Origin of the sequence: Cupriavidus plantarum, assembly GCF_905397285.1 — a bacterium.
Lineage (GTDB): Bacteria > Pseudomonadota > Gammaproteobacteria > Burkholderiales > Burkholderiaceae > Cupriavidus > Cupriavidus plantarum.
In genome coordinates, this window is sequence record NZ_CAJPUX010000005.1 from 229,272 (window position 1) to 284,612 (window position 55,341).

A 55,341-nucleotide genomic window follows, 5' to 3' on the forward strand; every position below is an offset into this window, starting at 1 on the left:
GACCACCGCCGAAACCACTGAATACGTCATTGCGCCCGCCCCGCGGGCCAGCATTGCCGTGGCGGACAGCCATGCGCGCTTCCCGATCCGCCGCGTCTTCTGCGTCGGCCGCAACTACGCGGCGCACGCGCGCGAAATGGGCAAGGATCCGGATCGCGAACCGCCGTTCTTCTTCACCAAGCCCGCGGATGCGGTGGTGGCGGCCGAGGGCACGGTGCCCTATCCGCCGCTGACCGAAAACCTCCACCACGAGATCGAACTCGTCGTCGCGCTTGGCAAGGGCGGCCGCAACGTGAGCCCGTCCCAGGCGCTCGACCTCGTGTGGGGCTACGCGGTGGGCGTCGACCTCACGCGACGCGATCTGCAGGACGTGGCCAAGAAGATGAGCCGTCCCTGGGACTGGTCCAAGGCCTTCGACGCCTCGGGCCCGTGCGGTCCGCTGCAGCCGGTCTCGCGTATCGGGCATCCCGAGAAAGGCGCGATCTGGCTCAAGGTCAACGGCGAGGAACGTCAGGTTGGCGACCTCGACGAACTGATCTGGCCCGTGGCGGACGTCATCGCCTATATCTCCGAGAGCATGGAACTGGCCCCCGGCGATGTGATCTTCACGGGCACGCCGGCCGGCGTCGGCGCGCTGCTGCCGGGCGACAAGGTCACCGCGGGCGTCGATGGCGTGGGGGAAATCGCGTTCAAGGTGGGTCAGCGCGGCTGATCTCCCGACGGCGCGGCAGTTTTGGCGGCTCTGGCGCAGCAATGTGCCGGAGCCGTTTTTCCTTGTGAATCAGAGCGTTGAGGCAGATGGGCGCGCCAAATTAGAAGGGCTGCTCGAATTCTTTACCACAAAGTCCTTGCTTATCTATCTAGTAGTAGATATTCTTCGACTCATGGACGCCGCTGCAACAACACGAATCACCGCACCGGCCTTTTTTTTAGCGTCGTGAATCTATCTAGTAGTAGATAACATCGACGGAAAACGCATAAGGAGCCCATCATGAATGCCAAGACCATCCTCACCGCCGCCACGTTCGCTGTTGCCGCCGCCTTTGCTTCGGGCGCCGCACAAGCCCAGGACCCGGTGGACAGCACGCATGCCGGCGACCGCTATGGCTACAACTTCCGCGTGAACGATGCCCGCGACGTGTATTCGCAAGGCGCGCGCATCAGCAACCGCGACGGCTACACCGACGGTGCCCGCATCACCAACCGCGACGGCCTCGTGGCTGGGCTGGACCGTACGGGCGTATCGGCCGAGCCGCAACGTACCCGTGACGTCTACACCGACGGCGCGCGTACTCGCGATGTCTACACCGACGGCGCCCGCGCCTGAGCGCCGAAGCGCTCAAGGCATGAACCGGAGTTTCCAGATGAGTTGGCGTGACAGTGCCCTGATCGTGGGCGGATGGGTAGCGCTTTGCATGGCAAGCGGAGCGCTGCTCTCGCTCGTCGCGCGAACGCTATCGATTTGATCGGCGGCGTAGTAACAGGAGGGTCTATCCCGGCGATAGACAACCGTCATGAAAACAACGTCCGTACGCGACCAATTGCTGGCCCACACGCTGGTCCTGATCCAGCGCCGCGGATACAACGGATTCAGCTACCGTGACCTGGCGGAGCTCGTGGGCGTCAAGACGTCGAGCATTCACTACTACTTCCCGACCAAGGACGATCTGGTGCTGGAAGCGGTAAAGCTGTACACGGCATCCGTGTCAGATCGCATTCAGGCGATCGATCCGTCGCTGCCGCTGCCTGAACAGGCGAAACAGTTCCTGGAACCGTTGAACGCCACGATCGACCTCGGCAACGCGTGCCTCGCGGGCATGCTGTCGGCGGAAGTCGTGACGATGCCGGAGCCAGTGCGAGCGTTGCTGCAGGCCCACTTCCAGATGAACGAAGCGTGGCTGACGCGGCTGCTGCAACGCGCCGAAGAGGAACGCGGCTGCCCCGGCGCCGTGGCGCCCGAAGCGCTGGCGAAGGTGATCTATGGCGCCGTGCAGAACGGTGTGATCACGGCCCGGATGTCGGGCTCCAACGATCGCTTCGAGGCCGCCTGCGACATGCTGATCGGCGCGGTCTCCAGCGACCCGTCGGCCCACCATCGCGCGCCGCGCGGGGAGCGGGAAGCCATCCCGGCCTGAAGGTAACGCGGTAACGCGCGTTGTCATTTCCGCCTGGCCATGTCCAGCACGACCCACGTTGGCGCATGGTCGCTCGCGTGCGGCTCGCCGCGGACCCAGCGATCGACGCCGGCGTCCTTGAGCCGCGGCGCGAGGTCCGCGCTCAGCAGCAAATGATCGATCCGCAGGCCCGAGTTCGTTTGCCAGTGCTGCCGGAAATAATCCCAGAACGTATAGATCCGCTCCTCGGGATACCGCGCGCGTAGCGCGTCGGTCCAGCCCTGCGCGAGCAGGCGCCGGTAGCACTCACGCGACTCCGGCTGTAACAGCGCGTCCTTGAGCCACGAGCGCGTGTTGTAGATGTCCTCGTCCGTCGGCACCACGTTATAGTCGCCCGCCAGCACGACCGGATGACCGCTGTCGAACAGACCCTTCGCATGGCGGATCAGCCGTTCGAACCACGCGAGCTTGTAGTCGAACTTGGGTCCCGGCTGCGGATTGCCGTTCGGCAGATACAGGCATGCGACGAGCACCCCCTGCACCGCGGCTTCGAGGTAGCGGCTCTGCGTATCGTCCTCGGCGCCCGGCAGGCCGCGGCGCGCTTCGATCGGATCGGTATCGCGCGCAAGAATGGCGACGCCGTTCCATGACTTCTGGCCATGCCAGATCGCGCCATATCCAGCGGCGTGAATCTCGTCGATCGGAAAACCCGAGTCGATGGTCTTCAGTTCCTGCAGGCAGACGACGTCAGGCGCCTCGCGTTCCAGCCAGGCAAGCAATGCGGGCAGCCGGGTGCGGATACCGTTGATATTGAACGTCGCGATCTTGAGCGTCTTCTTCTTCATGAGACCTATGGTAGACAACGAGTGGGGAATTGCCCGTTCTGCCTGCAAGATCCTTTCCCGGCGGCGGCCGCACACTGTATATTCATACAGTTTCCCGCGACCTGACCGTTTTGCCCCCTTCCGTTTTGCCCGAGCCCGACCTTTCCCCGATGCCCGCCGCCGGGACACCCCCCATCGAGGTACCGCCGCGCTACACCATCGCGGTGCGTACGCTGTGCGAGTTCACGGCCAAGGCTGGCGACCTCGACCTGCGGTTCACGCCTTCGCCCACGGCGCAGGAAGGCGTGGCCGGCCATGGCGTGGTAACGCGCCGGCGCGGCGGGGACTATCGCGCGGAAGTGGCGCTCAGCATGGACTTCGAGGGGCTGCGCGTGCGCGGGCGGGCCGACGGCTACGACCGCGCGGCCAACCGGCTCGAGGAGATCAAGACCGTGCGCGGGGAAGGCGCCGTGGTCCCCGACAACCATCGCGCGCTCCACTGGGCGCAAGCCAAAACCTACGCGTGGATGTTATGCGCGCAGGAAAATCTTGCAGAGATCGACGTCGCGCTCGTCTATTTCGACATCCTCAGCCAGCAAGAGCGGGTGGAGTGCGAGCGCTTCGACGCCGCCACGCTGCGGGCGACCTTCGAGGGCCATTGCCGCGTGTTTCTGGCGTGGGCCGAGCAGGAAATCGCGCACCGGTCGGCCCGCGACGCTGGCCTCGCCACGCTGCCCTTCCCGCACGACGGCTTTCGGCCCGGTCAACGCACGCTCGCCGAGTCCGTCTACAAGGCCAACGCCTCGGGCCGCACACTCCTGACGCAGGCGCCGACGGGCATCGGCAAGTCGATTGGCACGGTGTTCCCCGCGCTCAAGGCCATGCCGGGACAGCAAATCGACAAACTGTTCTTCCTGTCCGCGCGCTCGACGGGCCGCGCCGTGGCGCTCGGCGCGACGGCGCGGCTCACGCGTGCCGAAGGCGCGCCGCTGCGCGTGATCGAGCTCGTCGCGCGCGACAAGGCGTGCGAGCATCCGGACCTGGCGTGCCACGGTGCCTCCTGTCCGCTCGCGCGCAGTTTCTACGACCGGCTGCCTGCCGCCCGCGAGGCCGCGAGGGGGACGCTCGAGCATGCCCAGCGGCTCGATCGCGAGGCGCTGCGGGAGATCGCGCGGACGCACGCGGTGTGCCCCTATTTTCTCGCGCAGGAAATGGTGCGCTGGAGCGACGTCGTGGTCGCCGACTACAACTATTTCTTCGATCGCAACGCGATGCTGTACGCGCTGACCGTCGTCAACGGGTGGCGCGTGAGCGTGCTCGTCGATGAGGCGCACAACCTCGTCGAGCGGGCACGCGCGATGTACACCGCGGAGCTCGATCCCATTGCGTTCCGTACCATGCGCAAGACGGCGCCCAAGGCGCTGGCCAGGCCGATCGAGCGCGTCAACCGCCAATGGCGCGCGCTCGCGGCGCGGACCGATGCGGCTTACGAGGTGTGCGAGACCGCGCCGGCCGCGTTCGTGGATGCGCTGACGCAATGCTGTGCCGCGATCCTCGAGCAGATGAGCGCCAACGGTCCCGCGCAGCATCGCCATGACGCGGAGCTCGAGCGCTTCTACTTCGATGCCTTGCAGTTCGTGCGGATGGCCGAGCAGATCGAGGAACATGGCGGCAGGCATTCGTTGTTCGACGTCACGCGGCGCCCCGCTCACGGAGGAAGCCATCGCGTCCAGCGCGGCGTGGATGCAGTGCCCTGCGTTCGCAATCTGCTGCCGGCGCCGTTCCTGCGCGCTCGCTTTGCGGGGGCCCATTCGACCACGCTGTTCTCGGCGACGTTGCAGCCCGTGGACTACTACACGGATATGCTCGGCCTGCCCGCGCGTACCGCGTGGGTCGAGGTGCCCTCGCCGTTCCGCGCGGAGCAGCTCGACGTCCATATCGCCACGCGTATCTCCACGCGCTATCGCGACCGCGACCGCACGCTGCCCGCACTCGTGCAGTTGATGGGCGAGCAATACGCGGCGCGTCCCGGCAACTACCTCGCGTTCTTCAGCAGCCACGATTACCTGCAGCGCGCGGCGGAAGCGTTCGCGCGCAGCTATCCGGACGTGCCCTGCCGCCTGCAGGCACGCGGCATGGACGAAGCGGGCCAGGCCGCGTTCATCGACGGCTTCGTCGAAGGCGGCTGCGGCATCGGTTTCGCGGTGCTCGGCGGCAGTTTTTCGGAAGGCGTCGATCTGCCGGGCGATCGATTGATCGGCGCATTCGTCGCCACGCTGGGGCTGCCGCAGGTCAACCCCGTCAACGAGCAGTTGCGCGAGCGCATGGAGCAGGTGTTCGGCCGCGGCTATGCATATGCCTACCTGTATCCGGGATTGCGCAAGGTGGTGCAGGCCGCCGGCCGCGTGATCCGGACGGACGACGACCGCGGCGTGGTATGGCTGATCGACGATCGCTTTGCGGACGCGGAAATTCTTGCACTCTTGCCCACGTGGTGGCGGCCCGCGCCGGTCGCGGCACGACGCGAAACTTCGCGGCACAATGCGGCTCAGCATCAACCGCAATCCGGGCAGGATGCCGCTGGCGCGATTTTCGCTTAAGCATTTTCCGCGAGACCAGGAGACCCCTACCGATGAGCATGACCAAGACCTTCGCCGCCACGGAGCCGGCGCGTGCCGACATCGACGCGCTGTCCGGCGCCACGCTGCTCGAGTTCGGCGCGCCGTGGTGCGGCTTCTGCATGCGCGCGCAGCCGCTGATCGAGACCGCGTTCGCGGCGCATCCGTCGATTCGTCACGTGAAGATCGAGGATGGCAGCGGTCGTCCGCTCGGCCGCTCGTTCCGCGTCAAGCTCTGGCCCACACTGGTGTTCCTGCGGGACGGGCAGGAGGTCGCGCGGCTCGTGCGGCCGACCGATGCCAAGGAGGTCGCCGACGCGATGGCGAGCATCGATCCGCCGTCGGCCGGTTGATCCCGGCGGGCGACGATCCGGCGCGCGACAAAATCCGGCGCGCGACAATCGCCGCTCAGGATTCCCGCATCAACGCCACGAGCGCGCGCAGGCCCGCCGGGATGTTGCGGCGGCTCGGGTAGTACAGGCAAAGCCTGCCGTATGACGGCGTCCAGTCGTCGAGCACGCGCACGAGGCGGCCCGCCTCGATGTCGGCGCGGGCATTCCACTCGCTGAGGTACGCCAGGCACTCGCCGTCGCGCACGGCGGCCGTCATCAGCGTTGCGTCGTCGAGCGTGATGGGGCCGGGGACGTCCACTTCGAGCATCTCGCCGTGACGGGTGAACTCCCACCGGTAGATCGCGCCGCTGGCCATGCGCGCGCGGATGCAGCGATGCTTCAGCAGATCCATCGGGGTCTGCGGGGTTGGATGCTTCTCGAAATAGGCGGGCGTGCCAACTACCACCATGCGCTGATCGGGCCCGAACGGAATGGCCACCATGTCCTGCGGGACGGCTTCCAGCAGCCGGATGCCCGCGTCGAAGCCCGCCACGACGATATCGATCAGCCGCCCTTCGGTCACCACATCCAGCTGCATCTGCGGATAACGCCGCCCAAACTCGAGAAATATCGGCAATGCCTGCCGCGCCGCGCCTGCCGAGGTATTGATGCGCAGCGTGCCGCGCGGCGTCTCGCCGTAGGTCCCCGCCTGCGTAAGCGCGTCGCGGATCGAGGCCAGCGCGGGCGCTACGTTTTCCACGAACTGGGCGCCCGCCTCCGATAGCGCCACGCTGCGCGTGGTCCGGTTGAACAAGCGCACGCCAATGCGCCCTTCCAGCGCGGCGATGCCGTGCGACAGCGCGGACGTCGACACGCCCAATTCGACCGCCGCCGCGCGAAAGCTCTTGTGCCGCGCCACCGCGAGCACCGCCTCGAGTTCCTGCAAGCCGCTGGTCTGCATGACGCCTCCAATTATCCCGATTCATTCAACGATTCGTTCGACATTGTATGGCTAGACGCGTCAATGGTGCGGTCCTACATTCGTAGCAAGCCCACTTTCGATTGCACACCGATCGCACCCCATCATGCACACCATCGACAAGATCTACATCAACGGCGCCTTCGTCACCCCGCACGGCGAGGAATGGTTCGACCTCTACAACCCCGCCACCGAGCAGACCATCGGCCGCGTGCGGCTTGCCGACGAAGCCGACGCCAACGCGGCCATCGCCGCGGCCAGGGCCGCACTGCCGCGCATCGCCAGCGCGAGCCGCGAGGAGCGCCTCGCGTGGCTCTCGCGCATGGAGACCGCCGTGCGCAAGCGCGAGGCGGAACTGTTCGACGCCGTCATCGAGGAATACGGCGCGCCCGTCAGCCGCGCGCGCTGGATGGTCGACTACGCCGCCGACGTCATCGCCCACACCGCCGATGTCTTGCGCGACTACCCGTTCACGCGGCGCGCGGGCACCGCGGAAGTCACGATGACGCCGGTCGGCGTCGCGGGCCTCATCACGCCATGGAACGCCAACGCGAGCTTCATCACGGGCAAGCTCGCCACCGCGCTGGCTGCGGGCTGCCCCGCCGTCATCAAGCCCAGCGAGATGAGCGCGCTGCAAACCCGCATCGTGACGGAGGCCCTGCACGAGGCCGGGCTGCCCCCGGGCGCGTTCCATATCGTGACGGGCCGCGGCGATGTCGTCGGCGCGGCCATCACCGCCCACGCGGACGTAGCCAAGATCTCTTTCACGGGTTCCACGGCAGTAGGCAAGGCCATCGTGCGCGCCGGCGCGGACACGCTCAAGCGCGTGACGCTCGAGCTTGGCGGCAAGTCGCCGACGATCGTCCTCGACGATGCGGACTTCGCGAAGGTCGTACCGATGGCGCTGCAGGCGGGCTTCATGAACAGTGGACAGGCCTGCATCGCGGGGACGCGCATCCTCGTGCCCGAGGCGCGCAAGGAGGAATTCGAGGCGCACGTCCGCGACGCCATCCACCAGTTTCCGGCCGGCCTGCCGTCCGATCCGGCCACCGCGATCGGACCGATGGTGAGCCAGCGGCAGTGGGAGCGCGTGCAGCGCTACATCGCGCTTGGCCTCGAGCAAGGCGCGCGGCTCGTCGCCGGCGGGCCCGGACGCCCCGATGGCCTGTCGGCAGGCTGGTTCGTGCGGCCCACGGTATTCACCGACGTGCGCAACGACATGACGATCGCGCGCGAGGAGATCTTCGGACCGGTACTGTCGATCCTGACGTATCGCGACGAGAACGAGGCCATCGCCATCGCCAACGACACCACCTATGGGCTGTCGGCGTATGTGATGGGGGCCGATGGCGAGCGCGCGCGCCGTCATGCCGCCCGCATCGCCGCGCGCATCGAATCGGGCCGCGTGCTCGTGAACACGCTCGCGCACGAGCCGAAGGCTCCGTTCGGCGGCTTCAAGCAGTCGGGCCTCGGACGCGAGTACGGCACGTTCGGCCTCGAGGCCTTCCTTGAACCGAAGTCCACGCTCGGCGTGTTTGCCGATTGAGGGTGCCGATCGAGGGTGCCGATCGAGGGTGCCTATTGAGGGAAAGCGATCAGGTCTCGAGCGGCATGGCGCTCGTGCACTTGATCTCGTCGAGGCACACGCTCGACTTCACGCCGCTCACGCCAGGGATGCGCATCAGCGTATCGAGCAGGAAGTCCGATAATGACTTGAGGTCTCGCGCGACGACCTTGAGCACGTAGTCGATATCGCCCGTGACGGAAAAGCACTCCTGGATCTGCGCGAGTTCGGCCACGAGGCCCTTGAACTTCGACAGGTCCCGGATGTGCCCGCGCTCCATCGTCACGTGGATGAAGGCGGTCACGCCAAACCCAAGCGCGGCGCTATCGAGCCGCGCCTCGTATCGCTTGATGATGCCGGCTTCCTCGAGCCGCCGATGCCGGCGCAGCGTCTGCGCCGGCGACAGGCTGATGGCCTCGGCCAGTTCGAGGTTGGATGCGCGTCCATGTTCCTGCAGCACGCCCAGCAGGCGCCGGTCCGTCCGATCGAGCTCCGGATTCTGCACGTCGATTTCTCCTCATCGTATTTTTACGAAATTTCCTCTCACAAACTAGGGTTTCCCTTGGCGCGTTACGAAATCCTATTTTGCGGGCGCGAATATACACTCGAATCGTTCACCGCTGGCAGGGATGGCGCACCGATGTTGGGAATATCGCATCTTTTTGCCGGTCGGACGACTCCGTATTGACGCGATCCCTGCAATATCCGGGCCTGACACCCGCAATAAAATTTCCCCATGACAGACCTCTCCTCGCAAACGCCCATGGCCGACCTCTTTGACAACCCGATGCAGCTGATGGGATTCGAGTTCGTCGAATTCGCGTCGCCGATGCCGAACGTCCTCGAGCCGCTGTTCGAGAAAATGGGTTTCACGCTCGTGGCGCGCCATCGCTCGAAGGATGTGGTGCTCTATCGCCAGGGTGACGTGAATTTCATCGTGAACCGCGAGCCCAACAGCCAGGCGGCGTACTTCGCGGCCGAGCATGGCCCGAGCGCGTGCGGCATGGCATTTCGCGTAAAGGATTCGCACAAGGCGTACGCGCGCGCGCTGGAACTCGGCGCGCAGCCGGTGGAGATTCCGACGGGGCCGATGGAGCTGCGCCTGCCCGCGATCAAGGGGATCGGCGGCGCGCCGCTGTATCTGATCGACCGGTTCGAGGACGGCAAGTCCATCTATGACATCGACTTCGAGTTCATCGAAGGCGTCGATCGCCGCCCCGAAGGCCACGGCCTGCGCGTGATCGACCACCTGACGCACAACGTCTATCGCGGCCGCATGAGCTACTGGGCGAATTTCTATGAACGCCTGTTCAACTTCCGCGAGATTCGCTACTTCGACATCCAGGGCGAGTACACGGGCCTGACGTCGAAGGCGATGACGGCGCCGGACGGCCGCATCCGCATTCCGCTCAACGAGGAATCGTCGAAGGGCAGCGGCCAGATCGAGGAATTCCTGATGGCCTTCAATGGCGAGGGCATCCAGCACATCGCCTTCCTGACCGACAACCTGATCGATGTCATCGACCGCCTGCAGATGTCTGGCGTCGAACTGATGACCGCGCCGAACGACTATTACTACGAAGCGCTGGAAACGCGCCTTCCCGGCCATGGCCAGCCCGTGGACCAGCTCAAGGCGCGCGGCATCCTGCTCGACGGCACCACCGCGGACGGCAAGCCGCGCCTGCTGCTTCAGATCTTCTCGAAGACCGTGCTAGGCCCGGTGTTCTTCGAGTACATCCAGCGCAGCGGCGATGAAGGCTTCGGCGAAGGCAACTTCAAGGCGCTGTTCGAGTCGCTCGAACGCGACCAGATCGCCCGCGGCACCCTGAAAGTCTGAACGGGTCTGCACGGTTTTTCCGCGATGGCCCCCGCGCGAGACGGCGCGAGGGGAGCCATCGCACCCGTTCTTGGCGTAAGCTATCGGTTTTGGCGGCGGCCCCAGGCCCCGCCCGCGCTCCCCCAACTACCTGCCAAGCCATCCGGTCATCCATCCCATGTTCCAACATATCGAGGCCTTTCCGGGCGACCCCATCCTTTCGCTCAACGAAGACTTCCAGCAGGACCCGCGCACCAACAAGGTCAACCTGAGCATCGGCATCTACTTCGATGACGATGGCCGCCTGCCGGTCATGAAGGCCGTGGCCGAAGCGGAAGCCGCGCTGCTGGCCGACATGGGTCCGCGACCGTACCTGCCGATGTCCGGCATGGCCGCCTACCGTCAGGCCGTGCAGGCGCTGGTGTTCGGCGAGGACAACCCTGCGCGCGTGGATGGGCGGATCGCCACGCTGCAGACGCTCGGCGGCTCGGGCGCGCTGCGCGTGGGCGCCGATTTCCTCAAGCGCTACTTTCCCAATACCGAGCTGTGGCTCAGCGACCCGAGCTGGGAAAACCACCGTGTGGTGTTCGAGCGCGCGGGCTTCAAGGTCAACAGCTACCCGTACTACGATCCCGCAACCGGCGGCCTGAAGTTCGACGAGATGCTCGCCGCGATCCAGCAGATTCCGCAGGGCGGCATCGTGCTGCTGCATGCGTGCTGCCACAACCCGACCGGCGTCGATCTGAACAACGAGCAGTGGCTCCAGGTCATCGATGTGGTGAAGCAGCGCAAGCTGCTGCCGTTCGTCGATATGGCCTATCAGGGCTTTGGTTCGAACCTCGACGACGACGCGTTCGTCGTGCGCGAACTCGCGCGCCAGGGCGTGCCGGCGCTGGTCGCGAATTCGTTCTCGAAGAACTTCTCGCTGTATGGCGAGCGTTGTGGCGGCCTCAGCGTGATCTGCCAGAGCGCCGATGAAGCAGGCCGCGTGCTCGGTCAGCTGACCGGCGCGGTGCGCGCCAACTACAGCAACCCGCCGACGCACGGCGCGCGCGTGGTCGCGCGCGTGCTGACCTCGCCGGAACTGCGCGCGAGCTGGCAGCAGGAACTCGCCACGATGTGCGACCGCATCGCGCGCATGCGGCAGGCTATTCACGATCAGCTGCGCGAGCACGTGACCGGCGAGAAGCTGTCGCGCTACATCAAGCAGCGCGGCATGTTCACGTACACCGGTCTGACCGCCGACCAGGTGGACCGCCTCAAGAACGAACACGGCGTCTATCTGCTGCGCTCGGGCCGCATGTGCGTGGCGGGTCTGAACGAACGCAATGTCGGCGTGGTCGCCAATGCGATCGGGCAGGTCCTGAAGGGTTAAGCGCACGTCAGCAGACGCGTGCGGATGGGGGTACCATTTCGGCCATTCCCATTTCTTATCCCCCATTCGCACGGAGTGTTCATGGCTTCAACACTGGCGTCGTTCCCGGTTCACGACAAGTGGCCCGCCTCGCATCCCGACCGTCTGCAGCTCTATTCGCTGCCAACGCCCAACGGCATCAAGGTGTCGCTGATGCTCGAAGAGACCGGTCTGCCGTACGAGCCGCATGCCGTGCGCTTCGACAGCAACGACCAGCTCTCGCCCCAGTTCCTCTCGCTCAATCCGAACAACAAGATCCCGGCGATCGTCGATCCCGACGGTCCCGGCGGCAAGCCGCTCGCGCTGTTCGAATCGGGCGCGATCCTGATCTATCTGGCCGAGAAGACCGGCAAGTTCATGTCGGCCGATCCCGCCACGCGCTACGAGACCATCCAGTGGGTGATGTTCCAGATGGGCGGCATCGGCCCGATGTTCGGCCAGCTTGGGTTCTTCCACAAGTTCGCCGGCAAGGACTACGAGGACAAGCGTCCGCGCGACCGCTACGTGGCGGAGTCGAAGCGGCTGCTCGGCGTGCTCAACGAACGCCTGAAGGGCCGCGCGTGGATCATGGGCGACGACTACACGATCGCCGACATGGCGACGTTCCCATGGGTGCGCAATCTCGTGGGCTTCTATGAGGCGGGCGATATCGTCGGCATCGCGGACTTTCCCGAAGTCACGCGCGTGCTCGAGGCCTTCGTGGCGCGGCCCGCCGTGCAGCGCGCGGTGAATATCCCCAGCCGCGACTGATTCAGCGCAACGCGCTACGGCCGGGCGACGATCAGGTCGATGGCGGCTGTCACCAGCGAATCGATCTGCGCGGCGTCTGGGCGCTCGCCCGTGGCCAGCGTCCGGTGCAGGATGCCGGCGATGACCATGCTGTGAAACAACTGCGCGGCGCCCGCGGGCGCCGCGTTGAGTTTGACCCCTGCCGCCTGCTGCCGGGACAGATAGGCGGCAATGTACTGGCACGTGGCCATCGGCCCGCGTGCATACCAGGCCCGCCCTGCCTCGGGAAACCTGCGCGCTTCCGCGACGACCAGCCGGAGGAACGCCAGGTGGCTCTCCTCCAATAGCGACTCCAGCGACCGCAGCGCGAGGTCCCGCAAACCGTCGGCCGTACTGCTGCGCGACGGCTCCAGCGTCTCGACGCTCGCGACGAAGCGATCGCAAAGCGCTTCCACGACGGCGGTGAACAGGCCGTCCTTGCCACCGAAGTAACTGTAGACGTTGGTCTTCGACCCGCCGCACACCTTGACGATCTCGTCGAGGCTTACGCCGTCGTAGCCGCGCGCAAGGAACAACGCCGCCGCCGTGTCGAGGATCGCCGCGCGCTTGGCTTCTCCGCGACGCGTAATGCGGGCGGGCTTGTCCGCCGGGGCGGGCGGTTGATGCGCGGGCGGCGTTGACGTTCGGGGCGCTTTCACGAAGGGGCCGGGTGGTCGGGAGACCCGGCAGTCTACCAAATGCGATCGCGCACCCGCTTTCCCACGCCACGAGGTCGTACCGTACTGCGGTACCGTACGCAACGTACCGTACCATACGGTACGGTTTGCGCTATACTTCTTGCGTGGGCGGTAGCGGCGTGTTCAGCAACTGCTGTTCCCAGAGGTAGGCGATCCCGCTGCCGGCCGCGTGCGCCTTGAGGATGTCAGTCAGCGGGCCAGCCGTTGCCTCGCGTGCCCAGTCGCGTTGCCATTCGGCGGCGAGGGCTAGCCACGTCATCATGTTGACGCCGCCGGCGATCATGCGCTGGACGGCGACATTGTGTGCCTCGACCGATGTCCCGCCCGACGCATCGGTAATGACGGTCGTGTCCCAGCCGTCGCCGGCTGCCTGCAGTGCCGGCATGGCGACGCAGACTTCGGTCCACAGGCCCGCGATGATCAACTGCTTGCGGCCCGTTGCCTTGACCCGCTCGACGACGCTTGAGTCTTCCCACGTGTTGATGAAGGTGCGGTCGATGACCTCCTGGCCCGGAAATACGTCGGTGATCTGCGGAAAGATGAAGCCGCCGCGCGCGGCGATGACACTCGTCAGGATGGTGGGGACGCCGAATGCCTTGGCCGCCTTGGCCAGCGCGGTCGCGTTGTTCACGACCATCTGCGGATCATGGCTGTTCAGGTTGGTGAGTTGATACGGCTGATGATCGATGAGGACGAGAACGGAGTCTTCGGGGCGGAGGAGCGAGTCGAGGCCATTGCGAAAGGTCATAGGGGATCTCTTGTGAAAGAAGCTCGGTTCAAGGGAAGGACATGCGTTGCTTGCCCTTGGTTTTGATAGTGACATCGCACATTCCGCGACGGTAGACCGCCCCGTCGGGACACTGTGTCGCACATTCCGGAACACGGTATGGACATCGAGGACCTCAGGACATTTGTGGACGTGGCCGACGCTGGCGGCATCACCTCCGCCGCGCGCCGGCTTGGCGTGTCGAAGTCGATCGTCAGCCGGCGACTGGCACGACTCGAGGACGATCTCGGCGTGATGTTGTTGTCGCGAAACACGCGCGGCGCTGCGTTGACGGAAGCCGGCGCGACGTTTCGCGACCATGCGGCAAAGGCCTGCACGGAAATCGACCTGGCGAAGGAGGCCATGCTGCCGGCGGGCGAATTGCGCGGGCGCCTGCGGATCGCGGCGCCGCTTTCGTTCGGTCCGACACACTTTGCGCCCGTGTTCGCGGAGCTTGCGAAGGCGCATCCGCGCCTCCATGTGCATGCGAGCTACAGCGATCGTGTCGTCGACATCGTGGCCGAAGGATACGACTGCGCGATCCGTCTTGGATACCTGCAGGACTCCAATCTGATCGCGCGCCGCGTCGGGCCGATACTGGGCAAGCTCGTGGCCAGTCCCGGATACATCGCGGTGCACGGCATGCCCGAGCGGCCGGAAGACATTCTCTCGCACGAGGCGATCATGCAGGGCACGGAGACGTGGCAGTTCCTCGATGGGGACAAGGTCGCGATGGTGCGGCCGCAGGGGCGGTTCAAGGGCGACAATGGCACCGCGCTGGTCTCCGCCGCCCTGGCGGGTATCGGCATCGCCATGCTTCCCGAGGGACTCGTCCAGGGCCATATCGCCTCGGGCGCGCTCGTGGAGATCATGCAGCGCCATCCCGTTCGGCCCGCTGGCATCTTCGTGGTGCGTCCTCCTGGCCAGCATCCCACACGGAAAGTCCGGGCGCTCACCGAACTGCTGATCGCATGCTTCGCCGACACCTCGCCACGCGAGTTCCGCCGAGCCCGATAGCTCCGCGCCAGGCCGCGGCCTCAGCGTTGCGCCTCGGTGACGGGGGGACTGCCGAACATGCGCTTGTACTCGCGGCTGAATTGAGACGCGCTCTGGTAGCCCACCTCGTACGCGACGCGCGAGACATTGGTGCTGCCCGCGGCAAGGAGCTTGCGCGCTTCCATCAGGCGCACGCGACGCTGGAAGGCAAGGGGGCTGTATCCCGTGACGGCCTTGAAGTGCCTGTGGAACGAGGTCACGCTCATTCCCGCGGTGGCCGCCAGCTCCGCCACGGTGACCGTGGCGTCGTTGTTCGCGCCCAGCCAGTCCGCGGCCGCCTTGATCTGCCGCACGCGGCCGTCGCGCTGGACGATCTGGCGGAGCGTATCGCCCATCGAACTCTGCAGAAGCCGATAGTAGAGCTCGGTCTCGTAATGCGGGGCGAGCACGTTAATGTCCTCGGGCGTTTTCACCAGCCCGACGAATCGCGTGAACACCTCGCCGACCGGGCCATTCAGGTCCCCCGCCGCCACCGCGCACGTCCAGCTGGCTTCGCGCGCGGGCATCTCGAGCGCGACGCGGGACAGCCTGTCGATATCGAGGTGGAGGCTGACGCCCACGTAGGGCGCGTGCGGGGTCGCGCCCGTCAGCTGATGGCTATAGGGCAGGCCGAAGGAGGATGCCGCGCACGTCCCCGCCGCGAGTTCGAATCGGTTGGCCCCCATGGTCAGCACTTTGGTGCCACGCACGACGGCGTAGAACATCGGCTCGAATACCGCCGCGGTCTGCGGCGTGGCATGCGAACTCGACCACACCGTCAATCTCGGCACGGGCGTCGCGCGTCCGACCGGGCCCGGCAGCGCGGCGACGTATGCATCGACATCGTTGAGGAGGCGGCGGACCGCGCGCTCGGCATCATTCATATCCGACGAATCTCGCTTGGTAGGATCAGGCAAATATATGGTGTTATCGGGAATGCCGCCCGCGCCACGCTCGCCCTACTATCTCGCCGACACGAAAGGAGAACGAGATGATCGATCTGAATGGAAAGCGGGCATTGGTCACTGGCGCGTCGCGCGGCATCGGTGCGGCGATTGCGCTGGCGTTGGCCGAGAACGGTGCCGATGTCGCGTTCACGTACCAGCATTCGGCGGAGAAGGCAGAGGCGGTGGCCAAACGCATCGAAAGCGTGGGGCGCCGCGCCATTGCCATAGAGGCGGACAGCGCGGACCCCGGGGCGATCGCACGCGCCGTCAACCGGGCCGCCGACGTCCTCGGCGGCATCGATATCCTCGTCAACAGCGCGGCGATCGGCAACGCCGGCACGATCGCCGACATGGACATGGGCCATTACCAGGCCCTGATGGACATCAACGTGCGGGCGCCCGTGCTGTATGCGAAAGCCGTGATGCCCCACCTTGGCGAAGGCGGCCGCATCGTGACGATCGGCTCGGTGCTGGGAGAGCGCGTCCCGTTCCCCGGTGTCACGGCCTACGCCATGTCGAAGGCGGCCCTCAACGCATTGACGCGAGGCCTGTCCCGCGAACTCGGTCCGCGCGGCATCACCGTGAATCTCGTGCAGCCCGGCCCGACGGATACGGACGCCAATCCGGCGGATGGCGCGGCCGATTTCCAGCGAAGCCTGACGTCGCTGGGACGTTATGCCGAACCGCGTGAGATCGCCAGCGCGGTCGTCTTTCTGGCAAGCCCCGCCGCGAGCATGATTACCGGCGCCATCCTCACGGCCGACGGAGGCGCCATCGCCTGAGCGACATGATGACGAGTGGGAACGATCATGGATGACCTGAACGACCTGTATTACTTCGTCAAGGTCGTCGACCACGGTGGCTTCACGCAAGCCGGGCTTGCGTTGAATATGCCGAAATCCAGCCTGAGCCGTCGTATCTCGACGCTCGAAGCGAGGTATCAGGTTCGATTGCTGCAACGTTCGACGCGGCATTTTTCCGTCACGGAAACGGGACAGGAATTCTATGAGCGCTGTGTGGGCGTGCTCCTCGAAGTCGATGCGGCGCGCGAGGTAATGGAACGCGAGCGGTCCGAACCCGAGGGCATCGTCCGCATGAGCTGTCCCACGGCGCTGCTCGGCTATCGCGTCGCGGAGCTCGTGGCGCAGTTCATGGTCGAGTATCCCAATGTCAGCGTGCATCTGGAGGCCACGAATCGGCGCGTGGACGTCCTCGCGGAGCGGCTGGATCTGGCGTTGCGGGTCCGCTTTCCGCCGCTCGACGACAGTGGCCTGTTCATGCGCATGCTGTCCGGCAGCCCACAGCGGCTCGTCGCATCGCCATCGTTGCTCAAGCGGCATGGCGTCCCCGGCCATCCGGATGCGCTGGCCGGTCTGCCGAGCCTCGACTGGGGACCGGCTCGCCAGCATGCGTGGCAACTCGTCGGTCCGGATGGCAAGGAAGCCGAGGTGCCGCACCGCCCGCGATACGTTACCGATGACATGCATGCGTTGCGGGTCGCCGCGCAGGCTGGTGTCGGCATCGTGCAATTGCCGCAGCGGGTTGCCGACGACGCGCTGCGGGAGGGCACGCTCGTCGACGTGCTGTCCGGCTGGCAGCCGAGGAGCGCCATCATTCATGCGGTGTTCCCTTCCCGAAGGGGCTTGCTGCCTAAGGTCCGCGTACTGATCGATTATCTCGCGGCGCGCATCCAGCAGGATTAGCGGTCCCACACGAGCGTCAGCCACGGCTGCCCGCCAGTGGCACCGCGCGTGGCGTCGCCGAGCACCATGTGCGCGCCATGGACGCGCATGATGGCGCCGAGCAGCGCCACATCGGGCGACGTCGCGATCGCCGAGGCCACGCCCGCTCGCGGGTCATGTTTGCCGAGGCTGTGGAACGCGACACGCGCGCGCGTGTCCGTCGTGTCCAGATCGATTTCCATGGCGCCATGCCATGCGGACGCGGTGACGTGGATGCTGCGGAGCAGGACTTCCCGAAGCTGCCAGGCGTTGCCACGGATGTGGACGGGTTCTCGTGGCAGTTCGAGCGACAGCGCGATGTTGGCGAACGCCGCCTCCGCGGCGACGTCCTGAAGCATCGAACGAAGATCGAACGTCGTCGGCGGCACGGGCCGTGGGACGTGCTGCGCGAGCACGCCCAGCAACGCGCGCAGCAGGCGCGCATGCATGGCGAGGTCGGACAGGCACGCCCGCGCATCGTCGAGGGCGTCATCGCTAACATCGGCGTCAGCGCCAACGTCAGCACCAACTTTGGCGCCAACGTCAGCACCAACTTCGGCGCGACCGGCGCGATCGAGCCATCGCAGTCCGGCCGCGGACAGCAAAGACAGCGACGTCATCACGGGCACCGTGTCGTGCACCAGGGACAGCGCGAGTTCGCGGCTGACTCCGTTATCGGGGCTCGCAGCGCAGCGAATCGCGTCGCCGGTCATAGAGGGTTCCCATGGAAATTGGATCGTGCATCGCACATTACTACGCGTCAAAGGGCGCGAGTAGATCCAATAATGGGCGTCTGAGTTCCATGAGAGGAACACCGTGGCCGTCCGTCATGCGGCGATGCGCTCCGTGAAGAACGGATAGGGTGCCTCACGCGCCCGGCAGCGGAACGCTGAGGGGGGGCGCTCATACGGTGTACTGGCCGTTTGCTTCGGGCTGGTAGGTGATGGCCGTCACGACGATTTCCTGCGTGCGGCCATCCGGTTGCCGGAACTGCACGGCCGCGCCCGCGCGCGCGCCGAGTATGGCGCTGCCGGCGGGCGACAGCACCGAGACGCGGCCCGCGTCGTAGTCGGCGGCGTCCGGATAGACGAGGGTCCATTCGCGCGGCGTTTCACCCTGCTTGTCGTCGCCTTCCAGCTTGCAGAGGAAGCGCGAGTTCATCGTGACGATGTCGTGCGGAATCTCTTGCGGCTCGACGATGACGGCGCGCTCCAGCAGTTGGTCTAGCATCTCGGGCATATGCGGCACCCCGCCGCGCGCGGCCAGACGCTCCAGGCGGACGACGTCGAGTTCGGTGAGGTAGAGGGTCGGGGCGGGTTGTTGGGTCGGGGACATGGGATCTCCTGCAAACGAGGTTCAAGCGGCGGCGGACCGCACCGTGGCGGTGGCGGTGGCTGGGACGGATGGCGGTGGCCCGGTCCGGACCAGCCCTGTGAGGGATCAGTACCGGTACCGGGCTCGGGCAAGCGGAGCCTTGCCCTGCAGAAGATGAGACGCCTCGGCGCGCGCGCGGGCCGACGGCGTTCGCGCGGGGCGAACGGCGGGTGTCGGCAGCGGTTGAACAGCGCGCATGAGGCAGAAAAATAAGGGTAAGCGAGGGATTCGGGCCGGCGGCACTGCGAAGCACAATGCATGGTCATGCTAGCACAAGGAGAGGCCCTTCATGACGAGCCATCGCCGCCCCGGCATCAACCAGTCAGCGCAACGCGGGCGGTTCCGCCGATTCGCGCGGCACGCACGCGTTTCGCCGTCGTCCCTGACCCGGATCGTCCCGCTGCTGTCGATACTGTCGCTGCTGTCGCTGTGGTCACAACCCGCGGCCCACGCCGACACGTTCGCCTCGAAGCCCGTGCGATGGATCGTCCCCTACCCCGCCGGCGGCGGCGCCGATTTCCTCGCGCGCGCCGTAGGTCAGGGGCTGTCCACGCGCATCGGCCAGCCCGTCGTCGTCGAGAACAAGCCCGGCGCCAACACGGCGATCGGCGCCGCCGAAACCGCCCGCGCGCCGGCCGATGGCTATACGGTGCTGTCCGCCGACAACGGCACGATGGTGTTCAATCCCGCGCTTTACAAGTCGCTGTCCTATAGCCCGACGAAGGACCTCGCGCCGGTCACGCTGATCGGCCGCTTTCCGATGATCCTCGTCGTGGGTCCCGCCACGCGCGCCACCACCGCGCAGGCATTCATCGCCGAGGCAAAAGCGAAGCCCGGCGGATTCAACTACGCGTCCGCGGGCGCGGGCAGCCCGCATCATCTGGCGATGGAATTGCTCAAGGTGGAAGCGGGCCTGACGCTCACGCATGCGCCGTATCGTGGCGCCGCGCCCGCATTGGCCGACGTGGCCGCGGGACAGGTACCCGCGATGATGGTGGACTATGCCGCCGGTGCGGGCTTCATCAAGGGCGGCAAGGTGCGCGCGCTCGCCGTGGCCAACGCCAGGCGGCTGCCGCAATTGCCGGAGGTGCCAACGTTCGCGGAACTCGGCTACCGGAACGTCGAGGCCGCGGCGCTGAATGGCATGGTGGTGCCGGCCGCGACGCCGCCGGAGGTCATCGCCACGCTGAACCGCCACGTGGTGGCGGCCATTCGCGATCCGGAGATCCACCGGCGTCTCGTCGACTTCGGCGTGGAGCCCGTGGGCAATACGCCGGAGCAGTTTGCCGAGCTGCTGCGCACGGAAACGGCGCGCTGGACGCGGCTGATCCGCGAGCTCGATATCCATCTGGATTGATGGCGCGTCCTACGCCGCTGTAGGACATCGCCGCAATGGCACGCATCCTGCACGTTTCCGTTCAGGCTACTCAAGGAGAATGCAGATGCAGAGCGACGTGCAGAACCAACGCGAGAAGATGGAGCGCATTCGTGGCAAGAAGCGCTTCGTCTGGACCCATCCCATCTTCCTCATTGCGATTGCGCTGATTCTCGGCGCGTATGTCGCTTCATATTGGTAAGCATGACCGGCGCGCTGTAAAAACAGCGCGTTTGTCTTCAATGGAAGTCGCGGCTGCCGACCATCAGGCGGCCAAGCAGCGGGCTGAGGTCCACCAGCTCCTTCGCCACGAGGTGCTTCACGTCCCCCTGCCGCTGCCACGTCCCGATGACCCCCACCAGCGCGGCGCCGAGCACCTCCTTGCGCTGGGACTCCACGAGCGACGGCCACACGATCACGTTGATCGGGCCGGTCTCGTCCTCGACCGACATGAAGATCGTGCCGCTGGCGGTCGAAGGCCGCTGCCGAACCGTCACGATGCCGCAGGCGCGCACCATCCGGCCATTGGCCGTGCGGTTCAGTTGGGCAGCGGTGACGTACTTCATCGCGGCCAGCCGCTCGCGCAGCAGCGTCAGCGGATGGCTCTTGAGCGACAGGCCAAGGCTCGCATAATCGGCGGCCACGTCTTCCCCCAGCCGCGGCACCGGCAGTTCGAGCGCTTCTTCGTCCGGCGGCGCCGCATGCAGCAGGTCACGGTGGGCGCTTTGCAAGGCCGCCGCGCGCGCCTGCCATCGCGCCTGCCGGCGATTGCCCGCGAGCCCGGCCAGCGCATCGGCGGCAGCCAGCACGTCGATGTCGTGCGCATCGAGCGCGGCGCGGCGCGCGAGGTCCTCCACGCTGGTGAACGGCTCGATCGCACGTGCCGCCTCGATGCGATGGGCCGCGGCCTCCCGCATGCCCTTCACGCGATCGAGGCCCAGGCGCACGTCGCGGTATTGCCGGCCCGGACGCCGCGCCTCGAGCGTGCTTTCCCAGCTGCTGCACGTGACGTCGGCGGGCAGCGTGATCACGCCATGGCGGCGCGCATCCTGCACCAGCTGCGAAGGCGAGTAGAAGCCCATCGGCTGGCTGTTGAGCAGCGCGCAGAGGAAGGCATCGGGATGATGGCACTTGATCCATGCGCTGACGTACACGAGCTTGGCAAAACTTGCCGAATGGCTTTCCGGAAAACCGTACTCGCCAAACCCCTCGATCTGCCGGCATAAGGCCTGCGCGAAGGACTCGGGATAGCCACGCGCCACGAGCGCGCTCATCAGCGCGTCCTGATGCTTGCGCAGGTTGCCATGCCGCCGCCACGCGGCCATCGAGCGCCGCAGCTGGTCCGCCTGCCCCGGCGTGAAGCCCGCCGCGTCGATCGCCAGCTGCATCACCTGCTCCTGGAAAATCGGCACACCGAGCGTGCGGCCCAGCACACGGCGGATGACGTCGTTGAAGTAAGCCGGCATCTGTTGCCGCTCGCGCAGCGCCTCGCGCCGCTCCAGATACGGATGCACCATGCCGCCCTGAATCGGGCCCGGCCGCACGATCGCGACCTCGACCACGAGGTCGTAATACTGGCGCGGCTGCAGGCGCGGCAGCATCGACTGCTGGGCGCGCGACTCGATCTGGAACACGCCGACGGTGTCCGCCTTGCAGATCATGTCGTAGGTGGCGGGGTCCTCCTCGGGCAGGTCTTCCATGCGGCAGGGCCGATCCGCCTGCCCGGGCGGCAGGTCGGGATTCGGATTCGGCACCATCGCGAGCGCGCGGCGAATCGCGGTGAGCATGCCCAGCGCGAGCACGTCGACCTTGAGCAGGCCCAGCGATTCGAGGTCGTCCTTGTCCCACTGGATGACACTGCGGTCCGCCATCGCCGCGTTCTCGATCGGCACGAGCCGCGACAGCTTGTGCCGCGCGATCACGAAGCCGCCGACGTGCTGCGACAGATGCCGCGGAAACCCGCGCAGTTGTTCGGTCAGGCTCGCCCATTGCTGCACCGCCGGGGCCTCGGGGTCGAGCCCGAAATGTTCGAGCTTCTCCATGAAGGCGCGTCCGCTGTCCCACCACGCCTGGCTCTTGACCACCTGCTCCACCACGGTCGCGTCGATGCCGAGCGCGCGGCCCACGTCGCGCAGCGCGCTGCGCGAGCGATACGAGATCAGCGACGCGGCCAGCGCGGCGCGATGGCGGCCGTACTTGCCGTAGATGTACTGGATGACTTCTTCGCGACGCTGGTGTTCGAAGTCCACGTCGATATCGGGCGGCTCGTCGCGCTCGCGCGACAGAAAGCGGCCGAAGAGCAGATTGGCCTGCGCCGGACTGACCTCGGTGATATGCAGGCAGAAGCAGACCAGCGAGTTGGCGGCCGAGCCGCGGCCCTGGCACAGGATGCCCTTGCCGCGCGCGAAGCGCACGATATCGTGCACGGTCAGGAAGAACGGCTCGTATTGCTTCTCCTCGATCAGCAGCAGTTCCTCTTCGAGCTGCCTTTCCCATGCGGGCTCCATGCCATAGGGAAAGCGCTCGCGCATGCCGGCCCTCACCTCCTGCCGCAGGTATTCGATGGGCGTGAGGCCGTCGGGCACCAGTTCTTCGGGATACTCGTAGCGCAGCGTGCCGAGCGAGAAGTCGCACTGGTCGGCGATGGCCACCGTGCGTTCGAGGGCCTCGCGCGGATAGAGGCGCGACAGCACCTGGCGCATGCGCAGATGCGCTTCCGCGTTCGGCGCCAGCACGTGGCCGCAGGCCTGCAGCGGCTGGCCCACGCGGATGGCGGCGAGCACGTCGGCCAGCGGCTTGCGCGAGCGCACGTGCATGGTGACGGCACCGGCTGCGACGAGCGGCATGCCGGTGTCGTCGGACACCTGCTGCAGGCGCGCGCGATGCAGCGCTTCCGCGTGGCCCTGCAGCAGTTCCAGTGCGATGGAGACACGGTCGCCGAAGGTCTCGCGGCACCAATCCACCTGCGCGCGCAGGGCGCCGGGATCGGGGCAATAGTCGGGCAGCAGCAGCACGAGGCAATCGGGCATGCCGCGCAGGTGGGCTTGCTCCGGTGCCGGCTGGCTGAAGTCCGAGGGATATAGCAGGTAGCTGCCCTTCTCCGCGCGGCGACGCCCTAGCGTGATCATTTCGCTGAGGTTGCCGAAGCCTTCGCGATTGCGGGCGAGGATGACGAGCCTCGGGGACGGCATCGGGGTGGCCGCCATCGCGTCCGCGGTCAGGGTGAAGCGGCTGCCGATGACAAGGTTGAAGGCATCCGCCGCCGCGGCGCGGGCGAGGTGCCAGTTGCATTCCTCCCATGCGGCGTCGTTGTCGTTACCATCGTCGTTGCCTGCCTTCGACGCGCTTTCCTTCAACGCAAGCTCCGCGGCGCGGGCCGCCTCGCGCGCCTCCTCGCGCAGGGTCTTGAGCGCGTGATGCGCGCGCGCGGTGCCCGCCACCGAGCATTCGTCGGTCAGCGCCAGACCGCTATACCCAAGCTGGAACGCGCGCTCGATCAACTCCCCCGGATGCGAGGCCCCGGTCAGGAACGTGAAGTTCGAGATGCAGTGCAGCTCGACGTAGTCGGGCAGCGACGGGAGTAATGGAAACATCGGCATCAGGCAAACAATCCATGCAGGAACCAGCGGTACTCGCCGCCCTCGTCCCCATCGCGCGCGGGATGCCCCGGGCGCTCGCGATACACCCAGCAGCGCACGCCATCGGCGCGCTCCGCGATGAAGTAGTCGCGCGTGGCCAGGCCGCCATCCCACCAGCCGGCCTCGATGCGCTCCGCGCGCGTGAGCATGACAAGCGGGCCGTCGTACAGCGGGCGATGGCGTTCCACGCGCAGCGACTGCGGGGCTTCGAGCAGCCATAGCGGCCGCTCCGGGAGATCGCCACTGGCCTGTGTGCCGCCCGTCCCGCGCGCGGGGATCTCGTCGATCGGACACCAGCGGTTTGCGCGCTCGGGACGGTGGTCGGCGAGCGGCCGGGGCTGCAGCACGTTGTCGCGGCCGAGGCGCGCCGTGAGCGTGTCCAGCAGGCGGGCGAGTTCCTCGGGCTCGCCCGCGGGATCCGGGAACAGCGCGTCGCTGCGCGGCAGGCACGCGACCATCGTCTCCACATGGAGCGCGAGCCCGCCCACGGGCGCGTGGAAACGCACCTTGTCGAGCTTCTCTCGCAGCAGCTTCGACAGATGCACGGGGTCCCGGCTCGGCTGCGCGAGCGCGAGCGGCACGGGGGTGCAATCGACCTCCACGCCCAGCCGGTAGCGTTCATGCTCGAGCACGAGCACGCAGCGCGTGACGCCCGCCTGCTGCGCCGCGAGCCAGCCCGATAGCGCCAGCAGCAGACGCTGCGCGCCGGCCAGCACGCCTTCGGCCGAGTCGATGCGGCCGGGGAGTTCCATGCGCTGCGTGAACGTGGGCGGCGCTTCGAACCATGCGAAGCCCGCCCGCGCATCGCCATAGGCCTGATCGAGCCGTGCCAGCAGGGCCGGGCCCAGCCGCCGCGACAATCCCGGACGGGGCAGGCGCCGGACCTGCGCGAGGGTGCGGCAGCCGATGCCGTCGAGCCATTCTGGGTCGACGAGGCTATGCAGGCATTCGACGGGCAGCCGGTCGAGCAGGCGTTTCATGCGCGCGGACTGTATCGCGCGGCGCGCCGGGCGCACGATCTTGCCGCGCGCGGTGCGGCGCAGGGGCTGGCGCGCGAGCCAGGCGGCGCCCTGCGCGGTGGTGCCGGTGCCGATCTGCGCGATCGTGCCCAGTTGCCGCACGCGCGCGCGTACCGCGCGGCATAACGCGCGATGGCCGCCGAACAATCTCAGGCTCGCGGTCACATCGAGCATCACGGTAGCCGCATCGGGCGTTTCGTCGATCGTGACCGCTGGCGTGAAGTGCAGCAGCGTCAGAGCCACGGCGGTCATCAGCGCGGCTTCGGCCTGCACGTCGCGCTCCAGCTGCACCACCTCCGCGGAGAGCGCCTGCACCCCGCCACGCCGCATGCCATGGCCGACGCCCAGCGCCATGGCCGGGCCATTGGCCAGCACCACGCGCTCATGCTCGAACACCGCCACCGGCAGCGCATGAAATGCGACGGAGGTCATGGTGTCAGGCGTGGCATCGCCAGAGGCCGGGCCTGCCGCAGTTACCGCCACCGCCTCAGGCCAGTTCGGCCGCAGCGCGTCCAGCGACAGGCGCGGCAGGTGCACCGCGATCCAGTGTGTCGGCAGCATGGACAAGACTCTTTTCTGTAACGGGAGCGGGACGGCCGGGGACATGCGCCATGCCCGCGAGCGGCAGCAGCAATGGCGTGTCTCGCACCGGCCCGCGCCGCTTGTGGAACGCGATCGACAGCACGTTGCCGGGCATCGGCGACAGCGACAGCCGCAGCACCGCCGGCGACGACTCGTGCAGCGCCTTGCGGGGCCGCAGCACCCAGACCACGGTGTCGCCGGCATGGGCCAGCACCTGCAGCCGGCGGATGGCCTCCGGACGCGCGCCGGAGAGCCACACCATCACCGCGCCGAACGCCTGGCTGCGCAACATCTGCTCGGCCGCCCACAGCATGTCCGCGCGGCGCGCGCCCTGTGTGGCGCCGGCCGGGGCGCGCACCCAGAACCACTGGTTTGCCGGGAGGTTGTCAGCGAGCCCCATCGCGTTGGGCAGGTAAGGCGGGTTGACGATGCCGACGCGGCGCCCCGTGGCGGCGATCGCGCGCAGGGCCGGCATCAGCAGACGCAATTCGCCCGCGCCATCCTGGGCGAGCAGCAGCTCGGTCACGGCGGCGGCCGGCCATCCTCCGCCGGGCAGTTCGGCGGCCAGGGCGTCATAGCCGGCTGGCCAGACCGGCTGGCGGCCCGGATGACCCAGCTGGCCCGCGCGCCAGAGGCCGGGATAGCGTTGCTCGAGGTCGGCCACGGCGGCCCGCCGGTCCTCGGGCGTCAGGGTCGTGCTTTCGGCGGGCTCGGTGGCATCGGTGGCATCGGTGGCATCGGGGGCAGCGGGAATATGGGCCACGCCGGGAGACTCGGGCGCAAGGCGCGACGCGTCCCGGGACGCCGGGGCGGGCCCAAAAAGCGGGAGCGGCAGATCCACCGCCGACGGCGGGGCTGCGTACGGTTGCGCAGGCATGATGTGCTGTAGCCAGCACGCCTGAGGCGCGCGGCATCGTGGTTTCTCTCAATAACTGTATATTTATACAGTATCGAGCCCCGCGCAAGCTTTCAGTGCGCCAGTGCATCGGTGTCCACCTGCCGGCGACCGCGCGCGCGTGCCATGCCCGCCTTGGTGCTGCCAGCAACGGAATGTGAACAAATGTCAGACAGGATTGGCTTCGCGTCACGGGTACGGAACAATCCTCGCTATGAAACGGAATACGCGCGAATGCGTACAACTTCTGGTGAGCGGCCTCCAGCGCGAGGGTCCGCTGCGACGCGATCAGCTTGCCGATGCCAGCGGCCTGACCGCGGAGGAAACCACGCGCGCGCTCAAGGCCGCGCGGCAGATGTGCGTGGTCGACCATGTGCCGCACGCACCTGACGCGCACGACAACGCGGTGTACTACAACCTCACCGGCCGTCCCTTGCCGCCGGCCCGCCGCAGCACGCGCATTCCGCCCGCCCCGGCCGACCGCTTCCAGGCGCTGCTCGAAGCGTGGAACTCGCCGTTCGCCACCGACGCGTCAAAGGCCTGACGCATCGACAGGACGCATCGACAGGCTTGATCCACCGGCAGGGATTACTGCCGTTTATATGTCGCCTGCATGATCTGATTCCACTCGCCGTCGTCGCCCTGCATGAACGACGTGAGCGTGCGCTGGTTGTCGTTCTGGAACGCGATGACGTCGCGGTACTTCGCCGTCTTGCCTTCCACGACCTTGCCTTCGGGCGTGAACGCGGGCCCGTCGGCGCGCAGCGTCAGCGTGCGGCCATCGGGCTCGAGGTCGCCTTCGTAGACCCACATATGCGTCATCATCGAGCCGATAAACGTGCCGACGAAATGCCCGCGGGCGGGATCGTAGCCCAGCGTCATCACCATGACGCCGTGTCCGCAGCCCGGCATGTCGCCCTCGCTGCGGCCCTGCACCCACACGTCGCCGATGGCGGTGACCTGCTCGGGAATCTTCCACTTCTCGGGTGGCGAATCGGGGCCCATCTTCGCCTCGCCCTCGCCTACCCAGTTACCGAGGAGTTGCCTGAGCCAGGTGTGTTCCTTAGTCGTCTGCGATTGCATGCGCGCTCTCCTGTGGTTTGTGTACAGCGTACACAACTGTAGGAGACCGCTTGGGATGTGTCCAGTGACATGACAGCATTGTCATGTTTCAGGGCGGGAAGGATCAGGGCAGGCGGACTTTCGGAACGATGTAGTTGTTGCCCGGTGCGCGCATGACATCGCACTGGGCATCGCCCTTGCGCGATTCGCCCGACGCAGTCTTGAACTCGATATTGCCGACCACGCTGTACGCATCTTCGGCCACGCGCCGCGTGGTGCTGCGCGTCCAGCGGAACGCTTCGGGATTCGGCAGCTTCGCCTTGACCGCATCCATGCACGCGATGGGCGCCCCCGGGGCTTCGGGCTTGCCGCGCTGGCCGAGTTCGTAGTTGATGCCGTCGAGCGACGACTCGACGACGGCATATGCCGCAGCGGGCAGGATCGATGCGACGATCGCCATCTGGATGGCCAGGCGATGCGCCAGCTTCGGGGCCAGCTTCGGGGCCAACTTCGGGGCCAGCGATGTCATGAGCAGGACTCCAATGGCAATACCAATAAAAAAAGGCCGGCGCAAGAAACGCCGGCCCCGAAGATTATAGCGAGATGGTCACGATCAGACCGAGAGGTCCTTCCCCTCCGGCTTCTGGTCGTCGAACCAGCGATACAGCACCGGCACCATCACGAGCGTCAGCAGCGTCGACGTGATCAGGCCGCCGATCACCACCACCGCGAGCGGGCGCTGCACCTCCGAACCCGGTCCCGTCGAGAACAGGAACGGCACGAGGCCCAGCAGCGCGATCGTCGCGGTCATCATCACCGGCCGGAACCGCTGCGTGGCGCCGCGCACCACGCTGTTGCGCAGCGACATGCCGGACTCGCGCAGCGTGCGGATGTACGACACCAGCACCACGCCGTTCAGCACCGCGATACCCCACAGCGCGATAAAGCCCACGGATGCCGGCACGGACAGGTACTCGCCCGTGACGAACAACCCGATGATGCCGCCGATCGACGCGAACGGCAGCACGAGGATGATCAGCGTGGCGTACCACAGCGAGTTGAACAGCAGGAACAGCAGGAAGAAGATCGCGGCGATCGTCAGCGGCACGATGATCTGCAGGTGGCCCATCGCGCGTTCCATGTTCTGGAACTGGCCGCCCCACTCGAAGTAATAGCCTTCGGGCAGCTTGACCTTGCTCGCCGTGGCACCCTGCAGTTCGGCCACGAAGCCGCCGAGGTCGCGATCCTTCACGTTGATCATCACCACCACGCGGCGCTTGGCCATTTCGCGGCTGATCTGTGCCGGGCCGTCGGTGACCTCGATCTTCGCCACGCTCTGCAGCGGCACTTGCACGCCCGACGGCGCCGACACCAGCAGATTGCGGATGGCCTGCACGTTGTCGCGGAACTCCTCGGGCAGGCGCACGGCCGCCGCAAAGCGGCGTTCGCCTTCGAAGATGTCCGTGGCGCGCTTGCCGCCGATCGCGATCTCGATGATGTCCTGAATGTCGGAGACGTTGAGCCCGTAGCGCGCAATCGCCTGTCGATCGATTTCGATCTGCAGGTATTGCTGGCCCGAGATCCGCTCGATACGGACGTCCTGCGACCCCTTGACGCCGCCGGCCACGCGGGCCACTTCGCCCGCGAGTTCACGCAGCTTGTCGAGGTCGTCACCGAAGATCTTCACCGCCACGTCCGAACGCACACCGCTGACCATTTCATCCACGCGGTCCGAGATCGGCTGCGCCATCACGATCTGCACGCCCGGAATGGCCTTGAGCTTGTCGCGGATCGCGTTCTGGATGTCGTCCTGCGTCCAGCCATCGGGCCACTCGTCGCGGTCCTTCAGGCTGGCGATCGGCGTCGACTCGTTCTGGCCCTGCGGGTCGGCCGGACTTTCGCCGCGGCCCACGCCGGAGACGACGCCCTTCACGCCGGGCACCGACAGCACGAGCTTGTTGGCCTGCTTCTCCAGCTTGATCGACTCTTCCAGCGAGATGTTCGGCACGCGGTCCAGCGCGGGCACGATCGAGCCTTCCTTCATCTCCGGGATGAACGACGTACCAAGCATCGGGACGATGGCCACCGCCGCGAAGAACGCCACCACGGCGCCGATCACAGTCTTCTTGCTGTTGGTCAGCGCCCAGTGCAGCATGCGCAGGTAGCCGCGCTTCATCACCGCGATGATCTTCGTCTCGTGATCCACGCCGCCCTTGAGCAGGTACGACGACAACACGGGCGACAGCGTCAGCGACAGGAACAGCGAGATCGCCAGCGCGATCGAGATCGTGATGGCCAGCGGCGCGAACATCTTGCCTTCCATGCCGCTCAGCGTCATCAGCGGCAGGAACACCAGGATGATGATGCCCACGCCGACGATCACGGGCGTGGCCACTTCCTTCACCGCGCCGACCAGGATCTCGGTCTTCGTGAGGCCACTATCCTTCTGATGTCCCAATCGCTCGAAAGCGTTCTCGACCACCACCACGGACCCGTCCACCATGAGACCGATGGCGATCGCCAGCCCCCCCAGCGACATCAGGTTGGCGGAGAGCCCCATCCTGTTCATCACCATGAACGTCAGCAAGGGTGTCAGCACCAGTGTCGCGAGCACGATCAGCGACGAGCGCACGTCCCCGAGGAACAGGAACAGGATGATCACCACCAGCACCACGCCTTCCATCAGCACCTTGGTCACCGTCCAGAGCGCGGAGTCCACGAGCTCGCTGCGGTCGTAGTACGGCACGATCTGCAGCTTGCCGGGCAGCATGCCGTTGTTGTTGATCTCCGCCACGCGCTTCTTCACGCGGCTGACCACCTCCTTGGCATTGCCGCCGCGCATCATCATCACGATGCCGCCGACCGACTCCGTCTGGCCGTTCTTGATCAGCGCGCCCTGCCGGACTTCATGCCCGATCGTGACTTCCGCCACATCGCGCAGGTACACCGGCGTGCCGTTGACCTCCTTCATCACGATGCTCTGGATGTCCTCGACCCCGCGCGCGAGACCCACACCGCGAATCAGGTACTGCTCGGCATAGTGCGGCAGCACCCCGCCACCCGAGTTGGCGTTGTTGTTGGCCAGCGCCTGATACACCTGCTGCAGCGTGATCTGGTAATGGCGCATGCGGTCGGGATTGACCAGCGCCTGATATTGCCGGACGTAGCCGCCCTGCGAGTTGATTTCCGCGATGCCGGGAATCGAGCGCAGCAGCGGGCGCACCACCCAGTCCTGCACGATGCGGCGCTCGGCGAGCTCTTCCTGCGACAGTTCCTTGTCGCCGTCGTCCGCGCGGTCCAGCGTGTACTGGTACACCTCGCCGAGGCCGGTCGAGACCGGGCCCAGCACGGGCGTGACGCCGGACGGCATGCGCCCGCCCACTTCGATCAGCCGCTCCATGACGAGCTGGCGCGCGAAGTAGACGTCGGTCTTCTCGGTGAACACGAGTGTGATCAGCGACAGGCCCGCCTTGTTCAGCGAGCGCATCTCTTCGAGGCCGGGCAGACCCGTCATCGCCATTTCGATCGGCACCGTCACGAAACGCTCGACCTCTTCGGGCGAGCGTCCGGTGGCTTCCGTCGCGATCTGCACCTGCACGTTCGTCACGTCGGGGAACGCGTCGACCGACAGCTTGCCGGCGGCGCGCAACCCGAAGAAGAACAACACGATCGCGATCACGCACACCACCAGCCGCTGCTTGATGGCGGCTTCTACCAGGGATGTCATCATGGCGGCTTATCCCTGTTCGAGGCGCTTGCGCTCGTTGTCCAGATGGAACGCGCCCTCGACCACCACGCGGTCGCCCGGCTTCACGCCGCCGAGCACCACGCGCATGCCGTCGCTCTCGGCGCCGAGCTTCACCTTGGTCAGGCGGAACTGGTGATTGGGCATCTCCACATAGACGCCTTCGTCATTACCGTCGCGGACCACGGCGGACTCCGGCACCACCAGCTGCTCCACGGCCTTGCCGGCGATCAGCATGCTCGCGAGCATCGCGGGCTTGAGGCGGCCTTCGCGGTTATCGAGCTCGGTCCGAACGAGCACCGTGCGCGTCTGCGGGTTCACGATGCGACCGACGTAGATCAGCTTGCCCGTAATGGCGCCGTTGCCGTTGCCCAGCGAGGGCACTTCGATATCCACGCTCTGGCCTTCCGCGACCTGCGCGGCCTGCTGTTCGGGCACTTCGGCCACGACCCAGACGCGCGACAGGTCCGCCACGGTGTAGAGGGCGTCCGCGGGCTGCACGACCTGGCCCTGCGCGACGTTCCGCTCGACCACCGTGCCGCTGATGCTCGAATACACCGGCGAGTACGAGTCGATGCTGCCGCTCTTGGCCAGCGTGGCGATGGCGGCCTGCGACATGCCCAGCACGCGCAGCTGGTCGCGATAGGCGCGCATTTCGGCGGACGCGATCGCGAACTCGCTCTCGCGGCGCTGCAGTTCGCCGCGGCCGATCACGTCGGCGGCGAACAACTGGCGGGCGCGTTCGGCGTTGCGCGATTGCAGGTCGCTCTGGGCTTCCGCCTTCAGGAACGACATCTGCACGGCGCCGAGTTCGCTGCTATGCAGCCGCGCGAGCACCTGGCCCGCCTTCACTTCCTGCCCGAGAATGGCGTAGAGGTCCGTGACGCGGCCCGTCACGCTCGCGCCGATGCGCGAGACGCGTTGCTCGTCGAAGTCGACGCGGCCGGCCACGCGCAGCATCTCCGAGAAGGGCGACGTGGCGATGGGCGCGACCTTGAGCGTGGCCAGCAGGTTCTGCTCGGGCTGGACCAGGCCCGGCGGCAGCTTGGCGGGTCCGGCTTCCGCCTCGGGCTCCCTGGAGCAGCCGCTCAGCGCAAGCACCATGACAGCGGCGGCCGTGAACGAATAAAGGAAATTGGAGCGCATGATCAATTCGGAATCTGGGACGTGGGCATGGACGACGGCATGGGGCCGGTAACGCTACCGGGCGCCGCGGACATGAGCTTTTCGATCTGGATGGCGGCCACCTGCATCTCGTACTGTGCGGCGATCAGTTCGTTGCGCGCGTTGCGCAGCACGCGCTGCGCGTCGATGAAGTCGAGGATGCCGCGCTCGCCGAAGCGGTAGGCGGCTTCCGCCACACCCAGCGCGGATTCGGCCTCGCGCACGATGCCGGACTCCAGCGCCGTGACCTGCGCCTGCGTGATCTCGTATTGACGATAGGCGGTATCGAGCTCCTGCATCAGTTCGAACTGCCGTGCTTCCAGCGCGGTCTGCGCCTGCGTCGCCTGCGCGGTAGCCTCGCCCACGGGGCCGCTGCGGCGGTCCCAGAGCGGAATGGTCATGACCAGGCCAATCTGCGTCACCTTGTTGTCGGGCTGGCGATCGGTCTGCGCGCGCACGGCGACTTCGGGCCAGCGCAGCGAGCGCTGGTAATCCACGCCCAGGCGCGCGCGCTCGAGTTCCATGCGGCGCTGCGTGAGTTCGGCGTTATTGTTCAGCATCGTCTCGTGTAGCACGCCGAGCGCCGGCACCGTGGGCGACGTGCCGAGCGTGCCCGATACATCGAACAGCGCGGGCATGCCGCCGCCCACCTGCTGGCGCAGGCCGGCCTTGGCCTGATCCACGCGCAGCTCGGCGGTCTGCATGTTCTTCTGCGCGGTGAGGAGTTCGGTTTCCGCCTTGATCAGTTCATACCGCGGGGCCTCGCCGACCTCCACGCGCAGCCGTGCGCGCGAATGGATCTGGCGCATCATCTCGAGGTCCTGGCGCGCGGAGTTGAGTTCCGATTCGCGGCGCAGCACCTGGAAGAATGACGTCTTGACGCGGGCCGCGAGATCCGAACGGAACCCCTGCCGCTGCGCCTGCGACGCCTCGAGCCCGCGGCCGGCCATTTCCTGGCGCAGGCTGCGTTGCTGCGGATAGTCGAACTTCTGCACCACGGCGTAGGTCGGTGCGGCGCCGCTGGGGACATCGGACTGGCGGCCCTGCAGGCGGCCGTACATCAGCTCGACCTGCGGGTTCGGATAGGCGCCGGCGGACCGGATGGCCGCGGACGCGGCGTCCACGCCGGCCTGTGCGGCTTCCACGCCCTTGTTGGTGGACTGCGCCAGTGCCAGCACTTGCGGCAGATCGAAAATCGTGACCGATTGGGTCGTATATGCGGGTGGTGTCCGGACCGCGGCCGGCGCGGTCGCCGCCCCCGGCTGCTGTGCCCATGCGGACGCGGCAACCAGCGACAACGACGCTGCCCAGGTCAGCGTTATCTTGTTCTTCATGTCGAAAGCAATCGAGCGAAACGGTTGCCCCACGCCCGCCAACGGCGGATGACGTCCCTGGATGCCTTGGCATCAGGACGAGAGCATGGCGCCATACGGGCGCTAGGGGCAAGGATGCGACCCGCCGTGTCCGGGCGTTACCGGACAGACGGCGGATGCCGGGGAGGCATCAGACGGCGGGGTCAGGCGGCCTGAGCAGGCTCGCGGGGCGGCGGGGAGCCCGGCCACCGGAAGGGGCCACGTACGTGGCGATGGAGAATTCGACGGGAGGAACCGGCGGCAGCACGAACAGCGCGCTCGACTCCTCGATTTCATCGAGCAGGTCGAGCGGATCGAGCAGATCGGCGGACCAGATATTGCAATAGCCGGGCGGCGGCCCGTTATCGACGAAGATGTCGTCGACTTCGAGCGGGTCGTCGCCGGGCAGGATCACCTGCTCGGCGGCGTCACCATCGTCGAAGAATCCTGTCGCCGCCACCGCATCCGACTGCGCGACCGCCTGCGCGACCGACTGCGCGGCCACCTGCATGACGGCCTCCCCCGCCGGCGCGTCGGCGCGCACGTTCGCCGCTGCCGAGAACGACAGCGCGGACAGGCACAAGGCAGCCAGCAGGTAGACGACAAAACGCATGGGGCGTTGGGGGCGTTAGGGGGGCGGACGGGTCAGGAAAGCCGGTGTGACGACAGGAAAAATGACGGCAGGCGATTTGCTGCGACACAGCATTGTAACCGAACGAAACAATGGACCCTGCAGATTCGCAGGAGTTCCATTTACAGGTGACCCATCCTCGGCTACGCCTCGAATGCCTCCCGGTTGGATTGCACAAACGCCGCCACGGTTTGGGGGGACTGGCCGGTGACTTCGGCGATGACGCCGTCGACACCGGAGAAGATGCCGTTCTGGTAGTCCACGGCCGTCGCCAGGAAATGCTGGATCAGGAATTCCGGGAGGTTGTACGACTCCAGATGGGCGCGGTATTGCTCGAGGGTCGAAGGGGCGTAGGTGATCGTGCGGCCCAGCACCTTGCCGATTTCGTCGGCGATTTCCTGCTGGTTCAGTTCCACCGGCCCGAACAGCGAGTAGATGCGGCCGATATGGCCTTCCGGCTGGGTCAGGACGCTGGCGATGAAGCGCGCCTGATCTTCGGCGGCAATCGGGGCATGGCGGCCGTTGCCGTACGGCAGCGTGATCTTGCCCTCGTTCACGAGGGGGTCGCGAACCCACGGGAAGGTCAGCCATTCCGAGAAATACGTCGGGCGGATATGCACGGTCGGGACGCCCGACCAGTCGAGGACGCGCTCGGCGATCCAATGGTCGCGCGCGGCGTGGCTCTTGGAATCTTCTCGCGCGGAAATCTGCGACATTTCCACCACGACCTCCACCCCCGCGCGCCTCGCCGCGTCGGCGAAGTAGGACGTCGCCTGGATGTAGCCGGGCCGCACGGGATAGCAAAGGTAGGCGCCGGCCACGCCCTCCATGGCGTGGATCACGTCGTCATGCTCGAGCAGATCGCCCACGAAGATCTCGGCCCCCTGCTCGCGCAGCGCCTCGCTGCGCGCGTCTTCCTGATGGACGAATGCCCGCACCGCGTGGCCCTGCGCCAGCAGATGACGAATGGTATGGACGCCGGTCTTGCCCGTCGCGCCGGTGATGAGATACTTGCGTTGTGCCATGGTGTGCTCCGTTGTTTAGCCTGTTGTTTAGCCTGTTGAATGGGTCCGACCGCGTCAAAGGGCAGCGAGGTGCCGTTTGACATCATCCAGAAGCGCCATTGAAGCGTCCGAGTCTTCAATGACGCGTGACATCGTGATCGCGCCGATCATTGCCGCGAGCGCGAACGCCGCGGCGGATTTCGCCTCCTCCGGGGACTTGTCCGCGAGGCGCCTGGCAAGCGCATCGCGCAGATCGTCGAAGCCCCGCGCGGCCGCCTTGCGGGTCTGCGGGTCGGCGTGGGCGAGTTCGCTGCCCATTGCGGCCAGCGGGCATCCGCCGGTCGGTGTGTCGCGGTGCGCCGTCGATATGTACGCATCGATCATCGTGTACGCATCGATCATCGGCGCGACGCTGTTTGCCCTCTTCCCGCCTGTCCCTTTCTTGTCCGCCGCCGCTTCCAGCCCCGCGATGACTTCGCTCATGGCCTGCGTGCAGGCCTCCGCCACGAGTTGGTCCTTCGACGTGAAGTGCCGGTAGAAACCGCCCTGCGTGAGCCCCAGCGGCGTCATCACGTCGTTCAGCCCGGTAGCCTGAATGCCATGCAGCCGGAACGTCCGGGCAGCCTGCTCGACGATGCGCCGGCGCGTTTCCGCGGTTTCGGCTTTCGACTTCCTCATGTGCGCTCCAATGTTTGTGGTCGCTGACCATCTTATTTAGATGGTAGATGCCATCTATTTTTCCGTCAAGGACGATTTGCAAATGAAGCGCCGTCCGGGTCGGGCTATCATTGCCGCGCGCCTTCCCTTCTCCCTCCCCGCATGACGTTCAAGCTGTTCCTGACTGCCGCCGCCCTGCTTTTGGCCCCGACTATCGCCCTCGCCCAATCCCCATCGCCATCCCAGGGCATCGACATCACGTGCGACCCCGCCACGCGCGGCACCGCGTCGGCCGCGGAGCGGCTGATCTGCGATCACGCGCTGCTGTCGATGGGATATCGCCGGATCTTCGCGGATCAGCAGCGGCTGCTGCGCGAGAAAAAGATCGACGGGAACGATGTCGCGGCGTTCCGGCGGCAGCGCGATGCCTGTACCACCCTCGATTGCCTCGACGGCGTGTTCTCCGCGTGGAAGCAAAAGACGGCGGACCTCAAGAGCGGACGGAACGGCGCGCGGCCCTGACCGACCACGCATCTGGCGTTTTGGATACTTCGGTGACGACACGGAAACCCCACGACCGGGGGGCCGGTATCTTCGCGTCCGGCACGCTCGCCAACTATTGGCTCAACCTATGACGGGAATTGGAAATGGGTCTTTGACCCAATAGACGCCAGCGACCATTCTTAAGCCGTGACTTACAAACACTGCGTCTTAACCACCCATCTGGAGTTGAAAATGAAACGCGTACTTCTTGCTCTCGCCGGCACTGCCGCCCTCGTCTCTTCCGTTTCCGCTTTCGCCGGCCCCGACTGGACCGTGATCGAGCGTGCCCGCGCCTACGCGCATCAGCAGCAAGTGCAGCAGGTTCAGCTGCAGCACGAACTGCAGGAAGCCCGCAAGGCTTCGGGCAGCGACAACAAGGCAGGCTGAGCCAGAAATGGCTCCCCGTCCTTGTCACCGGACGCGTTCCCCGAGGGGTTCGACGGGTCGCGTGGCAACGCGGGTAAGGAAAACGCGACCGTGGTCCAGCCGTCGCGCGAGCGAATGGTCATTGCGCCGCCGTGCGCTTCGACCAGACGCTGGCAGATGACCAGACCCATGCCCATGCCATCGGGACGCGTCGTGAAAAACGGTTCGAAGACCCGCGACAGATGCCGCGGATCGATGCCGGCGCCATTGTCGGCAATCTCGAACCACACCGGTCCTTCGGGTTCATCCTCCGCGGACCGGTAGGCGCGTACGCGCAGATGTCCGGTGCGCATCGCCGCCTGCGGGGTATCCCCGACGGCGGGCGACGGCACCGACGACGCGACCGCCTGCAGCGCATTGGTGAGCAGATTCAGCATGACCTGCTGGATTTGCACCCGATCCGCCAGCACGTCGGGCAGCGATGGATCGATATCCACGTCCATGCGCCCGACGTGCGACAACCGCGATAGCGGCACCAGCGGCAGGGTCTCCTCCCACGCCGACTGCAGCGACAGCGGCTCGACCTCGCGGCACGAGCGCAGGCTCAGCGCGCGCAGTCCGCGCACCACGCGCTCGGCGCGCAGCGCTTCGTCGCGTATTCGCTCGACGCCGTCCGATACCTCCTTCAGGTTTACCGCCTCGTGCGACAGCCATCGCAGCGATGCATCCGCATCGAGCGAGATGGCCGCCAGCGGCTGCCTCAGTTCGTGCGCGATCGATGCCGCCATCTCGCCGAGCGTGGACAGCCGGCTGACATGTGCGAGCATGTCCTGCAGCCGCGCGAACGCGGCGCGCTGGCGTCGCACCTCGCGCCGCATCGCGCGCAACCGCATCCCCAGCACGCAGGCCACCGCGGACAGTACGATCGCGATGCCGACCGCGGCCCAGAGCGCGACAGGGGCGTGCACGAGTGTCATGCGGTCAGCGCGCGCGCGCGTCGGACGGCGAGCGCGTCGGCCATCGTGACGAGTTCGGCGAACGAATCGGCCTGCATCTTGCGCATGACCTGCCCACGGTGGATCTTGACCGTGGCCTCGGTGATCCCGATCGCGCTGGCTACCTGCTTGTTGAGCAAACCCGCGGTGGCGAGCGACATCACCTCCTGTTCGCGCGGCGACAACTGCGCGAACCGCGCCCGCAGCGCGCGCACGCGAGACTCGGCCGCGCGGCGTTTGCGATCCACGTCGAGCGCGCGATGCACCGCGTCCAGCAACTCCTGGTCGCGAAACGGCTTGGCGATGAAATCGCAGGCGCCGCCCTTCATGCCGGCCACGCCCATCGCAAAATCGGCATAGCCGGAAATGAAGATGATCGGGATCGGATGCTGGCGCTGGCGCAGCCGCGCCTGGATCTCCAGACCGCTGATGCCCCGCAGCCGCACATCGAGCACGAGGCAGGTCGGCCCGTCCGGCGGTGTCAGCGCCAGCAGTTCCTCGGCGGAGGACAAGGTCTCGTAGCGAAGTCCGACGGAGCGAAACAGGTTGGCGAGCGCCCTTCGCATGGCGGCATCGTCGTCCACGGCAAGGACAAATCCGTCGTTCTCTGTGTCCGAAATGGCATGAAACGTCACAGTACACCCCCTTCGTGCCTTGGCGATTCCGCGCTTATTTTTCTGACTACGCAGAAAATGTATGACGACTGGCGGCCGCCCGCCACAAAAAGCTGCGATCCGTCGCGACTTGCCATCGTCGGCGGCCCCGGCTTCCGCGCGCGGCGCATGGGATTCCGCTAGGGAAAGTCCTATTCCACAGGGGGTACCGTCCACCCCTAAAATAAGTCCATATTGTAGTTTGCAATTCCATAATATGGACACATCGGAAGCTTCCCCATGCCTCTCGAACGACCCGACGCCGAACCGCTGACCCCCTACCAGTACCCCAATCCGCCCGACGCCCTGCCCGAAATCGTCGTGCCGCAAGCCATTCCGACCGACGAACGCCTGTGGGTGCCGCAGGCGGAGAACGTATGGTTCCGGCCGCTGTGCCTCAACCGCAGCCAGGGCTACTGGATGAATCTGCTGCGTGTGCGCAAGTCCGGCGTGCTGAGCCGCCATCGCCATCCGCAGGCCGTGCATGGCTTCGTGCTCAAGGGACGCTGGAAGTATCTCGAGCATGACTGGGAGGCGGTGGAAGGCAGCTACGTGTTCGAGCCGCCCGGCGAAACGCACACGCTGTACGTGCCGCCCGACGTCGAGGAGATGATCACGTACTTCCAGGTCAACGGCGTCATGTACTACACGGATCCCTGGGGCAAGGGCATGGGTTACGAGGACGTGTTCACGAAGATCGAGATGTGCCGCAAGCATTTCGAGGCCGTGGGCCTCGGCGCGGATTACGCCGACCAGTTCATTCGATGAGCGCGGTGCAACGCGGGCCGCTCGCGCGGTACGACTTCTCCGGCACCGTGGCCGTGGTCACGGGCGGCGCGGCGGGCATCGGCGCGGAGATCGTGGCGCAATTGCGCGCGCATGGCGCGACCGCCATCGTGTGGGACCTGCCGGATGCGCGCCGGGGCGAGATCGGCGATGGCCTGTTCAGCGCCGTCGACGTCACCCGGCCCGACACGCTGCGCGCCGCGGCCGCCGCGGCGCTCGGACGATGGGGGCGCATCGACTGCCTCGTCAACAACGCGGGCTACGCGGGGCCGACCGTGCCGCTCGATGCGTACGACCCCGCCGAATGGCAGCGCATCGTCGACATCGACCTCGTCGGCGTCTTCCATGCCTGCCAGGCGGTGGTGCCCGCGATGCGCGAGGCCCGCTACGGACGCATCGTGAACATCGCCTCGCTCGCGGGCAAGGAAGGCACGCCCAACGCGTCGGCGTATAGCGCGGCCAAGGCGGGCGTGCTCGCGCTGACCAAGTCGCTTGGCAAGGAGCTGGCGATGGAGGGCGTGCTCGTCAACGCCATCGCGCCCGCGGCGGTCCGCACGCGCCTGCTCGGGCAGATGTCGCCCGCGCACGTGCAGACCATGATCGACAAGAGCCCGATGCATCGGCTCGGCGAGCCGTCCGAGGTGGCCGAGATGGTGCTGTGGCTCTGTTCGGCCTCGTGCTCGTTCAACACCGGCGCGGTGTTCGACCTCTCGGGAGGTCGCGCCACCTATTGATGTCGCAGTACCCAGAAGCCATGGCCCACACCAGGCCGCACAAGATCAGACAGGAGACACGCCTCATGAAACCCCTCGCGTTCCGCCTAGGTTGCGGCATTGCGCTGACCGCTGCCTGCCTTGCCGTCCCGGTTGCGCATGCGCAAAGCTATCCCACGCACAGCGTCGAGCTCGTCGTGCCGTTCCAGGCCGGCGGCGGCACCGATGCGCTCGCGCGCGCGTTTGCCGAATCGGCGCGCAAGCATCTGCCGCAGAGTGTGATCGTCGTGAACAAGCCCGGCGCGAGCGGCTCGATCGGCTGGGCCGATGTGGCGAATGCGAAGGCCGATGGCTACAAGCTGTCGCTGCTGACGGCCGACCTGACGATCGTCCCGCATCTGGGGCTCACCAAGCTGACATACGAGAACTTCATGCCGGTGGCCCGGCTGAACGCCGATCCGTCGGCGATTACGGTGCGTAGCGATTCCCCCTACACCACGGTCGAGCAGTTCCTCGATGCGGCGCGCAAGAATCCGGGCGGGATGCGCGTGGGCAATGCGGGCAACGGGTCGATCTGGCATCTGGCCGCCGCGGCGCTCGAGGACAAGACGGGGACCAAGTTCAACCATATTCCTTTCCAGGGAGGCAATCCGGCGGTGCTGGCCCTGCTCGGCGGGCATATCGATGCGGTAACGGTCAGCCCCGCGGAGGTCTATGCCTATGTTTCCGCGGGCAAGCTCAAGACGCTGGCGGTGATGGCGGACCAGCGTGTGAAGGGCTTCGAGAACGTGCCCACCCTCAAGGAGCGCAAGGTCGATTTGTCGATCGGCACGTGGCGCGGCATCGGGGCGCCGAAGGGAACGCCGCCCGAGGTCATCAGCGTATTGCGGACGGCGGCGGCGAAGACGGCGGCGGAACCGGCATTGCGGGAGATGATGGACAAGCAGAACCTTGGCTTTGCCTACGCGGACCAGGACGAATTCCGCGCGGCGATTGCGAAGGACGATGCGTATTTCAAGGCGTTGATCGCCAGGCTGGGATTGAATCCATGACGTTTGAAGCCAATCTGTTCGCCGGGAAGCGCGCGTTGGTCACGGGGGCCACGCAGGGCATTGGCGCTGGCGTGGCCAACCGGCTCGCCAGCCTGGGGGCCCGCGTGACGGCCGCGGGCATCGATCGTGGCGACGGGTCGCTCGATGGCGCGGTCGATATCCAGATCGCCGATGTCAGCAAGGATGCGGATGTCGCCGCGCTGGTGGGCGGGTTCGATGGGCTCGATATCGTGGTCAACTGCGCCGGGATCATCCGGCGTGGGGCGGAGCACGATGTCGATGTCTTCGCGCAAGTGCTCGACGTGAACCTAACGGGCACGATGCGTGTCTGCTCCGCGGCGCGGCCGCTACTGGCCGCGCGCAAGGGCGTGATCGTCAACACGGCGTCGATGCTCAGCTTCTTTGGCGGCTCGCTGGTGCCCGGGTATGCCGCGAGCAAGGGCGGGGTCGCGCAACTGACGAAGTCGCTGGCGCTGGCCTATGCGGCGGAGGGCATCCGGGTGAACGCCGTGGCGCCCGGGTGGATCGCGACGCCGCTGACGCAGGCCTTGCAGGACGATCCCTCGCGGGCGGGGCCGATTCTGCAGCGGACCGCGTTGGCGCGATGGGGCACGCCCGAGGACATCGCGCAGGCCGTGGCGTTCTTGTGTGCGCCAGCGGCGGGATTTATTACTGGGGTGATACTGCCGGTGGATGGGGGGTATATGGTGAGTTAACAGAGGGGCCGCTTCACACATCCCGGCCGCCGGCCAGTGCGGGCGTTTCCGCCACCCGCGCGCCAATCTCCCGGCAAGCCGCCATCAACGGCGTGACATAAGCCGCGACGGGATCCTCTTTCTGGCGGAAGCGCAGCGTGCTGACGCTGACCGCCGCGATCGGGTGGCCGTGGGCGTCGAGGATCGGGGCGCCGAAGCAGTGGATGCCCGCTTCGTTCTCTTCGTCGTCCACCGACCACCCCCGCGAACGGAACGCCTCCAGTTGCGCGCGCAGCGTGTCGGCGTCGCCGATGGAATTCGGCATATAGCGCCGGAACTCCAACTGCGGGATCAGCGCGTCCAGCGCGTCGGAAGGCAAGGCGAAGAGATACGCTTTCCCTACCGCGGTCGAATGCATCGACACCGACGTGCCGATGCGCGACGCCATGCGTACCGCGCTCGGGCTTTCGAGCTTCTCGATGTAGATCATCGTGTTGCCGTTCGGCACCGCAAGATGCACGGTCTCGCCCGTGACGTCGCGCAACGTCTTCAGCGCGTCCACCGCCGCCACGCGCAAATCCGACCGCGACCAGCTGCGGCTCGCGAGCTGCATCAGCCGCGGCCCCAGCGACAAGGTGTTGTCGCGCGGATTCTCCCGCAGCATGCCCTCGGCAACCAGCGCCGCCACGATGCGATACACCGTGGGCCGCGGAAAATCGCCGTCGCGCGCGAGCGAGGCGATGGTGACGGGTTCCTCGGCATCGGCGACCTGCTGCAGCACCACCATGAACTTGGAGAACGCGGCGGTGCCGGCGACCTTGGCGGGTGAGGAAGCGGGCATGAGCAAAGTGGGCTTGTCGATGAACGAGCAGCCATTATCGCGCATGCGGACGCAAAAACACGCCATGCCCCGATGCCGTGGCGCCCTTCGGGTGGCGTTTGGCGCGCACCCTCATGCGAAACGTCATGCGAAACGTCAGCGCGTGGAGACCGAGATATGTCGCGGCGTTACAGGGCGTCGGCATGACATCGGGCGACATAATTGCCAGATAGCCCCGGCCACGATCGCCCTCTACATTGGGTTCACCGACGCACACACGTCACCGATCCAACCGCACATCGATCCAAAGACAGCAAGGGGGCATCATGGAAAACCTTCACTACATCGCATTTTTCGTCACGGGCATCGTCGTGGCGGCCTCGTTCGTCGAGGCATTCTTCCTGGCACGCAAGGCACGCCGCGAGGGTCGCCAGTATCCGTGGCACGAGATGGGCCTGTCGCTCGCCGACATGATCGGCCGCAAGCTCATGGCCTTCCTGCCGCTCTCGCTCGCCACGCCGATCTTCGCGTTCGCCTGGCAGCACCGGCTTTTCACGGTGGAGATCAACAGCGCGCTCGCGGTGCTGCTGCTCTTCATCGGCCAGGAGTTCTGCTACTACTGGTACCACCGCGCCTCGCACCGCATCCGCTTCTTCTGGGCCACGCACGCCGTGCACCACTCCCCCAATGAACTGACGCTCGGCACCGCGTACCGTCTCGGCTGGACCGGCAAGATCACGGGCACGGCGGTCTTCTTCGCCCCGCTGGTGTTCCTCGGTGTCCGCCCGGAAGTGGTACTGGCCACGCTGAGCCTGAACCTGCTCTACCAGTTCTGGCTGCACACCACGTGGATCCCGAAGCTCGGCTGGCTCGAATATGTGTTCAACACCCCGTCCGCACACCGCGTGCACCATGCGTCCAACGTGGACTACCTCGATGCCAACTACGGCGGCGTCCTGATCCTCTTCGATCGCCTGTTCGGTACCTACGTGGAAGAGCGTGAAGACGAACCCTGCCGCTTCGGCCTCGTGCATCCGACCACGACGCACAACCCGCTCGTGAACCAGTTCGAACACTGGATCAGCCTGGGCAAGGACATGAAGGATTCGGGCAACGTGCTGGACGCCATCGGCTACCTGACCATGCCCCCCGGCTGGGCGCCGAATGGCGGCGGCACGACGACCGAGGAACTGCGCAAGCAGTATCGGGAAGAACAGCGACCGATGACCGCGAGCGCTGGATAAGCGAAAGGAGGCGATGAGGAAACGGGCAGCGTGGGGCTGCCCGATTTTTTTTGCCTCAGTGGCCCAGGAACGCGATGACGAGGTCCCCAAACGCCTCTGGCAACTCCCAGTTCGACAGGTGCGCGGCAGGCAGTGCAGCATAGCGCGCCCCGGGAATGGCCTCCGCGGCCTCGCGCCCCTGCGCCGCGGTCGTGGCAAGGTCCTGCTCCCCGGCGATGACAAGTACCGGCGCCGCAATGGCGGGCAGCAGGTCACGGAGGTCGGCATCGCGCACGGCAGCGCAGTTGGCCGCATAGCCGTCGGCATTGGCCGCGATGAGCATTTGCCGCACGGGAGCGATCTCGTCCTCATGCGCGCGCAGATAGGGCTCGGTGAACCACCGCGCGAGGACGCCATCGACGATCGCGCGCATACCGTCGCGCCGCACGGTGCCGATGCGCGTATCCCAGACCGATGCTGGCCCGATCAGCGCCGCCGTGTTGGCCAGCACGAAGCGGCCGAAGCGCGCGGCATGATGGCGGGCGAGGAACATGCCCGTCATGCCGCCCATCGACAAGCCACAGAAATGCGCGCGGCCGATGTCCGCGTGATCCATGATGGCTACTACGTCGGAAGCGAGCTCCGCCATGCCGAACGAGGAGGAAGGCAATGCGGAACGCCCATGCCCGCGCGTGTCATAACGCAGCACGCGAAAGTGCCGCGTCAGCGCCGCCATCTGCGGATTCCACATCTCGAGCGTGGTGCCGAGCGAGTTCGACATGACGAGGACCGGCTTGCGCGCATCGCCCTCGATGACGTAATGCAACTGCCGCGTGGGCTCAATCGGCATGGATGCCCCGCTCGCGGATCAGCGCGCCCCACTTGGCGGTTTCCTTCGCCAGATGGTCCTTGAGTTGCGCGGGGGTACTGCCGATCGGCTCCGCGCCGATACCGGCAAGCCGCTGCTGCACGGCAGGCTTCTTCAGCGATTCGACCATTGCGCGGTTCAGCGTATCGATGACGGCCTGCGGTGTCTTCGCGGGGACGAAAGTGGCGAACCATGGCGACAATTCATAGCCCGGCACGCCGGCCTCCGCCACCGTCGGCACGTTCGGCAGCGCGGACGACCGCACGCTCGTCGTCACGGCGATCGGCGTCAGCTTGCCGCTGTCGATATGGGGCTTGGCCGACGTGATGCTGTCGAACATGTAGTCCACCTGACCGCCCAGCAGATCGGTCATGGCGGGACCCGATCCCTTGTAGGGGATGTGCAGCAGGTCCACATGGGCCATCGACGTGAACAACTCGCCGGCCAGATGGATCGACGTGCCGTTGCCCGCCGAGGCATACGTGTATTTGCCGGGCCTGGCCTTCGCGCTGGCGATGACCTCGGCAACGGTCTTCTGCGGATTCTTCGCCTTGTTGGCGACCAGCACGTTCGGCACCACCGCGAGCAGCGACACCGGCGCGAAGTCCTTGACCGGGTCGTAGCTGAGCTTGCCGTACAGCGCGGGATTCACCGCCATGCCGTTGGCGACGATGATGAGCGTATAACCGTCCGCCGGCGAGCGCGCCACGAGTTCCGCGCCGATGTTGCCGCCGGCGCCCGGCCGGTTTTCCACCACGATGGCCTGCCCCAGCGACTTCGACATGTCTTCGCCCAGCGTCCGCGCGATGTTGTCCATCGCGCCGCCCGCGGGGAACGGGACGATCCAGCGGATGGGGTGGTCCGGGTAGGCGGCATGCGCCGCCGTGGAGAATATCGCCGATGCGACCATCGCGAAGGGTACGACAGGCGCAAGCCGGCGTGCCGATCGTTGCGGCAGGGACTTCATGGTGGGTCTCCGTAATTCTTCTGGGATGTCGAGACTCAGCGAATCGACGATGGGTGCTTCGCCAGCGGCGTGACGTGCAGCTTCATGTAGGGAAACAATGGCAGCCCCGACAGCAGCGTGTGCAGTTCGTCGTTCGACTCCACGTCGAACACGCTGTAGTTGGCATACTCGCCCACCACGCGATACAAGGCCTGCCACTTGCCCTGGCGCTGCAGGTCCTCCGCGTAAGCCTTCTCGCGCGCCTTGATCGCGTCGAACGTTTCGGCGGGCAGGTGCTGCGGCACCTGGACATCCATCCTGACGAGGAACAGCATGAGTCGTGTCTCCTTGGGTTGTTAGGTCAGGCCTTGCGACGATAGTGCGCGAGCTTGTCCTCGTCGATCGCGAGTCCCAGCCCCGGCCCCTGCGGCAGATGCAGCGAAAAGTCCTTGAACACCGGACGTTCGGTCACGATGTCGTCCTTCACCAGCAGCGGGCCGAACAGCTCGGTGCCCCATGCCAGCTGCGGCAGCGTGCAGAAGCCATGCGCCGCGGCGATGGTCCCGACGGCGCCTTCCAGCATCGTGCCGCCATAGAGCGCGATACCGGCCGCGTCGCCGACCGCCGCAGTCCGCAGCATGCCAAAAATGCCGCCGGACTTGGCGATCTTCAGCGCAAATACATCGGCCGCGCCGAGGCGCGCGAGTTCCATGGCGTCTTCGGGGCCCGTCACGGCTTCGTCGGCCATGATCGGCACGACGAACCGCGCGGCGAGTCGCGCCAGCGCCGCGCGGTGTTCGCGCGGCGTCGGCTGCTCGATTAGGTCGATGCCCGCGGCTTCGAGCGCGGCGATGCCGGTGGCCGCTTCCGCTTCGTTCCACGCCTGGTTGACGTCGACCGTCACGCGCGCCCGGTCGCCCAGGGCGCGCTTGATGGCCGAGACGTGAGCCACGTCGTCGCGCACGCCGCGGCGGCCGATCTTGAGCTTGAAGGTGTTGTGGCGGCGCGCCTCCAGGAAGCGCTCTGCCTCCTCGATATCGCGCCCGGTGTCGCCGCTCGCCAGCGTCCATAGCACGGGCAGGGTCTCGCGCACAGCGCCGCCGAGCAGCGTGGCCACCGGCACGCCGAGGCGCTTGCCCTGCGCGTCGAGCATCGCGGACTCGAGCGCCGACTTGGCGAAGCGATTGCCGCGCGCGACCTTGTTGAGCCGCGCCATCGCGCCATGCACGTTGGCGGCGTCCTGCCCCATGAGCGCGGGCGCCAGGTAAGTGTCGATGGTCAGCTTGATGCCTTCCGGGCTTTCCTCGCCGTACGACAGGCCGCCGATGGTCGTGGCCTCGCCGATGCCTTCCACGCCGTCGCTGCAGCGCAGGCGGACGATGACCAGCGTCTGTTGCTGCATCGTGGCCATGGCCAGCTGGTGGGCGCGGATCGTGGGCAGATCGACGAGGATCGCCTCCACCGCAACGATGGTTGCTGTCATACCTTCTCCATGCGAATTCGAGCGTTGGGCCGAGTATGGACCTTGACGTCACGGCCGTCCAAGACCGAAGATGTCTCGATTCATACCCATAAGGTATGCCTCGGCATGCCGCGCCCCACCATGGAACTCCGCCACCTTCGATATTTCCAGACCGTCGCGCAGGAACTCAACGTCACACGCGCGGCCGAGAAACTGCATATGGCGCAGCCGCCCTTATCGCGGCAGATCCGGCAATTCGAGGAGGAAGTGGGCGTGGCGCTGTTCGATCGCGTGGCGCGCGGGCTCAGGCTGACCGAGGCTGGGCGCTTCCTGCTGGACCAGTCGCTGCAACTGACGCAGCGGCTCGAGGAAACGCTGGAAGGCACGCGGCGCATCGGCCGCAACGAGAAGCGATGGTTCAACATCGGATTCGTCCCATCGGTGCTCTATGGCGTGCTGCCGGAGCTGATCCGGGAACTGCGCGAGAACCGGATGGACGGCAACGATGGCGAGGTGGAAGTGGGACTCACCGAGATGATCACGGTCCAGCAGATGGAGGCGCTCAAATCCGGGCGCATCGACCTGGCTTTCGGGCGGCTGACCTTCACGGATGCCGCCATCCTGCAGCAGGTCGTCATGTCCGAGGCGCTGGTCGCGGCCATGCCGATCTCCTCGGCGCCACCGGATGCCGCTTTCACCGCCGGGGACCTCGCGCGCCAGCCGCTGATCCTCTATCCCGCCCGGCCGCGGCCTAGCTATGCCGACCACGTGCTGTCGCTCTTCCGCGCACAGGGGCTGCAGCCGCGCGTCGTGCAGGAGGCCAACGAACTGCAAACGGCGCTGGGCCTCGTCGCCGCCGGCCTCGGCGTGACGCTGGTGCCGTCGTCGGTGCAGCGTCTGCATCGCGACGACGTGCGGTACGTCCCTATCCAGGCGCCGGGCTTCCTGTCGCCGGTGATCATGAGCTATCGCGCTGGCGATACGTCTCCGCATCTGGCGCGCGCGATCGCGTGGGTGCGCGCCTGCGCCGGCAAGGCGGACGAACTTAAGCGGTAAGCTTCGCGCGGGCGGCGCGCGCGATGCTCTCCGCGAACAGCGGCGTCTCGCGGCGGTTGTGGTCGCCCGACGCGGCCTGGCGATCGCGCGCGGCCTGTTCGAACGTCAGGCCGTTCTTCTCGATGAACGCCAGGAAATCGTCCGTCGGATGCGACGTCACCGCGTTCGTGTACTCGGTCCGGCCATCGGGCAGGCCCTTCGCGCTCAGTTCCCAGATGACCTGCACCTTCGTGCGGCCGTGGGGCGTGAAGACGTCCGAGATCGACACCATCTTGCAGTACTGCGGATCGGTGACCTCGCCGACGTAGTGCTGCACCACGAGGCCCGTGCCGATCATTTCGACGTTGATCGACATGCGGCGGCCATCGTCGGTCCACGTGGCGCCGGCGGCGATGTGGTCCGGCGGCGCGTACCGCTGATATTCGGCATCGGGCAGCGAGAACAGCCACTGCGCGATGTCGATCTGGCTGACGTCGACATCGACGACGTGGCTGAAGGCGCTTTGCGAGAGGATGAGGTCTTTGCGGACGGTGGTCATGGTCATGGCTCCAATGAGTGAAAGTGAACCGGCAAATGTCGTTGCTGGATTTCAGTCTCCTGCATCGGTATCTCGGGTACCTTCGCGGATCGGCTGGCGATTTAGTCTTTGCCGCCGATCGTCAGGATGATCTTGCCGACGTTGGCGGACGACTCCATGCGTCGATGGGCGTCCGCGGCCCGCGCCAGGGGGAACGTGCTGTCGACGATGGGCGTCAGGTCCGTGCCCCGCGCGAAGCGATCGAGCCAGTGGTCGCGGAAGCGTCGCGTCATCGCATGTTTCTCCGCTGGCGTGCGGGATTTCATGACCGTGCCGATGATCCGCAGATGGCGATAGAGAATGTCCTCCAGCTTCACCCCAACCTCGCCGCCGCCGCCGAGCAGGCCGACCTGTATGAGCCGGCCGCCATGGGCGAGCGCGGCGATGTTCTTCGCGAAATACGGCGCCCCGATGAAATCGATGACCACGTCGACGCCGCGCTGACCGGTCCTGTCGGCGATGACCGCCGCGAAATCTTCGCTGCGGTAGTCGATCACGTGGTCGGCGCCGAACTGCTTCACGCGGTCGTGTTTCGCCGCGTCGGCCGTCGCGAATACCGTCGCGCCCGATGCGCGGGCAAGCTGGATGGCGGCCGAGCCCACGCCACTGGCGCCGGCATGCACCAGAGCGGTACCGCCATCCGTCAGGCCGCCAAGATGCAGCAGGGCTTCATGCGCGGTGACGAAGACTTCGGGGATCGCGGCGGCTTGGACGTCGTCGAGGCCCGCGGGAATCGGCATGGCCATGCGCCAGTCGATGCGCGCGACCTCCGCATAGGCGCCACCGCCGACGACGCCCATCACGCGATCGCCGACGCGGTAGCCCTGCGCTTCCGGGCCCACCTCGATGACTTCGCCCGCGATCTCCAGACCCATGATCGCGGAGTCGCCGAAGTCCGCGCGGCCATAGGCACCCTTGCGATGGAGCAGGTCCGCGCGGTTGACGCCGGCGGCGTGGACGCGGACCAGCAGGTCGCTGGGGCGGACTTCCGGGACCGGCGCGTCGCCGAGCTGAAGGACGTCGGCGTCGCCGAACGTGTCGAAGAGGATGGCTTTCATTACGGGAGCACCGTCGATGGATGACATGCTCCGAATGGTAGTACGGCAAGGGGCGGTTTCGATGATGCAGAAATGCATCGCTCCGCCTGCAAAATGCAAGCAAAATACCCGCACTACCGATCCCGGCCGCAGGCATCGGTCACACGCGTTCAGGCCTCGAACATCTCCACGATCTTGTCGATCATCGCGCGAATGCGCGCGGTATGCCGCAGGTCCTGATGCGTGACGAGCCACACTTCATACGGCGGCGTGCGTTCGCGGTCGGGCCAGATCCGCACGAGGCCATCGCGCTCGGCCAACGGCACGGGCACCTCCCCGATCGCGCGGCCCATGCGGATGAGCGCGCGCAGCATCAGGCTGGAGTTCACGGCCGCGGCAAGGCGGCCGCCCTCGGTAGGCAGCCCGACGAGCGTTTGCTGGATGGCGGCCGTCGGATGCGACTGGAACATGACGAGGTCATGGCCCGCAAACCCGTCACCGGGCGTGGGCTCGCCCCGTTCGGCGAGATACGCGGGCGACGCGTAAAGACCGACCGCCCAGCGCGCGAGGCGGCGCGCGATCAGGTCAGGGTTGTCGGGCTTGCGGTTGCGGATCGCGATATCGGCCTCGCGCCGCGCGAGGTTCAGCATCTGCGTGGAAGTGTTGAGCCGCACCTCGACGTTCGGATGCTCCGCATGGAGCCGCGAGATCGCGGGGATGACGAATTCCAGCGCCAGCGTATCGGTCGTGGTCACCTTCACTTCGCCGGCAAGCCGGGTGTCGGCGCCCTGCGCCTGCCTGATGAGTTCGTTGGCCCACCTCTCCATCTTCTCGGCCGACCGCAAGACGTTTTCGCCAGCGGGTGTGAGCACATAGCCCTCCGACGTCCGCAGGAACAGCGTGGCGCCAAGCGCGTGCTCGAGCGCCGCGAGCCGGCGCCCTACCGTGGCCTGATCCACCCCGGCCACGCGCGCGGCGCTACGGAGCGTTCCCTCGCGCTGGAGCGCCAGAAAGATTCGAGTATCGTCCCAGTTCACTGCCCTGCCCGGCCCATGACGTTGAAAAGTCCGCCAATGGTACCGCGTGCGCGGAGGGCGCGGCGGCTGCGACCGGGCTCATGACGGTCAGGTCCAGATAGCGGCGGCTGGCTTCGATGAATGCGTGGAGGATGGTCATCGTTGTACGCATGCGGGCGGTTGGCAATGGATAAGCATGGTATCGGCTCGACGGCGCGAACGCCCTTGCACATAAGAGCAGCCAGCATCGCGCGAATCGCGTAGCGCTATCACACCTTGGCATGACCCCGACGTAAGCCGAAGTGAATCCTTCCGCGACGCGATGATCATCGTTCCGTTGCGCTGAGGGGTCTGAAGTTTTGGGGTCTGTCGCGGGCCGCTCGCTGCGCTAACGCAGCAAGACCCATGCGCCGTACGCCACGGCGATCCAGATGCCGAGGACCAGCACGATGCCCCACGCACTCGTCGGCTTCGCGCGCTTCGCGTCGAGCCACGCCTCCGCCCGCGCACGGCTTGCGGCGAGCACGCCGGCGGGCATCAGCCGGATGGCGAGCCAGATCAGGCCGGGTAGCAGCAGGACATCGTCGAGGTAGCCGAGCACCGGGATGAAGTCCGGCACGAGGTCGATCGGACTCAGCGCGTAGGCGACGACAACCATGCAGAGCGCCTTGGTCCAGATCGGCGTGTCCGGATGGCGGCAGGCGAACCATAGCGTGACGCCGTCGCGCTTGACGCGCCGCGCCCATTTGCGCAGATCGTCGGTGAATGCCATGAACGCTAACCGTGAACGGGTGCTTCGCCCAGCAGGAGCCTGACGGATTCCGCGGCCGCGCGCGCGACGGCGAGAAGCCTCGTCACGCTCATCCCCTCGCGCGCCCCCGCCGACAAGCCGGACATCACCAGCGCCACGTAGTCCGTGACGGCACCGGCCTGCCTGGGATGCGTCGCGGCAATAAAGCGGCGGACCTGATCGCGGCGGCGTTCCGCGATGCGGCGCGCCATGGCGGCGCTCTCGCTGTCGTCATTGCCGCGCGCGGATTCGAGCACGAGGCACCCCCGGCGCGCGGGATCGCGCGCGTACCGTCGCGCCGCACGCTCGAGCAGGTCCGCGAGGGCCGCGGCGGGATCGAGGTCGGTGCGCAGGACGTCGGCCAGCACGAGCTCCGTGCTCGCATAGCGCTCCAGGACACGTTCGAAGAAGGCTGCTTTGCTGCCGAAGGCCGTGTAAAAGCTCGGGGGCTTGATGCCGAGCGCTTCGGTCAGCGCGCTCAGGCCCACGGCGTCGTAGCCATAGGCATGGAACAGCCGCTGGCCCTCCGCCAATGCCGCCTCCGGGTCGAACGCCCGCGGACGGCCGCGTGCCGCCTTGGATGCTCCCTGCGTTGGCGCGATTAATTTAGCGTTCACTATATAAATTCCTTGCGATCTCGTACGGTGAAATATATAGTGATCGCTATATTAATTCAAGGATATCGCCATGGAAGGCATGAAAATCGGCATGATCGGCCTGGGCGCGATGGGCCGGGCGATGGCGCGCAACCTCGTGCGCGCCGGGCATCAGGTCAACGCCTGGAACCGCTCGGGCGGCGCAGTGGAGGGCGTCACAATGGTCGCGTCGCCGGAGGACGCCTTTCAGGCGGACGCCGTGCTGACCATGCTCTCCGACGACCACGCGATCCGCGAGGTGCTGCTCGAGACGGGGGTGCTGACGCGCGCCCGTCCCGGCGTCGTGCATATCGTCATGGCGACCATCTCCGTCCAATTCGCCCGCGAGCTCGTGGCACAGCACGCCACGGCCGGCATCGCCTACATCTCGGCGCCCGTCCTGGGCCGCCCGGATGTCGCCGCCGCTGGCGAACTGAATATCCTGGCTGCCGGCGCGCCGCAGGCCATGGAAAAGGTCCGCCCGGTGTTCGCCGCCATCGGCAAGCGCGTCTGGGACATGGGCGCGGAGCCGCCCACGGCCAACGCGGCAAAGGTCGCCTGCAACATGATGATCGCCATGGCCATCGAGGCGATGGCCGAGGCCGTCGTCCTGACGGAATCGAACGGCCTGCCCCGCGCGCGGTTCTTCGACCTGATCCTCAACACCCTGTTCGGCAGCCGCTCGTACCAGGTCTACTCCGCAAACATCGCCGGCGACCACTACGACCCGGGCTTCAAGGCCTCCCTCGGCCTGAAAGACCTCCGCCTCGCCACGGAAGCCGCATCCGACACCGGCCGCACGCTCCCCATGCTCGCCGCCGTCCACGATCGCATGGCCGAGGCCGTCGCCGCCGGACTCGGCGCCCGGGACTGGTCGGCGATGGCGGACTTTACGATCGGCGCCGCTGGACCAGCCTGACCCGGCGCGCGCCGCCGTTCCTCGTTCCTCGTTCCTCGTTCGTCGTTTGTCAAATCCCCGCGTACCACTCGTACCCGCGGTCTTCCCAATAGCCGCCCTTGCCGCCCCACAGCTTGTCGAACGACGACACGACCTCGATGCGCATCAGGTACTTGGCCTGCTTGTAGCCCAGTTGCCGCTCCACGCGAAGCCGTAGCGGCGCGCCGTGGGCGACGGGGAGGTCTTTGCCGTTCATCGCGTAGGCGAGGATGGTTTGCGGGTGGTACGCGTCGAGCAGGTCGATGCTCTCGTAGTACCGGCCGCTTCCATCGAACGTCGCCTCCAGTTCGTCGGCGCAGTGGAAGACGACGTAGCGGGCGCCCGGTTTCAGGCCCGCTCGATCGAGAATGCGGCCGAGGTTGACACCCTGCCATTGGCCGATCGCGCTCCAGCCTTCCACGCAGTCGTGCCGCGTGATTTGCGTACGGGCCGGCAAGGCTTTCAGGTCCGCAAGCGACAGGCTCAGCGGCTGTTGGACCAGCCCGTCCACCTTCAGGCGCCAGTCGGCAAACCCGCCGTCGAGCAGCCGGTTGTAGTCTTCCGAGTCTGGCGCCTGCGTGCCGTTGGCGCGGAAGACGGGCGAGAGGTCGGCGAGGGTGTATTCCGGCGCGAGCGTCTTGCGCGAAAGGAGCAGCCGTTGGCTCGCCATCGTCAGCTTCTCGGTATCGTGCAGAACGGCCCCGAACGACTCGCTTTGCGTCATGCGGTCGCAGCCGGCAAGCACGCTCGCGCCCGCGGTGGCGATCATGCCCGTCAACAGGCGCCGGCGTCTGGGGTCGAACCTCATCGGTCGCCCTCCGTGTATTCGATGGCATAGCGTCCCGTCAACATCGAACGCATGTTGTTCCAGAACCCGGACAGCACCACCATCGCCACATGCACGACCACGAACAGCACGAGCGACGAAGCGGTGAGGAAATGCAGCGTGCGCGCGGACGGGCGCCCGCCAAAGAGATCGGGCAGGAAGGGAAACGCCGCGTCGAGGCCGGGCGACATCGTCAGGCCCGTCAGGACCATCAGCGGGATGAGGCCGAATGCCACGGCGAGGTAGGCGATCTTCTGCAACGCGTTATAGCGCCGCGCCGCCTCCCCCTTCGGGAATCGCAGCCGGGCATGATCCCGCACCTCATGCCACAGATGCCGCGGCGTCAGTTGATCGGCATCCGGTACGAGGTCGCGGCGAATATGGCCGCGCCAGAGTCCGTAGGCCAGATAGACGAGCCCATTGATCACCAGCAGCCAGGCGAACAGGAAGTGCCAGTGCCTGCCGGCGCCGAGGTCCTGATAGGACGGGATCGTCAGCCATGACGGGAACGCGGACGCGGCGATGAAGGCATGGTCGGCGTCCGCGCCATATTTGCCCCAGTAAAGGCGAGGATGCGCGTTGAAGATCTTCAGCCCGCTCATCAGCAGGATGGAGAGGCAAACGACGTTTGCCCAATGCGTGAGGCGCACCACGACGGCGTGCCGCGCGACGAATCGATGATTGCTCGAGGAGTCCATGGGAAGGCCTTGAGCCGGCTGGCAGCCCGCGCCAGCCGGGGGGAGAGAACTACCGAAAAAAACAGCCGCGAAGAACGCTGATTACATCGGCGGGACGACGCCGTTCTTGCCGACGATCAGCTGTGCGGCGGACAACCCGCCCGCCGCATCCTTCTGCGTGGGAATGAACACGACGGTGCCGGGCTTCACGTCCTCGGCCGTCGCGGGCGCCAGCGTTACCACCGGCGTGCCGTTCGGAATCGAGATCTTCTTCTCCTGCCCGTGATAGTTGACGGTCACGACGCTACCGTTCACCGACTTCACCGCATCGCCCACCGTGGCATTGGTCATGGTGCTGTTGGGCTTGAGATCCCAGCCATAGCTGCCTTCCCCGCGTCCCCGCAGCGCGGGCGGGAAAATCAGGACTTCCAGCGCACCGTCGCCGCCCTCCGCCTTGGGGAGCGAGGCAATGCCGACGAAGTCGCCGGGCTTGATGTCGTTCATGCTCGCGCGTTGCACGGCAGACACCGCCCAGCCATCGGCGAGCTTGATGGTGAGGGGCTGCCCTTCGCGG

At 66.6% G+C, this 55,341-nt stretch carries 58 protein-coding genes (2 of these 58 running past the window's edge); 24 read left to right on the forward strand and 34 right to left on the reverse strand.

Annotated features, from left to right (window positions below):
* The 3 genes from KHP16_RS21065 to KHP16_RS21075 all read left to right on the forward strand — a co-directional run.
* Positions 1–712, forward strand: partial view of a fumarylacetoacetate hydrolase family protein gene (locus KHP16_RS21065; RefSeq protein ID WP_211961054.1) — the 3' portion only. The gene continues 35 nt to the left of window position 1, outside the view; the window shows 712 of its 747 coding nt (coding positions 36–747); its start codon lies beyond the left edge, outside the window; its stop codon occupies positions 710–712.
* Positions 713–991: 279 nt separating this feature from the next.
* Positions 992–1,327, forward strand: a complete 336-nt coding sequence (locus tag KHP16_RS21070; protein ID WP_109583969.1) for a hypothetical protein — start codon at positions 992–994, stop codon at positions 1,325–1,327.
* 187 nt (positions 1,328–1,514) lie between these two features.
* Positions 1,515–2,135 carry a TetR/AcrR family transcriptional regulator gene (locus KHP16_RS21075; RefSeq protein WP_211961055.1) on the forward strand — a complete coding sequence of 207 codons (621 nt, stop codon included), beginning with the start codon at positions 1,515–1,517 and terminating at the stop codon, positions 2,133–2,135.
* A 23-nt stretch (positions 2,136–2,158) separates the two neighbouring features.
* On the opposite strand, the gene xth is transcribed toward KHP16_RS21075, so the two are convergent.
* Positions 2,159–2,959 carry an exodeoxyribonuclease III gene (xth, locus tag KHP16_RS21080; protein ID WP_211961056.1) on the reverse strand — a complete coding sequence of 267 codons (801 nt, stop codon included), beginning with the start codon at positions 2,957–2,959 and terminating at the stop codon, positions 2,159–2,161.
* 149 nt (positions 2,960–3,108) lie between these two features.
* Here xth and KHP16_RS21085 point away from each other — a divergent pair, with 149 nt between their 5' ends.
* Both KHP16_RS21085 and KHP16_RS21090 read left to right on the forward strand, forming a co-directional pair.
* Complete coding sequence (locus tag KHP16_RS21085; protein ID WP_211961057.1) at positions 3,109–5,538, forward strand: ATP-dependent DNA helicase; 2,430 nt, start codon at positions 3,109–3,111, stop codon at positions 5,536–5,538.
* Between the two features lie 32 nt (positions 5,539–5,570).
* Positions 5,571–5,909 (forward strand): thioredoxin family protein, encoded by a 339-nt coding sequence (locus KHP16_RS21090; RefSeq protein WP_109583966.1) that lies wholly within the window; start codon positions 5,571–5,573, stop codon positions 5,907–5,909.
* Between the two features lie 55 nt (positions 5,910–5,964).
* Here the strand turns inward: KHP16_RS21090 and KHP16_RS21095 are convergent, their stop codons facing one another.
* Positions 5,965–6,849, reverse strand: a complete 885-nt coding sequence (locus KHP16_RS21095) for a LysR family transcriptional regulator (RefSeq protein ID WP_109583965.1) — start codon at positions 6,847–6,849, stop codon at positions 5,965–5,967.
* Between the two features lie 124 nt (positions 6,850–6,973).
* On the opposite strand from KHP16_RS21095, the gene KHP16_RS21100 reads away from it, so the two are divergent.
* A complete protein-coding gene (locus KHP16_RS21100; protein ID WP_211961058.1) occupies positions 6,974–8,413 on the forward strand; it encodes an aldehyde dehydrogenase family protein in 1,440 nt (479 codons plus the stop codon).
* A gap of 49 nt (positions 8,414–8,462) precedes the next feature.
* Here the strand turns inward: KHP16_RS21100 and KHP16_RS21105 are convergent, their stop codons facing one another.
* Positions 8,463–8,936 (reverse strand): Lrp/AsnC family transcriptional regulator, encoded by a 474-nt coding sequence (locus KHP16_RS21105; RefSeq protein ID WP_109583963.1) that lies wholly within the window; start codon positions 8,934–8,936, stop codon positions 8,463–8,465.
* 258 nt (positions 8,937–9,194) lie between these two features.
* On the opposite strand from KHP16_RS21105, the gene hppD reads away from it, so the two are divergent.
* From hppD to KHP16_RS21120, 3 genes are all read left to right on the forward strand, one after another.
* A complete protein-coding gene (gene hppD, locus KHP16_RS21110; RefSeq protein ID WP_109583962.1) occupies positions 9,195–10,268 on the forward strand; it encodes a 4-hydroxyphenylpyruvate dioxygenase in 1,074 nt (357 codons plus the stop codon).
* Positions 10,269–10,425: 157 nt separating this feature from the next.
* The gene (locus tag KHP16_RS21115) at positions 10,426–11,622 is read left to right on the forward strand and encodes an amino acid aminotransferase (protein ID WP_109583961.1); all 1,197 of its coding nucleotides are present in this window, start codon (positions 10,426–10,428) and stop codon (positions 11,620–11,622) included.
* An 81-nt stretch (positions 11,623–11,703) separates the two neighbouring features.
* Positions 11,704–12,411: a glutathione S-transferase N-terminal domain-containing protein gene (locus KHP16_RS21120; protein ID WP_109583960.1), complete on the forward strand. Its 708-nt coding sequence runs from the start codon at positions 11,704–11,706 to the stop codon at positions 12,409–12,411.
* 14 nt (positions 12,412–12,425) lie between these two features.
* Here the strand turns inward: KHP16_RS21120 and KHP16_RS21125 are convergent, their stop codons facing one another.
* Both KHP16_RS21125 and KHP16_RS21130 read right to left on the reverse strand, forming a co-directional pair.
* A complete protein-coding gene (locus KHP16_RS21125) occupies positions 12,426–13,088 on the reverse strand; it encodes a TetR/AcrR family transcriptional regulator (protein WP_109583959.1) in 663 nt (220 codons plus the stop codon).
* 130 nt (positions 13,089–13,218) lie between these two features.
* Positions 13,219–13,875, reverse strand: a complete 657-nt coding sequence (locus KHP16_RS21130; protein ID WP_211961059.1) for an isochorismatase family protein — start codon at positions 13,873–13,875, stop codon at positions 13,219–13,221.
* Positions 13,876–14,013: 138 nt separating this feature from the next.
* On the opposite strand from KHP16_RS21130, the gene KHP16_RS21135 reads away from it, so the two are divergent.
* Positions 14,014–14,910 (forward strand): LysR family transcriptional regulator, encoded by an 897-nt coding sequence (locus KHP16_RS21135; RefSeq protein WP_109583957.1) that lies wholly within the window; start codon positions 14,014–14,016, stop codon positions 14,908–14,910.
* 20 nt (positions 14,911–14,930) lie between these two features.
* On the opposite strand, the gene KHP16_RS21140 is transcribed toward KHP16_RS21135, so the two are convergent.
* Entirely contained in the window at positions 14,931–15,812 is an 882-nt protein-coding gene (locus tag KHP16_RS21140; protein WP_121492378.1) for an AraC family transcriptional regulator, read from the reverse strand.
* A 107-nt stretch (positions 15,813–15,919) separates the two neighbouring features.
* Here KHP16_RS21140 and KHP16_RS21145 point away from each other — a divergent pair, with 107 nt between their 5' ends.
* On the forward strand, positions 15,920–16,657 hold the full coding sequence (locus KHP16_RS21145) for an SDR family NAD(P)-dependent oxidoreductase (RefSeq protein ID WP_211961060.1): 738 nt from the start codon (positions 15,920–15,922) through the stop codon (positions 16,655–16,657).
* Between the two features lie 27 nt (positions 16,658–16,684).
* A complete protein-coding gene (locus tag KHP16_RS21150) occupies positions 16,685–17,578 on the forward strand; it encodes a LysR substrate-binding domain-containing protein (protein ID WP_211961061.1) in 894 nt (297 codons plus the stop codon).
* Here the strand turns inward: KHP16_RS21150 and KHP16_RS21155 are convergent.
* Together KHP16_RS21155 and rnk are read right to left on the reverse strand one after the other, a co-directional pair.
* The gene (locus tag KHP16_RS21155; RefSeq protein ID WP_211961062.1) at positions 17,575–18,309 is read right to left on the reverse strand and encodes a hypothetical protein; all 735 of its coding nucleotides are present in this window, start codon (positions 18,307–18,309) and stop codon (positions 17,575–17,577) included. The two genes, KHP16_RS21150 and KHP16_RS21155, sit on opposite strands and share 4 nt — an antisense overlap.
* Before the next feature lie 190 nt (positions 18,310–18,499).
* The gene (gene rnk / locus KHP16_RS21160) at positions 18,500–18,931 is read right to left on the reverse strand and encodes a nucleoside diphosphate kinase regulator (protein WP_211961063.1); all 432 of its coding nucleotides are present in this window, start codon (positions 18,929–18,931) and stop codon (positions 18,500–18,502) included.
* A gap of 328 nt (positions 18,932–19,259) precedes the next feature.
* Here rnk and KHP16_RS21165 point away from each other — a divergent pair, with 328 nt between their 5' ends.
* Positions 19,260–20,327, forward strand: coding sequence for a Bug family tripartite tricarboxylate transporter substrate binding protein (locus tag KHP16_RS21165; RefSeq protein ID WP_109583951.1), 1,068 nt, complete (start codon positions 19,260–19,262; stop codon positions 20,325–20,327).
* An 85-nt stretch (positions 20,328–20,412) separates the two neighbouring features.
* Positions 20,413–20,547, forward strand: coding sequence for a hypothetical protein (locus KHP16_RS28590; protein ID WP_258308028.1), 135 nt, complete (start codon positions 20,413–20,415; stop codon positions 20,545–20,547).
* A gap of 37 nt (positions 20,548–20,584) precedes the next feature.
* On the opposite strand, the gene KHP16_RS21170 is transcribed toward KHP16_RS28590, so the two are convergent.
* From KHP16_RS21170 to imuA, 3 genes are read right to left on the reverse strand one after another with little or no spacing between them, the layout of a single operon-like run.
* On the reverse strand, positions 20,585–23,938 hold the full coding sequence (locus KHP16_RS21170) for an error-prone DNA polymerase (RefSeq protein WP_244835933.1): 3,354 nt from the start codon (positions 23,936–23,938) through the stop codon (positions 20,585–20,587).
* A gap of 5 nt (positions 23,939–23,943) precedes the next feature.
* Complete coding sequence (locus KHP16_RS21175; protein ID WP_211961065.1) at positions 23,944–25,563, reverse strand: Y-family DNA polymerase; 1,620 nt, start codon at positions 25,561–25,563, stop codon at positions 23,944–23,946.
* Complete coding sequence (imuA, locus tag KHP16_RS21180; RefSeq protein WP_415831258.1) at positions 25,490–26,347, reverse strand: translesion DNA synthesis-associated protein ImuA; 858 nt, start codon at positions 26,345–26,347, stop codon at positions 25,490–25,492. The genes KHP16_RS21175 and imuA overlap by 74 nt, the downstream gene beginning before the upstream one ends.
* Before the next feature lie 346 nt (positions 26,348–26,693).
* Between imuA and KHP16_RS21185 the strand changes: the two genes are divergently transcribed.
* Complete coding sequence (locus KHP16_RS21185; RefSeq protein WP_218891958.1) at positions 26,694–27,023, forward strand: hypothetical protein; 330 nt, start codon at positions 26,694–26,696, stop codon at positions 27,021–27,023.
* Positions 27,024–27,067: 44 nt separating this feature from the next.
* Here the strand turns inward: KHP16_RS21185 and KHP16_RS21190 are convergent, their stop codons facing one another.
* The 8 genes from KHP16_RS21190 to KHP16_RS21225 form a co-directional block, all read right to left on the reverse strand.
* Positions 27,068–27,562 (reverse strand): DUF1579 domain-containing protein, encoded by a 495-nt coding sequence (locus tag KHP16_RS21190; protein WP_115954296.1) that lies wholly within the window; start codon positions 27,560–27,562, stop codon positions 27,068–27,070.
* A 103-nt stretch (positions 27,563–27,665) separates the two neighbouring features.
* Positions 27,666–28,070 carry a DUF2880 domain-containing protein gene (locus tag KHP16_RS21195; RefSeq protein WP_244835934.1) on the reverse strand — a complete coding sequence of 135 codons (405 nt, stop codon included), beginning with the start codon at positions 28,068–28,070 and terminating at the stop codon, positions 27,666–27,668.
* Between the two features lie 84 nt (positions 28,071–28,154).
* Positions 28,155–31,271, reverse strand: coding sequence for an efflux RND transporter permease subunit (locus tag KHP16_RS21200; protein ID WP_211961067.1), 3,117 nt, complete (start codon positions 31,269–31,271; stop codon positions 28,155–28,157).
* Between the two features lie 6 nt (positions 31,272–31,277).
* Entirely contained in the window at positions 31,278–32,432 is a 1,155-nt protein-coding gene (locus KHP16_RS21205; RefSeq protein ID WP_109583945.1) for an efflux RND transporter periplasmic adaptor subunit, read from the reverse strand.
* A gap of 2 nt (positions 32,433–32,434) precedes the next feature.
* The gene (locus tag KHP16_RS21210; RefSeq protein WP_109583944.1) at positions 32,435–33,784 is read right to left on the reverse strand and encodes a TolC family protein; all 1,350 of its coding nucleotides are present in this window, start codon (positions 33,782–33,784) and stop codon (positions 32,435–32,437) included.
* A gap of 169 nt (positions 33,785–33,953) precedes the next feature.
* Entirely contained in the window at positions 33,954–34,415 is a 462-nt protein-coding gene (locus KHP16_RS21215) for an auxiliary protein of the heavy metal cation-transporting efflux system HmyCBA (protein ID WP_109583943.1), read from the reverse strand.
* Between the two features lie 161 nt (positions 34,416–34,576).
* Positions 34,577–35,458, reverse strand: a complete 882-nt coding sequence (locus tag KHP16_RS21220) for an NmrA family NAD(P)-binding protein (RefSeq protein ID WP_115954293.1) — start codon at positions 35,456–35,458, stop codon at positions 34,577–34,579.
* Positions 35,459–35,512: 54 nt separating this feature from the next.
* A complete protein-coding gene (locus KHP16_RS21225; protein ID WP_211961068.1) occupies positions 35,513–36,115 on the reverse strand; it encodes a TetR/AcrR family transcriptional regulator in 603 nt (200 codons plus the stop codon).
* 141 nt (positions 36,116–36,256) lie between these two features.
* On the opposite strand from KHP16_RS21225, the gene KHP16_RS21230 reads away from it, so the two are divergent.
* On the forward strand, positions 36,257–36,616 hold the full coding sequence (locus KHP16_RS21230) for a hypothetical protein (protein WP_115954291.1): 360 nt from the start codon (positions 36,257–36,259) through the stop codon (positions 36,614–36,616).
* 213 nt (positions 36,617–36,829) lie between these two features.
* Positions 36,830–37,024, forward strand: coding sequence for a hypothetical protein (locus tag KHP16_RS21235; protein ID WP_146208454.1), 195 nt, complete (start codon positions 36,830–36,832; stop codon positions 37,022–37,024).
* Here the strand turns inward: KHP16_RS21235 and KHP16_RS21240 are convergent.
* Both KHP16_RS21240 and KHP16_RS21245 read right to left on the reverse strand, forming a co-directional pair.
* Positions 36,961–37,980, reverse strand: coding sequence for a sensor histidine kinase (locus KHP16_RS21240; RefSeq protein ID WP_211961069.1), 1,020 nt, complete (start codon positions 37,978–37,980; stop codon positions 36,961–36,963). The two genes, KHP16_RS21235 and KHP16_RS21240, sit on opposite strands and share 64 nt — an antisense overlap.
* A complete protein-coding gene (locus KHP16_RS21245; protein WP_280528145.1) occupies positions 37,977–38,633 on the reverse strand; it encodes a response regulator transcription factor in 657 nt (218 codons plus the stop codon). Before KHP16_RS21245 ends, KHP16_RS21240 begins: the two co-directional genes overlap by 4 nt.
* Before the next feature lie 258 nt (positions 38,634–38,891).
* Between KHP16_RS21245 and KHP16_RS21250 the strand changes: the two genes are divergently transcribed.
* The 4 genes from KHP16_RS21250 to KHP16_RS21265 all read left to right on the forward strand — a co-directional run bounded on the left by KHP16_RS21250 (position 38,892) and on the right by KHP16_RS21265 (position 41,918).
* Entirely contained in the window at positions 38,892–39,419 is a 528-nt protein-coding gene (locus KHP16_RS21250; protein ID WP_109583937.1) for a 2,4'-dihydroxyacetophenone dioxygenase family protein, read from the forward strand.
* Positions 39,416–40,171, forward strand: coding sequence for an SDR family NAD(P)-dependent oxidoreductase (locus tag KHP16_RS21255; RefSeq protein ID WP_115954288.1), 756 nt, complete (start codon positions 39,416–39,418; stop codon positions 40,169–40,171). The genes KHP16_RS21250 and KHP16_RS21255 overlap by 4 nt, the downstream gene beginning before the upstream one ends.
* Positions 40,172–40,236: 65 nt before the next feature.
* Entirely contained in the window at positions 40,237–41,202 is a 966-nt protein-coding gene (locus KHP16_RS21260; RefSeq protein ID WP_179594204.1) for a Bug family tripartite tricarboxylate transporter substrate binding protein, read from the forward strand.
* Positions 41,199–41,918 (forward strand): SDR family NAD(P)-dependent oxidoreductase, encoded by a 720-nt coding sequence (locus KHP16_RS21265; RefSeq protein WP_211961071.1) that lies wholly within the window; start codon positions 41,199–41,201, stop codon positions 41,916–41,918. Before KHP16_RS21260 ends, KHP16_RS21265 begins: the two co-directional genes overlap by 4 nt.
* 13 nt (positions 41,919–41,931) lie before the next feature.
* On the opposite strand, the gene KHP16_RS21270 is transcribed toward KHP16_RS21265, so the two are convergent.
* Positions 41,932–42,783 (reverse strand): IclR family transcriptional regulator, encoded by an 852-nt coding sequence (locus tag KHP16_RS21270; protein ID WP_342344366.1) that lies wholly within the window; start codon positions 42,781–42,783, stop codon positions 41,932–41,934.
* A 260-nt stretch (positions 42,784–43,043) separates the two neighbouring features.
* Between KHP16_RS21270 and KHP16_RS21275 the strand changes: the two genes are divergently transcribed.
* Entirely contained in the window at positions 43,044–43,961 is a 918-nt protein-coding gene (locus tag KHP16_RS21275) for a sterol desaturase family protein (protein WP_211961072.1), read from the forward strand.
* A 55-nt stretch (positions 43,962–44,016) separates the two neighbouring features.
* Here KHP16_RS21275 and pcaD read toward each other — a convergent pair whose 3' ends face one another.
* The 4 genes from pcaD to KHP16_RS21295 are packed head-to-tail and all read right to left on the reverse strand — an operon-like array spanning position 44,017 to position 47,237.
* A complete protein-coding gene (gene pcaD, locus KHP16_RS21280; protein ID WP_109583932.1) occupies positions 44,017–44,790 on the reverse strand; it encodes a 3-oxoadipate enol-lactonase in 774 nt (257 codons plus the stop codon).
* Positions 44,780–45,775 carry a tripartite tricarboxylate transporter substrate binding protein gene (locus tag KHP16_RS21285; RefSeq protein WP_109583931.1) on the reverse strand — a complete coding sequence of 332 codons (996 nt, stop codon included), beginning with the start codon at positions 45,773–45,775 and terminating at the stop codon, positions 44,780–44,782. The genes pcaD and KHP16_RS21285 overlap by 11 nt, the downstream gene beginning before the upstream one ends.
* A 35-nt stretch (positions 45,776–45,810) precedes the next feature.
* Positions 45,811–46,089, reverse strand: coding sequence for a muconolactone Delta-isomerase (gene catC, locus KHP16_RS21290; RefSeq protein WP_109583930.1), 279 nt, complete (start codon positions 46,087–46,089; stop codon positions 45,811–45,813).
* Between the two features lie 26 nt (positions 46,090–46,115).
* Complete coding sequence (locus tag KHP16_RS21295) at positions 46,116–47,237, reverse strand: muconate/chloromuconate family cycloisomerase (RefSeq protein WP_109583929.1); 1,122 nt, start codon at positions 47,235–47,237, stop codon at positions 46,116–46,118.
* A 120-nt stretch (positions 47,238–47,357) separates the two neighbouring features.
* Here KHP16_RS21295 and KHP16_RS21300 point away from each other — a divergent pair, with 120 nt between their 5' ends.
* The gene (locus KHP16_RS21300; protein WP_211961170.1) at positions 47,358–48,272 is read left to right on the forward strand and encodes a LysR family transcriptional regulator; all 915 of its coding nucleotides are present in this window, start codon (positions 47,358–47,360) and stop codon (positions 48,270–48,272) included.
* On the opposite strand, the gene KHP16_RS21305 is transcribed toward KHP16_RS21300, so the two are convergent.
* From KHP16_RS21305 to KHP16_RS21325, 5 genes are all read right to left on the reverse strand, one after another.
* The gene (locus KHP16_RS21305) at positions 48,262–48,810 is read right to left on the reverse strand and encodes a hypothetical protein (protein WP_211961073.1); all 549 of its coding nucleotides are present in this window, start codon (positions 48,808–48,810) and stop codon (positions 48,262–48,264) included. The genes KHP16_RS21300 and KHP16_RS21305 overlap by 11 nt on opposite strands.
* 101 nt (positions 48,811–48,911) lie before the next feature.
* Positions 48,912–49,907 (reverse strand): NAD(P)H-quinone oxidoreductase, encoded by a 996-nt coding sequence (locus KHP16_RS21310; RefSeq protein WP_121492365.1) that lies wholly within the window; start codon positions 49,905–49,907, stop codon positions 48,912–48,914.
* Between the two features lie 149 nt (positions 49,908–50,056).
* Positions 50,057–50,923, reverse strand: a complete 867-nt coding sequence (locus KHP16_RS21315) for a LysR family transcriptional regulator (RefSeq protein WP_211961074.1) — start codon at positions 50,921–50,923, stop codon at positions 50,057–50,059.
* Between the two features lie 367 nt (positions 50,924–51,290).
* Positions 51,291–51,674 carry a YkvA family protein gene (locus tag KHP16_RS21320; protein WP_211961075.1) on the reverse strand — a complete coding sequence of 128 codons (384 nt, stop codon included), beginning with the start codon at positions 51,672–51,674 and terminating at the stop codon, positions 51,291–51,293.
* A 5-nt stretch (positions 51,675–51,679) separates the two neighbouring features.
* Positions 51,680–52,309, reverse strand: a complete 630-nt coding sequence (locus tag KHP16_RS21325; protein ID WP_244835935.1) for a TetR/AcrR family transcriptional regulator — start codon at positions 52,307–52,309, stop codon at positions 51,680–51,682.
* A gap of 79 nt (positions 52,310–52,388) precedes the next feature.
* Here KHP16_RS21325 and KHP16_RS21330 point away from each other — a divergent pair, with 79 nt between their 5' ends.
* Entirely contained in the window at positions 52,389–53,246 is an 858-nt protein-coding gene (locus KHP16_RS21330; RefSeq protein ID WP_211961172.1) for an NAD(P)-dependent oxidoreductase, read from the forward strand.
* A gap of 49 nt (positions 53,247–53,295) precedes the next feature.
* Here KHP16_RS21330 and KHP16_RS21335 read toward each other — a convergent pair whose 3' ends face one another.
* From KHP16_RS21335 to KHP16_RS21345, 3 genes are all read right to left on the reverse strand, one after another.
* On the reverse strand, positions 53,296–54,072 hold the full coding sequence (locus tag KHP16_RS21335; protein WP_121492363.1) for a molybdopterin-binding protein: 777 nt from the start codon (positions 54,070–54,072) through the stop codon (positions 53,296–53,298).
* Positions 54,069–54,788 carry a cytochrome b/b6 domain-containing protein gene (locus KHP16_RS21340; RefSeq protein WP_244835936.1) on the reverse strand — a complete coding sequence of 240 codons (720 nt, stop codon included), beginning with the start codon at positions 54,786–54,788 and terminating at the stop codon, positions 54,069–54,071. Before KHP16_RS21340 ends, KHP16_RS21335 begins: the two co-directional genes overlap by 4 nt.
* A gap of 81 nt (positions 54,789–54,869) precedes the next feature.
* A protein-coding gene (locus KHP16_RS21345; protein ID WP_109583922.1) for a hypothetical protein crosses the window boundary here: on the reverse strand, positions 54,870–55,341 show its 3' portion. The gene runs 155 nt beyond the window's last position; only the last 472 of its 627 coding nucleotides appear in the window; its start codon lies beyond the right edge, outside the window; it ends in the stop codon at positions 54,870–54,872.

Coding starts and splice junctions, on each gene's coding strand:
- KHP16_RS21150 (WP_211961061.1), top strand. CDS start 16,685: ATGGATGACCTGAACGACCTGTATTACTTCGTCAAGGTCGTCGACCAC.
- KHP16_RS21235 (WP_146208454.1), top strand. CDS start 36,830: ATGAAACGCGTACTTCTTGCTCTCGCCGGCACTGCCGCCCTCGTCTCT.
- KHP16_RS21205 (WP_109583945.1), bottom strand. CDS start 32,432: ATGCGCTCCAATTTCCTTTATTCGTTCACGGCCGCCGCTGTCATGGTG.
- KHP16_RS21300 (WP_211961170.1), top strand. CDS start 47,358: ATGGAACTCCGCCACCTTCGATATTTCCAGACCGTCGCGCAGGAACTC.
- KHP16_RS21115 (WP_109583961.1), top strand. CDS start 10,426: ATGTTCCAACATATCGAGGCCTTTCCGGGCGACCCCATCCTTTCGCTC.
- hppD (WP_109583962.1), top strand. CDS start 9,195: ATGGCCGACCTCTTTGACAACCCGATGCAGCTGATGGGATTCGAGTTC.
- KHP16_RS21175 (WP_211961065.1), bottom strand. CDS start 25,563: ATGCTGCCGACACACTGGATCGCGGTGCACCTGCCGCGCCTGTCGCTG.
- KHP16_RS28590 (WP_258308028.1), top strand. CDS start 20,413: ATGCAGAGCGACGTGCAGAACCAACGCGAGAAGATGGAGCGCATTCGT.
- pcaD (WP_109583932.1), bottom strand. CDS start 44,790: ATGCCGATTGAGCCCACGCGGCAGTTGCATTACGTCATCGAGGGCGAT.
- KHP16_RS21170 (WP_244835933.1), bottom strand. CDS start 23,938: ATGTTTCCATTACTCCCGTCGCTGCCCGACTACGTCGAGCTGCACTGC.
- KHP16_RS21255 (WP_115954288.1), top strand. CDS start 39,416: ATGAGCGCGGTGCAACGCGGGCCGCTCGCGCGGTACGACTTCTCCGGC.
- KHP16_RS21130 (WP_211961059.1), bottom strand. CDS start 13,875: ATGACCTTTCGCAATGGCCTCGACTCGCTCCTCCGCCCCGAAGACTCC.
- KHP16_RS21240 (WP_211961069.1), bottom strand. CDS start 37,980: ATGACACTCGTGCACGCCCCTGTCGCGCTCTGGGCCGCGGTCGGCATC.
- KHP16_RS21070 (WP_109583969.1), top strand. CDS start 992: ATGAATGCCAAGACCATCCTCACCGCCGCCACGTTCGCTGTTGCCGCC.
- KHP16_RS21330 (WP_211961172.1), top strand. CDS start 52,389: ATGAAAATCGGCATGATCGGCCTGGGCGCGATGGGCCGGGCGATGGCG.
- KHP16_RS21260 (WP_179594204.1), top strand. CDS start 40,237: ATGAAACCCCTCGCGTTCCGCCTAGGTTGCGGCATTGCGCTGACCGCT.
- KHP16_RS21200 (WP_211961067.1), bottom strand. CDS start 31,271: ATGATGACATCCCTGGTAGAAGCCGCCATCAAGCAGCGGCTGGTGGTG.
- KHP16_RS21230 (WP_115954291.1), top strand. CDS start 36,257: ATGACGTTCAAGCTGTTCCTGACTGCCGCCGCCCTGCTTTTGGCCCCG.
- KHP16_RS21225 (WP_211961068.1), bottom strand. CDS start 36,115: ATGAGGAAGTCGAAAGCCGAAACCGCGGAAACGCGCCGGCGCATCGTC.
- KHP16_RS21320 (WP_211961075.1), bottom strand. CDS start 51,674: ATGGCATTCACCGACGATCTGCGCAAATGGGCGCGGCGCGTCAAGCGC.
- KHP16_RS21270 (WP_342344366.1), bottom strand. CDS start 42,783: ATGCGCGATAATGGCTGCTCGTTCATCGACAAGCCCACTTTGCTCATG.
- catC (WP_109583930.1), bottom strand. CDS start 46,089: ATGCTGTTCCTCGTCAGGATGGATGTCCAGGTGCCGCAGCACCTGCCC.
- KHP16_RS21215 (WP_109583943.1), bottom strand. CDS start 34,415: ATGCGTTTTGTCGTCTACCTGCTGGCTGCCTTGTGCCTGTCCGCGCTG.
- KHP16_RS21075 (WP_211961055.1), top strand. CDS start 1,515: ATGAAAACAACGTCCGTACGCGACCAATTGCTGGCCCACACGCTGGTC.
- KHP16_RS21085 (WP_211961057.1), top strand. CDS start 3,109: ATGCCCGCCGCCGGGACACCCCCCATCGAGGTACCGCCGCGCTACACC.
- xth (WP_211961056.1), bottom strand. CDS start 2,959: ATGAAGAAGAAGACGCTCAAGATCGCGACGTTCAATATCAACGGTATC.
- KHP16_RS21275 (WP_211961072.1), top strand. CDS start 43,044: ATGGAAAACCTTCACTACATCGCATTTTTCGTCACGGGCATCGTCGTG.
- KHP16_RS21305 (WP_211961073.1), bottom strand. CDS start 48,810: ATGACCACCGTCCGCAAAGACCTCATCCTCTCGCAAAGCGCCTTCAGC.
- KHP16_RS21285 (WP_109583931.1), bottom strand. CDS start 45,775: ATGAAGTCCCTGCCGCAACGATCGGCACGCCGGCTTGCGCCTGTCGTA.
- KHP16_RS21265 (WP_211961071.1), top strand. CDS start 41,199: ATGACGTTTGAAGCCAATCTGTTCGCCGGGAAGCGCGCGTTGGTCACG.
- KHP16_RS21220 (WP_115954293.1), bottom strand. CDS start 35,458: ATGGCACAACGCAAGTATCTCATCACCGGCGCGACGGGCAAGACCGGC.
- KHP16_RS21295 (WP_109583929.1), bottom strand. CDS start 47,237: ATGACAGCAACCATCGTTGCGGTGGAGGCGATCCTCGTCGATCTGCCC.
- KHP16_RS21185 (WP_218891958.1), top strand. CDS start 26,694: ATGAAACGGAATACGCGCGAATGCGTACAACTTCTGGTGAGCGGCCTC.
- KHP16_RS21155 (WP_211961062.1), bottom strand. CDS start 18,309: ATGACCGGCGACGCGATTCGCTGCGCTGCGAGCCCCGATAACGGAGTC.
- KHP16_RS21335 (WP_121492363.1), bottom strand. CDS start 54,072: ATGAGGTTCGACCCCAGACGCCGGCGCCTGTTGACGGGCATGATCGCC.
- KHP16_RS21340 (WP_244835936.1), bottom strand. CDS start 54,788: ATGGACTCCTCGAGCAATCATCGATTCGTCGCGCGGCACGCCGTCGTG.
- KHP16_RS21120 (WP_109583960.1), top strand. CDS start 11,704: ATGGCTTCAACACTGGCGTCGTTCCCGGTTCACGACAAGTGGCCCGCC.
- KHP16_RS21165 (WP_109583951.1), top strand. CDS start 19,260: ATGACGAGCCATCGCCGCCCCGGCATCAACCAGTCAGCGCAACGCGGG.
- KHP16_RS21140 (WP_121492378.1), bottom strand. CDS start 15,812: ATGAATGATGCCGAGCGCGCGGTCCGCCGCCTCCTCAACGATGTCGAT.
- rnk (WP_211961063.1), bottom strand. CDS start 18,931: ATGTCCCCGACCCAACAACCCGCCCCGACCCTCTACCTCACCGAACTC.
- KHP16_RS21135 (WP_109583957.1), top strand. CDS start 14,014: ATGGACATCGAGGACCTCAGGACATTTGTGGACGTGGCCGACGCTGGC.
- KHP16_RS21195 (WP_244835934.1), bottom strand. CDS start 28,070: ATGACATCGCTGGCCCCGAAGTTGGCCCCGAAGCTGGCCCCGAAGCTG.
- KHP16_RS21100 (WP_211961058.1), top strand. CDS start 6,974: ATGCACACCATCGACAAGATCTACATCAACGGCGCCTTCGTCACCCCG.
- KHP16_RS21210 (WP_109583944.1), bottom strand. CDS start 33,784: ATGAAGAACAAGATAACGCTGACCTGGGCAGCGTCGTTGTCGCTGGTT.
- KHP16_RS21145 (WP_211961060.1), top strand. CDS start 15,920: ATGATCGATCTGAATGGAAAGCGGGCATTGGTCACTGGCGCGTCGCGC.
- KHP16_RS21090 (WP_109583966.1), top strand. CDS start 5,571: ATGAGCATGACCAAGACCTTCGCCGCCACGGAGCCGGCGCGTGCCGAC.
- KHP16_RS21310 (WP_121492365.1), bottom strand. CDS start 49,907: ATGAAAGCCATCCTCTTCGACACGTTCGGCGACGCCGACGTCCTTCAG.
- KHP16_RS21190 (WP_115954296.1), bottom strand. CDS start 27,562: ATGCAATCGCAGACGACTAAGGAACACACCTGGCTCAGGCAACTCCTC.
- KHP16_RS21095 (WP_109583965.1), bottom strand. CDS start 6,849: ATGCAGACCAGCGGCTTGCAGGAACTCGAGGCGGTGCTCGCGGTGGCG.
- KHP16_RS21250 (WP_109583937.1), top strand. CDS start 38,892: ATGCCTCTCGAACGACCCGACGCCGAACCGCTGACCCCCTACCAGTAC.